Below are 50,270 nucleotides of genomic sequence, written 5' to 3'. Positions count from 1 at the left end.
CGTTGCCCGGCAGCGCGCCCCGTCTGGTGTGGCTCAGAGCGTTCTCCCGGCCCGAGCGTGACAAGCGGATCGCGGTGGCCATCGTGGTGCTGTCAGCGCTTGCCGCGGGCACCTCGATCGCCTGGACCGGCCGGATCGCGCCGGCCGGAACCTTCACCGCGATCCGCTTGTCACGCTCGGGCCGGGAGAACGCTCTGAGCCACACCAGACGGGGCGCGCTGCCGGGCAACGGAATCCGGCCCAGCAGATGCGCGATACCCAGTGCCAACGGCAGCCGTAACACCGGGTCGAGCTTGGCCAGATTGCGCAGTGGCGTCCCGGTTCCGTCCAGGAAATCCTGGACCGCGGTCGCCACCGGCGAGCCGAGGCCACCGGAATAGCCGAGGGCCAGCAGCACCACCCCGGTGAGCAGCATGGTGATCAGCCGACCGCGGGCGGGCATCGAGCGCATCGCGAGCCCGGCCAGACCCGCCGCGGCCACCAGGGTGGTGGCCAGCACGGCGACGGTGCTCGTCACCAACGATGCGGCGGCGGTGGCGGTGGGTGCCACGAACGGGGTCCAACTGTGGGTGCCGCGCAGCATCTCGGTCAGCGACATCCACTGGGTGGTGACGCCCGAGGATTCGATGAAGTCCAGAAATGGTGGGCTGATCCGGCCCAACAGCACCAGGGCCACCACCCACCAGGCGACGGCCAGCGCCCCGCACAACGCCCACCACGCGGTGAACCGCCACCACAACCGGTTCGGCCGGTGACAGGCCCACCAGATGATCGCGGCCAGGCATCCCGTCAAGGTGGCCACGGCGTTGACCGCACCCATCAGCGCCACCGCGCCCGCGGACCTTGCGGCCAGCAGCCGCAGGTTCCTATCCCCCCGCAACGCCAGGATGACCGGCAACAGCACCCACGGCGCCAACATCATCGGCAGCGTTTCCGAGGAGATCGCGCCCAGGGTGGTCAGCACCCGCGGTGACAGCGTGAAGGCCAGCGCGCCGAGGACACGCGAACTCCTACTGCCGATGCCCAGCACTTCGGCAACCCGGATGACGCCCCAGAAGCCGACCGTGAGCAGCAGCGCCCACCACAACCGCTGGGTCACCCAACCGGGAATGCCGAGCAGATCACCGGCGAGGAAGAAGGCGCCGTGCGGGAAGAGGTAGCCGTAGGCCTGGTTCTGCGCCTGCCCGAACGGCAGATCGCTGTTCCACAGGTTGAAAGCCCGAGCCAGGAACCGCAGCGGATTCGCGGTGAGGTCGAGCTTCGTATCGGGTGAGATCTCTCCGGGCGACTGGGCGAAAGTCAGGAGCAGTGTCGCAGTGGCGACCACCCATAACCAGCGCCGCGACAGCGGCGGGTCAACTGCCGGCCGCGTCAGGGGCGCATCCGAGCCCCGCCGCGTCAGCGGCACATCCAAGCTAAGACCGGTCGCCGTACTCGACCCGGTTGAGCACCGATGACGCCGGGTCGCCCGCTTGCAGCGGAGGCTTCGTATCCTGCTGCACCATCAACGTCACACCGAAAACGGCGGCCGCTCCCAACAGCAGGCCGACGACAATGCTGGCCGCGGAGGGTACGACGAACCGATTCACCCGGCCAACCTAGCACGACGACGCCGTGGTTTCGGGTGAGGAACAGCGGCACCGACACGCGGAGAATCGATAACGACTTGTTCACCGGCTAAGGTCGGGGCCCATGGCTTCACCGCGTCTCGCCGCAACCCTCGTCGCGTTGTCCGGACTGCTGCTGGCCTGCTCGCCGAGCACTCCGTCGTCGGCACCGTCCTCCAACGAGCACAAGCCGATGTCCACCAACGCGCCGCTGCCGGCGGCCCCGGTCTGTGATCTCGCGGACCTTTCGCCCCGCGACAAGCTCGCCCAACTGCTGACCGTCGGGGTCAAGGACGCGGCCGACGCCCGCGCGGTGGTCACCGATCAGCACGTCGGCGGCATCATGATCGGCAGTTGGACCGACCTGTCGATGCTGTCCGACGGCACGCTGCCCGACATCGTCGGGGCCGGTCCGCTGCCGCTCGCGGTCAGCGTGGACGAGGAGGGCGGCCGGGTGTCGCGGCTGTCCTCGTTGATCGGTGAGCAGCCGTCCGCGCGGGTGCTGGCTCAGACCCACACTGCCGACAAGGTGTACGGCATCGCGCTGGAACGCGGCAAGAAGATGCGCGGCATGGGCATCACGGTCGACTTCGCCCCCGTCGTCGACGTCTCCGACGCCCCGGATGACACCGTCATCGGCGACCGCTCCTTCAGCAATGACCCGGCGAAGGTCACCGAATATGCCGGTGCCTACGCCCGCGGTCTGCGCGACGCCGGCGTGCTGCCGGTGCTCAAGCACTTCCCCGGTCACGGCCACGGCTCGGGTGATTCCCACACCGGCTCGGTCACCACCCCGCCGTTGGAGGAGCTGAAGAACAACGATCTGGTGCCGTACCGGACGCTGACCACCGAGGCGCCGGTCGCGGTGATGCTCGGCCACCTGGAGGTGCCTGGTCTGACCGGCTCCGACCCGGCCAGCCTCAGCCCCGCCGCCTATCAGCTGCTGCGCTCGGGTGGTTACGGCGGTCCGGGCTTCAACGGCCTGGTCTACACCGACGACCTGTCGAGCATGGCCGCGATCAACCAGCGTTACGGCGTGGCCGACGCGGTGCTGCGGGGCCTGCAGGCCGGCGCGGACAACGCACTCTGGATCACCACCGACGAGGTGCCCGCGGTGCTGGACGGCCTGGAGAAAGCACTGGCCGACGGTCAACTGACCCAGGCCACCGTGGACGGTGCGTTGCAGCGCAATGTCGACGCCAAGGGCGGCGTGCACTGCGGCTGAGGCCGTCCCTGACGATCTCGCCCAGACGCTTATCCTGTTCGGATGGCAGGTGGAACGAAGCGGCTGCCGCGAGCCGTACGCGAACAGCAGATGCTCGACGCGGCGGTACAGATTTTCTCGGTGAACGGCTACCACGAGACCTCGATGGACGCGATCGCGGCCGAGGCCGAGATCTCCAAGCCGATGCTGTACCTCTACTACGGCTCCAAAGAAGAACTGTTCGGTGCCTGCCTGAACCGTGAGCTGGCCCGGTTCGTGGACACCGTGCGCGGCCAGATCGACTTCAGTCAGAGTCCGAAAGATCTGCTTCGGACGGCGGTGCTGGCGTTCCTCACCTACATCGACACGAACCGGGCCTCCTGGATGGTGCTCTACACCCAGGCCACCAGTTCGCAGGCGTTCGCGCACACGGTCCGGGAAGGCCGCGAGCGGATCATCGACCTGGTCGCCCGGCTGTTGAGCACCGGAACGCGCAACCCTCAGCCCGACAGTGATTTCGAGATGATGGCCGTGGCGCTGGTGGGCGCCGGTGAGGCGATCGCCAGCCGGGTGAGCACCGGGGATGCCGACGTCAACGAGGCCGCCGAGTTGATGATCAACCTGTTCTGGCGTGGTCTGAAAGGAACGCCCTCGGACGCGGGCACGCAGTCGGTGACGGCCGGCTGAGCTCTGCACCCGGGACAGTCCCGACGAAAATTGCTGTCAGGATGGCCCTTCTGTGGGCAATACGCTTGACGCATGGGTTCTGAGCTCAAGGTTGTTCCCGGACAGCTGCGGGCCGCTGCCGGCACCGAGACCGCCGTGGGCGCGGCGGTCTCCGGCTTGGACGTCGGCCGGACGCTGACCACAGCCGCTGCGGCGATGCCGGACCTGCAGAGTGGCGCCGCCTGCGGTGACGCCGCCTCCGTCGTCGACAGTGCGGCTCGGACGGTTGGCAGTGAGGTCAGCGCGCACGCCAACAAGCTGGCCTTCGCCGCCGACTCCTACGAACGCACCGACGACGAGTCCGCGCGTCGGCTGAACTCGATCAAACCGACCGGCTGACATGTCGGTCTCCATCTCGCAGGTACAGGCGTCCAACCCTGAGGCGCTCGCGCAGAGCGGGGCCGACATCGGCAACCGTGCCTCGGTGCTGGCTGCCCAGATGGATCAGCAGCGAGCGGCGATCGACAACATGCGGTCGGCCTGGACGGGCACCTCGGCGGACGCCGCCATCGCCAGCGCGACCGCGACGTTGGAACGCATGCAACGCCTCCATGACAGCCTGACCGCGTTGCAGACCGCCCTGCAGACCGGTGGCGCCGAGTTGGTGCAGCAACGCAACGCCATTCTCAGCAATGTCGAACAGCTCCGAGGGCAGGGCTGGCAGGTCGCCGATGACGGGACGGTGTCGATCCGTCCCGGCAGCGCACTCGACTTCTACTCCCGGTTGAGTCCGGTGAACTGGATGTTGTTGAAGGCGAAGGCGGCGAGGGCGTCGGCACGACTCAAATCGATGTTGGCGCAGTTCGAGGTCACCGACGACAAAGTCGGTCAACAAGTTCGCGACGCCGTGGCGTCGCTCGGCACGCCGGATTCCAAGCAGGCTCCCGATCCGAACAGCCCCAAGGCATTGGTGGACCGGTTGGCCGGGATGACCCCCGACGAGCGGGCCGCGTTCCTGGCCGGGCTGAGCCCGGAAACCCTGCACGAGATGGTGCTGGCCGATCCGCAGACGATGGGAAATACCGACGGTGTGCCGTTCGACACCAGGATCGAGGCCAACGACATCAACATTCGCAACGCATTACAGGCGGAGTTGAGCAGGCAACCACCTGATGAGGCGCGGGTCAAGCAGTTGCAGTCCATGCTCACCCCCATCGAATTCCCCGACGGCAGTGGACATTTCGTGCCACGCAAGTTCGTCGGGTTCTCCACCGAGGGCAACGGGCGGATGATCGAGATGATCGGCGACATCAAGCCCGGCATCAAGGGTGTCGGCGTGGTGGTGCCGGGCACCAACACCAATCTGAACGGCAGCAGTTCGAACCACGCTTCGGCCGTGAAGTTGGCCGAACAGAGCGGATCGCCGGTCTTCCTGTACATGGGTGACGACTTCCCGCAGGGGTTGGACAAGGCGGCGGATCCGTCGTACGCCGCGTCGATGGCGCCCAAGCTGGTGTCCTTCGGGCACGAGATCGACCGTGCGGTGGGGCAGGGCGCCCCCGGTACGCCGGTGACCTACATCGGACATTCCTACGGCGGCGCCATCGTGGGAACCGCCGAACAGATGGGGCTGCGCGCCGACCGGGTCCTGCATGCCTCGTCGGCGGGCACCGGAATCCTCTCCGGGGAGTACACCAATCCGAACCCGAACGTGCAGCGCTATTCGATGACCGCGCCGGGTGACCCGATCTCCTTGGTCCAGTCCCTGTCGCGCGATGTCGCGATACCGGACGGGATACCGTTCATTCCGCACACCGTCGACGGGCAGATCGGCAATCCGCTGGGTGGTCTGCCCTCGGCCACGGATCCCGACGAGATTCCCGGCGTCACTCGCCTGGACACCGGGTACTACGGGAGAGACGGGGCCCACCCCGGCGAGGTGATCGTGGGTACCGATGCGCACGGAAAGTACTGGGACGATTACGAATCCGATGCATTCCAGAACATGGTCGCGGTCATCAGCGGCGGTGAGGCCACCGGTTACGTGGAGCGCGGCATCGAGACCAACTACGTCGACATCGACGTGGGGGACGACGGCAACTTCCAGGCCGAAGCCAGTGACCAGGCCCGGGCCGGCGCCGCACCCAAAATTCCCGACCTGCCCTGGGATGACGACGGATCGTACGAAAGACGCCAGCATCCGTGGGATAATCCGCGGGTGACGGATCATCCCGAAGCGGGCCCGCGAGTGCAGGTCAAATGAAGATAGTCACAACGCTTTTCATGACGACGCTGTTGGTGTTGACGAGCTCGTGCGGGTTCTTCCGGTCGGATCGGCCCGCTGTCGAAGGTGAGGCGACGATGCAACCGACCAGCTTGACCGTCACCGAGGCCGCGCGGACCGTGTCCGGCTTCGTGTCGATGATCGTGGACAAGCCGATCGATCCCGACCCCGCGCACGCCGACAAGCTCGGATGCCGGACGGACGACGCGTTCATGCCCGCCGGGCCGCCCTGGCGGGTGCGGCGCAACGCCTGGATCGTCGACCCCCCGCAGGAACTGGTCGCGGCGGCCCTCAGTCGCATCGAGACCTTGCGCGAGCAGGGGTTCGAGCCCGTCCCGTGGACCCGGCCGGAACCCGAACCGCCCAATGACAAGGCATACCGCGACAGCCGCGGTTACATCGTCTCGGTCAAAGCCGGAACCAATGCGGCCGGCATCTATGCACTCGACGTTTCGGCGACCTCGCCGTGCGCCGAAGAGGACTAGACCGCCGTACCTTCCACCACACTGAACGGCGAGGCGGTCTGGACCACGCGGTTCAGCCGGAACCCGGCCTGCTCGTACAACTTTCGGTAGCCATCGGCGCTGCGTTCCTGCGCGGCGATGCCGATCAGCATCTCCATGTCGGTCCACTTGCCGAGGTACTCGCGATCGTGATCGGGTATCACGCCTTCGATCAGCAGCAGCGTGGTCCCCGGGGCGGCAGCCGTGCGGACGTTGCGCAAGATCGTCAGCGCCTCGGTATCGGGCCAGTCGTGGATGATGTTCTTCATCAGGTAGGCGTCGGCGCCCGGCGGGACGCTCTCGAAGAACGAGCCCGCGACGATGCGAACCCGATCGGCCACCCCGTACCTGTTCAGCAGTTCCGGCGCCCCCTCGACCACCTGAGGCAGGTCGTAGAGCACTCCGCGGGCGGCCGGGGTGGCTTCGAGGATGGCCGCCAGCAGTCGGCCGTGGCCGCCGCCGACGTCGGCGATCGTGGAAAACCGGGAGAAGTCGTAGGCCGCGACCACCGGTGCGATCGCCAGTTCGGAGATGCTGGTCATGGCGTCGTTGAAGATCGCGCCGAGTTCGGGGTCGGACACGATGTAGTCGAACGTCTTCATGCCGCGCAGCGTGGGGATGACGGCCTCGCCGGTACGGATCGCGTCGGCCAGATGGCTCCAGTGCTCACGATGCTGCGGTGAGCCGACGAACTTCGCCATCCCGGCGATCGAGACCGGTGCGTCTTTTCGCAAGGTGTCACCCAGCGCGTTGAGCGCATAACGACCGTCGGACGTGCGACGGAAGATGCCCTCGCCGACCAGGGCGCGCATCAGCCGGTCCAGGGCGTCCGGATTGGCCTCGACGCGGGCGGCCAGCTCCTCGGCACGCAGCGGGCCATCGGCCAGCGCGTCGGCCACCCCGAGCTGTGCGGCGGCGGCGATGCCCTGGGCCACCCAGGCACCCAGGATCATCTCGAGCACCGCGGCAGGCGGCGGAACCGCACGTTGATGCAGGCGACGCAGATGGTGGCGGACGCGTTCGACGGCGCGAACGAGCCGGGCGGGCGGGACCTTCGCAGCGGGCACCGGATGACTGTAGGGCACCGGTGCTGAGGCGTTGGTCACTATCGGCCACAACCGTGGCGGTCAGCAAACCGAACGGGCGACGGGCCCCTCATGTCAGCCGCATAAAGTGGGGCCGATGTCCATTGCGAAACGAAGGGCCGGCCATGCCTGAGGCCACCGGCAATCGGCCTGCCGCCGGCGGTGGCGGAGCGCTGGAACAGCTCTACCAGCTCAACTCTGAGCTGGCCGATTCCCGATCGGCACGGTTGTTGGTGACGAACAACCTGGCCACCTACCTCACGCTGATGGAACGCCATTTGGACCGTGGGGCCAAGCTCACCGAGACCGAATTGGTGGTGCGGTTGGAACGCGACCTGTCCGATCTCGGCTCCGACACCGAGCAGTCGGGACTGGCCTTGATCAAGTACTGGGCCAGCCAGGGCTGGTTGCACCGCGTCACCGAGCAGTCGGGGGGCAGCGAGCGCAACGTCTGCTACCTGACGTACGAGGCGCGGGCCGTGCTGGATTTCGCCCGCCGTATGCGCCGCGAGGACACGATCGCCACCGGCGGCTCGATCACCGGCATCGCGGCCGGGCTGCGCCGGGTCGCCGGACAGGTCAGCAACGACCCGGAACGCATCCGCGCCGACATCGAAGCCGAAATCGCCAAGTTGCGCGACGAATTGGATGCGCTGGAGCAGGGGCAGCGTCCCGAACCCGACTTGGTCGACGTCGAGGACGAGGCGCGGGCCATCGCGTTGCAGATGGAGCAGATCGTCTCCGACATCGGCCAGTACGGCAGCATGCTCAACCGCATCACCACCAGATTGTTGGACGCCTCCGCCGACACCGATCTGGGTTACCGGGAACGCCAGCGCCAACTGTTCGACGACTACGAGTCGTTGTTCGCCTCTCGTGAGAGCGCGTCCTACACCGCGTTCACCCGGATGATCCAGGACCCCGACCAGCGGGCAGCGTTGGTCGCCGACATCGAGGCGGTCACCCGCGAACTCCCGCATCTGGATCCGAGCCTGCGTGAGGTGATGACCGGATTCTTCAGCCTGGTGTCGGCCCAGACCGCCGAGGTGGGCCGGACCCGGCAGCGCTGTGCCCGCCGGATCAAGCGGTTCGTGGCGTCGGGCACCTTGGAGCACAGCCGGGGCGTCACCCGCCAGCTCAACGATGCGCTGGCCAGCGCACATGACCTGCTCAGCGTCTCCCTCGCCGACAGCCGCCTCGGTATCGAGGTTCCCCTGGTTCGGACGGACTTCAACTCCATCGGCGCCGTGGCCTTCAAGATTCGTGACGCCATCCCGCCCTCGCAGGCCGAGCCGTCCGAGGGCGAGGTGAACCTCTCGGCGTTCTCCGCGCTGGCATCCCAGGTGGATGCGGCCGAGTTGGCCGAGTTGGTCAACGGTGCCGTCGCTTCCGGACCGTTGTCTTTGCCCGCGGCGATCGAACTGCTGGACTCGGCTTACCTGGGGCACGTGATCGTGCTGTGGTCCTGGGCGCTCAAGCAACCCACTCCCGAAGACGCCGAGTCGGTGCGCGTGCGGTTCCGGTCGCTGGAAGGCGTCGACCGCGAAATCGAGATCCCCCGGCTGGTTTTCACCGAGCCGATCCCTACTGCCAGCGAGAGCATGCTATGACCGACACCCCGGACACCTCGCCCGTTTCCGATGCGGCGATCGATTTCGATGCCCTGCCCAGCATCGACGCTGTCGAGCAGTCCGTCGAAGCGCACCGCGCGCCCCGATTCGACGGCGATGTCAGCGAGCTTCCCGACCGGGCCTGCTGGGCGCTGCAGCACCTGCTGTCGCGCCGCTACGTCAGCAAGGACAATCACTCCGAACTGTGGTCATGGGTCACGCGCTACCGCAGCGAACTCACGGTGCGGCTCTCGGAACTCGACATGCGACTGTGCATCTCGGACGACCACGACATCGCCTACGTCGAACAGGCCGACTACGAATCACAGTGGCGGCGCCGGCTGCTGCGCCGCGAGACGCTCAACACCTACGACTCGGTCCTGGCCCTGCACCTGGCCAAGCTGATGCGTGCGGCCGCGCGCGACGAGAACGTCCTGATCAGCCGCGACGAGATCCACGAGTTGTTCGCCGGGGTCAACAACGACACCGACCGGGACACCGCCTCGTTCGACAAACGGATCGACAACGCGATCGAGCGGCTCACCGACATCGAGATGCTGGCCCGAAACCGGGAAGACGAAGACAGCTTCACCATCAGCCCGGTGGTGAACGCGATCATGACGGCATCGATGATCACCGAACTGCAGCAGCAGTTCGAGCAGCTCAAGCGGGCGGCGAACGGCACGGGCACATCTGAACGGCTCTCCGACGAAGTGGACGCACATGGCTGAACCGACCAACCAGTTCTATCTGTCGCGCCTGCAGGTCATCAACTGGGGTGTGTTCGACGGGTACCACTCGATCCCGTTCAGCCCGCAGGGCACCCTGATCACCGGCTCGTCCGGAAGCGGTAAATCCTCACTGCTGGATGCGATTTCGCTGGCGTTCCTGCCGTCGCACCGGCGTAACTTCAACGCCTCCGGGGATACCACCGCCGCCGGCTCGGGCACCGGCAAGCGCACTGTGGACAAGTACGTGCGCGGTGCCTGGGGCGAGCGCCGCGAGGGCACCAGCCGCCAGATCATGTACCTGCGTGGGACGGGTCCGGCCTGGTCGGCGGTCGCGGTCACCTACAGCGACCGCAGCGGACGCGCGGTCACCGGACTCGTGCTCAAATGGCTTGCGGCGGAGAAGACCTCGGACCCAGGAAGTCGCTACTACCTGATCGATGCCGACCGGGACATCTTCGGCCTGTGCAACCGGTGGGCGTCCAACGGTTATGACGCCGCGGTGTTCCGCGACGACGGCTGGACCGGCGGCCGCAGCGAGAGCCAGTACCTCGCGCAGCTGTACTCCAGCATCGGCATTCGGGCTTCGGAGGCCGCCCAGCAGCTGCTGGGCAAGGCGAAGTCGTTGAAAAGCGTTGGCGGTCTGGAGCAATTCGTCCGGGAATTCATGCTCGACGAGCCGGTCAGCCTCAGTGGGGTGGAAGAGGCCCTCGAGCAGATCAATCCGTTGGTCGAGGCTCGCGGTCTGCTCGACGTGGCCCGGCGTAAACGCAACACCCTGGGCAACATCGCTGCGGTGCAGGCCCGTTACGCCGACGAGGCGGCGAAGTTCGGGGTGATCGACACCATCGACAACGCGATGATCCGCGACTATGTCGACCACCTGCGGTTGGCGCAGGCCGGCCCGGAGATCGACAACCTCGACGATCAGATCACCCAGCTCGGCGCCCAGCGTGACGAGTTCGGTTCCCAGCAGCGGCAACTGAAGAACGAGCACAACTCGCTGATGGCGCAGATCAACACCATGACGGTGGATCTGGTGCCGTTGCAGCAGCGACTGACCGAGGCCGAACGGGTCAGCGAAGAGGTGTCGCGGCGGCGCAGCGCCTACGAGGACAAGGTCACCTCGCTGGGGCTGACACCGCCGGACAACGGTGAGGAATTCTGGTCGTTGCGCGAGACCTTGATGGACGAGGCCGACCGGCTGCACCGGGAACTGTTCACCGGCAACCAGCCCTACGTCGAGGCCTCGGCCAAGGAGGTGCGGGCCCGCGAAACCCGGGAGAGCGTGGAAGCCGAGCTTGAGCGGGTGCAGCGGTTGGGCTCACCACTACCCAGGACCGAGTACGAGATGCGGGCGCGGATCGCCCGGGCGCTCGACATCTCGGAGCGGGACCTGGTCTACGTCGCCGAACTGATGGAGCTCAAGCCCGAGGAGACCCGCTGGCGGCTGGCCGTCGAGAAAGTGTTGCGCGGAGCGGGTTTACGGCTGCTCGTACCCGAGGCGTACCTGGACCGCGCCCTGCGATTCGTCAACGAGAACGACATGCGCGGGCGCATCCAGTTGCAGCACGTCCAGCACGGTGCGCAACTGCGCACGCCGCAACCCGGAACGCTGGCCACCAAACTGCAGTTGGCCGATCCCACTCACGACAGCGCCGTAGAAGCCCTCAACGTGATCGCAAGCGTCGGGGACCATGTGTGTGTCGACGGCCCCGAGGAATTCACCCAGCAGTCCCGGGCCGTCACCGACCAGGGGCTGCGCAAGGACAGTGGCCGGCTGTCGATCAAGGACGATCGCTCACGGCTGCGGCCGTCGGACTACATCTTCCTCGGCGGTACCGCAGCGAAAATCGAAGCGCTGCAGGATGATCTAGCCGCAGCGCAGGACGTGTACCAGACCGCACGCACCGCCCGCGAGCGGCTCGACGAGCACCGTGGTCAATTGCAGTCGCGGGAGCGAGCCTGCCGCGCGCTGTGCGACCAGTACATGCAGTGGAGCGACATCGACACCGACTCGGTCGACGCGGTGCTCGAGCGGCTGCAGGACGAACACGATCTGCTGGTCTCGGACAACCCTGATGCCGAGCGGCTGCAACAGCGGGCCGATGAGTGCTGGGAACGGGTCGAGAAGGTCATCCAGCAGATCGGCTCGCTCAACGAGCGCGAGACCACCCTGGACCGCAGGCGAACCGCGCTTCTGGAACTGAGTGAGGCGCTGACCGATCGGCTCGGCTCCACCGAGCTTCCGCAGCACACCCGCGACACCATCGACGGTTATGCCGCCGACATGGCCTTGCCGCTGGAACTGCTCGAATCCGAGCCGTACCGAAGCGAATTGGCCCGGGTCATCGGTCGCGAGCGTGACCGGCTGCGGGCGGACCGCAACCGCTCACACGATGAGCTGGCCGGCATCATGTCCGCGTACGACAGCTCGTTCCCGGACGCGATTCCCAACGACAGCGACGTGTTCGACGAGCGGGTGCACGACTACGTGGCGCTGTGCCGGCGCATCGACGAGCGGGAACTGCCCGACGCCTACGAGCGCATGCAGCGGTTGATCACCGAACAGGCACCCGGTGCGATCCTGAACCTGCACATGATCGCCGACAACGAGGCCCGGCGCATCACCGAGCAGATCGCCCGGGTCAACACCGGCCTCGGCGCAGTGGAGTTCAACCGCGGCACCCGGTTGACGTTGCACGCCGGTACCCGCCACCTGGCCGCCGTCGACGAGCTCAACGAGAAGGCGCAACGGATCTCGTCACGGGTGTCGCTGGTCAGCTTCGGTGACGAGACCGCGATGTTCGAGCAGTACACCGACATCCTGCAGCTGCGAAAGCTGTTGGCCGGCACCACACCCGAGGACCGGCAGTGGACCCGTGACGCCCTGGACGTACGCAACCGGTTCGTCCTGTACTGCGAGGAGCGTGACGCCGAGACCGGTGAGGTGATCCGCACCTACAGCAACTCCGGTGACAACTCCGGCGGGGAGCAGGAGAAGCTGATGGCGTTCTGTTTGGCCGGGGCACTGAGCTTCAACCTGGCCAACCCGGACAGCAACGACACCCGGCCGCTGTTCGCCCAACTCATGTTGGACGAGGCGTTCTCCAAGTCCGATCCGCAGTTCGCCCAGCAGGCGCTCTCGGCGTTCCGGAAGTTCGGGTTCCAGCTGGTGATCGTGTCGACGGTGCAGAACAGCACCACCATCCAGCCCTACATCGACAACGTGGTGATGGTGTCGAAGTCCGATGCCTCGGCGCCCAATGCCCGGCCGGTCGCGTCGGTCACCTCGGCGTCGATCTCCGAATTCGCCGATCTGCGACGCACTTCGGGCGAGGCGGTACCGAGCGCCTGAGGTCCCGTCGTTATCGCGAGCAGACATAAAACTGCCCACTTTCGCGCGGAAATGGGCAGTTTTATGTCTGCTCGCGGGGAAAATCCAGGCTCAGAGCCCGCTGACCGTCGCCGACAGGTGCGGGTAGCCCTTCTTGAGGTGGCGCAGGGTCAGCTCCCAGCCGTCGGCGTCACGCTCGACATAGAGCCCGGCCTTGGCCGGCAGCACCACCGGCTTGGCGAACCGCACCGAGTACTTCACCGCATCGGGCAGTTGGCCCTCGATATTGGCCAGCACCGCAGCCGCACTGAACATTCCGTGCGCGATCACGGTGGGGAAGCCGAACAGCTTCGCGGCCAACCCGTTGGTGTGGATGGGGTTGTGGTCCCCGCCGATCGATGCGTACTGACGGATCTCGCCCGGTGTGATGCTCAGAATCGCATTGGGCGGCGGAAGCTTCGGCTGCTTCTGCGGTTCCGGCTTCGGTTCCCCGGACAGGCTGGTCTTCTGCTGATGCAGGAACGTCGTCACCTGGTGCCAGGCCACATCGTTGCCGACCTTGAGCTCGGTGACGATGTCCACCAACAGGCCCTTGCGGTGCTCCCGCAGGTTCTCAGCATGGACCGCGGCGCTCACGTCATCAGTCACCTTGATCGGCCGGTACTGGGTGATGTGGTTCTCGATGTGCACCGAACCCATTGCGGCGAACGGGAAATCGAATCCGGTGACCAGCGACATCACCGTCGGGAAGGTCAGTGCGAACGGGTAGGTCAGCGGCAGCGTGTCGCCGAAGCGCAGGCCGGTCACCTGTGCATAGGCGGCGACGTTGGCCGGGTCGATCGGCAGATGCTCGACCGTGACGGTGTGCGCCGGCAAGCTCTCGGTGCGGGGGATGAACGGCAATGCCCCGACTACGGCGCGCAGCATGTTGTTCACCGGTTCAGGCTCCCAACATGGCCTGGCCACACACCCGGATCGTGTTGGCCGTCACCGCGTTCGACGCCGGGCTGGCGAAGTAGGCGATCAACTCGGCCACGTCGACCGGCTGGCCGCCCTGGAACAACGAGTTCAGCCGGCGGCCCACCTCGCGGGTGGCCAGCGGGATGGCCTCGGTCATCTTGGTCTCGATGAATCCGGGGGCCACGGCGTTGATGGTGATGTCTTTCTCGGCCAGTACGGGCGCCAGCGCCTCGGTGAGTCCGATCATGCCGGCCTTGGTGGCGGCGTAGTTTGTCTGCCCGCGGTTACCGGCGATCCCCGCCATCGAGGACAGCCCGACCACCCGGCCGCCCTCGCCCAGCACCCCGGCTGCCACCAGACCCTCGGTGAGCCGTTGCGGGGCAAGCAGGTTCACCGCGATCACGGCGTCCCACCGGCCTTCGTCCATGTTGGCCAACAGCTTGTCGCGGGTGATGCCGGCGTTGTTGACCAGGACGTCGACCTTGCCGCCGTGATGCTCGGTGACGTGCGCGGCGATGGTGTCGACCGCGTCATCGGCGGTGACATCCAGCGTCAACGCCGTCCCACCCACCTTGTGGGCGACCTTGTGCAGATCATCGGAGGCCTGGGGAACGTCGACCGCGACCACGATCGCGCCGTCGCGGGCGAACACCTCGGCGATCGTCGCACCGATTCCGCGGGCCGCGCCGGTGACCACGGCGACCTTGCCGGCCAGCGGCTTGTCCCAGTCGGCCGGCGGGGTCGAATCGGCGGCACCGACCCGGTACACCTGTCCGTCGACGTAGGCCGACTTGGCCGAGAGGATGAACCGCATCGTGGACTCCAGGCCGGTGGCGCCGGGCTTGACATCGGCGGCCAGGTAGACCAGTGAGACGGTGGCGCCGCGGCGCAGCTCCTTGCCCAGCGAGCGGGTGAAGCCCTCCAGGGCGCGTTGCGCGATCTGGGCGTGCACGCTGCCGGCCTGTTCCGGCGTGGTGCCGATGAGGACCACCCGCGCGCACGAACCGAGGTTGCGCAACACCGGCGTGAAGAACTTGTAGAGCTCTTTGAGGCCGTCGGCGTCGGTGATGCCGGTGGCATCCAGCACCACACCGCCGAAGGAGTCGGCCCAGCGGCCGCCGATGTTGTTGGAGACGACGTCGTAGTCCTCGGCCAGGGCCGCGCGCAGGGGCTCGGCGACGCGGCCCTCTCCGCCGATCAGCAGGGAGCCGGCCAGGGGCGGATCGCCGGCGCGGTAGCGGCGCAGGGTCTCGGGCTGCGGTACGCCCAGCTGCTTGGCCAGGAACGAGCCCGGCCCGGAGTTGACCACTTGGGAAAACAGGTCGGAAGCCACTTCAGCTGCCTTTCGCTTCGCAGTACTGCGTTGTCCATACCGAACTTACTCCAGAGTAAGAACAGTGGGTAATATGGCCCCGGACAACCCGACAGTGGAGGGCAAACAAATGGCCAACAACACGACCCGGCGACGCGTTGCCGTTTTGGGTGGCAACCGAATTCCGTTCGCGCGGTCCGACGCCGCCTATGCCAACGCCTCCAACCAGGACATGTTCACCGCCGCCCTGGACGGGCTGATCGAGCGTTTCGATCTGGCCGGTGAACGCCTCGGTGCGGTGATCGGCGGCGCGGTGCTCAAGCACAGCCGCGATTTCAATCTGATGCGCGAATGCGTGCTGGGCAGCGCGTTGTCGCCGTACACGCCTGCTTATGACATCCAGCAGGCCTGCGGCACCGGCCTGCAGGCGGCCACCGCGGCCGCCAACGCCATCGCACTGGGCCAGTACGAGTCGGCCGCGGCCGGTGGCGTGGACACCGCCTCGGACGCCCCGATCGCGTTCGGCAACGACCTGCGCCAGGTGCTGCTGGGCCTGCGCCGGGCCAAGTCCAACCTCGACCGGCTCAAGCTCGTCGGCAAGCTACCGGCCTCTCTCGGGGTGGAGATCCCGGTCAACAGCGAGCCCCGCACCGGGATGTCGATGGGTGAGCACGCCGCGATCACCGCCAAGAAGATGGGTATCAAGCGCGTCGACCAGGACGAGCTGGCCGCGGCCAGCCACCGCAACATGGCCGCCGCCTATGACAGCGGCTTCTTCGACGATCTGGTGACCCCGTTCCTCGGGCTCTACCGCGACAACAACCTGCGGGCCGACTCCAGCCCGGAGAAACTCGCCAAGCTCAAGCCCGTCTTCGGCGTCAAAGCCGGCGACGCGACCATGACGGCGGGCAACTCGACTCCGCTGACCGACGGTGCCTCGGTGGCCCTGCTGGCCAGCGAGGAGTGGGCTTCGACGCACGGCCACGAGCCGCTGGCCTACTTCGTCGACTCGGAGACCGCCGCCGTCGACTACGTCAACGGGCCCGACGGTCTCCTGATGGCGCCGACGTATGCCGTGCCCCGGCTGCTGGCCCGCAACGGCCTGACGCTGCAGGACTTCGATTTCTACGAGATTCACGAGGCGTTCGCCTCGGTGGTGCTGGCCACCCTGACGGCTTGGGAGTCGGACGAGTACTGCAAGGAGCGCCTCGGTCTCGACAAGGCCCTGGGCTCCATCGACCGGTCCAAGCTCAACGTCAACGGCTCCTCCCTGGCCGCCGGCCACCCGTTCGCGGCCACCGGTGGCCGGATCGTGGCGCAGCTGGCCAAGCAGTTGGCCGAGAAGAAGAAGCAAACCGGTCAGCCGGTGCGTGGCTTGATCTCGATTTGTGCGGCGGGTGGGCAGGGCGTCGCCGCCATTTTGGAGGCGTAGCTTGCGGAGCCGACATCAGGCTGGAGGCGTAGCTTGCGGAGCCCGACCATCAGGCTGGAGGCGTGACCAGGCCTGACCGCCGCGGTGAAAACATCCGAAAAGTTTGTTTTGAAGATGTGTAACGGCGGCGGCATAGGGGTCGATACATGGGTAGCTCCGTGTTGCCGTCTGACCCCCCGACCCGACGGCAACACGGGGCACCTAGTTCCAAAATTCGCTGAATTTGGCCGTACTTCCCTCTGGTTCGAGGGGTGCCCGAGGCGTACGATCGACCCTACGACGGGTTCGGGAGTGACTGATCCAAAGAGTCGGTACAGGGGTGAAAAACCGGCTGCGTGAGTCGAATGAGACGCCCCCAAGTGTCCTCCCGAACCCGCCCTTTTTTGCCCGCTGACAGCCGGTGCCGCCTAGCGTGGTGGCATGCAGATCAGCATCATCGCCTCCCTGAGTGAAACCGGCGGCCGCTCTCCCGTCGACGCCACGGTGGACAACCTGGCGCGATTGCGCGACGAAGGTTTCCGCCGGGTCTGGATGACCCAGATGCCGTACGAACCCGACCTGCTGACCGTGCTGGCCGTGGCATTCCGTGAGGTCGACGGGATCGAGGTGGGCACCGGGGTGATCCCGATCCAGAACCAGCACCCGATGCTGCTGGCCCAGCGCGCCCTGACGCTCAACTTGATCAGCGACGGCCGGTTTCTCCTCGGCCTCGGGATGACGCATGCCGCGGTCACCGAGGGCATGTGGGGTATTCCGTGGGACAAGCCGGTGCGTCGGCTCCGCGAATACCTGGACGGGCTGCAACCCCTGCTGAACGGTGAGCCGGCCGACGCGCCCGGCGAGACTGTGACCACGCGCGGTGCGTTGCAGATCCCGGGGGCGTCCGCGCCGGACGTGTACATCGCCGCGCTGGGCCCGCAGCTGCTCAAACTCGCGGGCAAGCGCACCGCAGGCACCGTCACCTGGATGACCGGCCCGACCACACTGGCCGAACACGTCGCGCCGACGCTGCGCGAGGCGGCCGGGGACCGGCCGGTGCGCGTCGTCGCGGCACTCCCGGTGAGTGTCACCGACGACGTCGACGGCGCCCGCGCCCAGGCGGCCGAGCAGTTCGCCATGTACGGGCACCTGCCGTCCTACCGGGCCATGCTGGACCGGGAAGGTTACGCCGGGCCGGAGGACGCCGCGATCATCGGCGACGAAAGCACTGTGGCCGAACGCATTCGGTCGCTCGGAGAGATCGGTGTCGACGAATACGTCGGGGTGGTGTTCGACGCATCGTCCGAAACCCGCGACCGCACCCGCGCCCTGCTGCGGTCGCTCGATTCCTGACCGCGAGCAGACGTGAACCCGCGCTAAAACCGGCGTTTTGGTGCGGGTTTACGTCTGCTCGCCGGGTGATGGCTCTGGCTCGAGCAGCTCCCGGACCGAGTTGCGAGACCCGTAAGGGCGCAACATACGGCTGGCGGGTCGGGGTCGCACGATCTGCGGCCACCAGAACCACCTGCCCAGCAGCGCCGCGATGGACGGTGTCATGAACGATCGCACGATCAGGGTGTCGAACAGCAGGCCGAGGCCGATGGTGGTGCCGATCTGACCGAGGACGATCAGATCGCTGAAGATGAACGACGACATGGTGGCGGCGAACACCAGGCCGGCCGCGGTCACCACCCGGCCGGTGCCGGCCATAGCGCGGATGATGCCGGTCTTGAGTCCGGCCCCGATCTCTTCCTGGAACCGGGATATCAACAGCAGGTTGTAATCGGCTCCCACCGCCAGCAGCAGGATGATGGCCAGGGCCAGCACGATCCAATACAGCTGGATGCCGAAGATGTACTGCCACACCAGGACCGACAGGCCGAATGACGCTCCCAACGACAGCACGACCGTGCCGACGATGACCATCGCGGCGACCAGGCTGCGGGTGATGAACATCATGATGAGCAGGATCAGGCTGATCGCGGCGAGGGCGGCGATGAGCAGGTCGTATTTGGCGCCGTCCTGGATGTCCTTGTACGCCGAGGCGGTTCCGGCCACGTAGATCTTGGCGTCCGAAAGGGGAGTGGCCTTGATCGCGTCGAACGCGGAGTCCTTGAGCGCGTCGATGTGTGAGATGCCTTCTGGCGTGGCGGGAGTGCCCTCATGGGTGATGATCATGCGGGCGGCCTTGCCGTCGGGTGACATGAACAGTTTCAGGCCGCGTTTGAAATCGGGATTGTCGAAGGCTTCCGGTGGCAGATAGAACGAGTCGTCGTTCTTGGCGGCGTCGAAGGCCTGTCCCATCGCGGTCGAATTCTCGAGGGCCTCCTGGGACTGCGAGTTGGTCCCGGCCGTGGTCGCGTAGTTCGACAGGGTCAGGTCACGGTTGCGCTCCTGGATGGCGATCTGCGGCGGTAGCAGCGCCACGAGTTTCGGCTGCAGCGCGTCGAGCTTGTCCAGGCTCGCGGTGATCTGTCCGAACTGGTCGCTGAGTTTGTCGATCCCATCGAGAGCATCGAAGACCGATCGCAGCGCCGCACACATGGGGATGTCGAAACAGTGTGGCTCCCAATAGAAGTAGTTCCGTAGGGGGCGGAACTGATCGTCGAAATTGGCGATCTTGTCGCGCAGATCGTTCACGATCGCGACGGTGTCGTGGAACGCCTGGGTCTGCTCGTGGGTGGCGGCCGCGCTGGCCTGCTGCAACGTGACCTGCTGCTTGAGGATGTTGATGGTGTTGGACAGCTCGTTGGCCTGCTTGAGCAGATCTGCCGCGCGGTCCTGCTGATAACCCAGGTTCATGATCTGGCTGGCGCTTTGCGCGCTGATCTGAAACGGGATGGAGCTGTGCTTGATCGGGGTGCCCAAGGGCCGGGTGATCGACTGGACCAGGGCGATGCCGCGGGTGTGCAGCACGGCCTTGGCGACGCGTTCGAGAACCAGCATGTCCGCGGGGTTGCGCATGTCGTGATCGGTTTCGATCATCAGCAGCTCAGGGTTGAGCCGGGCTTCCGAGAAGTGGCGGGTGGCGGCGGTGTAGCCGATGTTGGCCGGTGCCGATTCGGGTAGGTAGGGCCGGCCGTCGTAGCTGGTCTTGTAGCCCGGCAGGGCGAGTAGGCCGATGAGCGCGATCAGGCAGGACACCACCAGGATGGGTCCTGGCCAACGCACGATCGCGGTGCCGATGCGGCGCCAGCGCGGTGCTCGCGGATTCCGTTTGGGCTCAAGGAGTCCGAATCGGCTGCCGATGGTCAGCATCGCGGGCCCCAGCGTCAGCGCGGCCACCAGTGTCACGAGCACGCCGATCGCCGCAGGCACACCCAAGGTCTGGAAGTAGGGCAGTCGGGTGAAGTGCAGACAGGCAACAGCTCCGGCGATGGTCAACCCGGAGCCGACGATGACGTGCACGGTGCCACGAAACATGTCGTGATACGCGGCTTCTCGGTCCAGGCCACGGCTACGGGCTTCGTGGTAGCGGCCGACGATGAAGATCCCGTAGTCCGTGCCGGCAGCGATGGCCAACAGCGTCAGCAGGTTCGTCGAATAGGTGGACAGACCGATGACCCCGGAGTGCGCAAGCGCGGCCACGACGCCGCGTGCGGCGGCCAGCTCGATCATGACGGTGACGAGCATGAGCAGCATCGTGACCAGCGATCGGTAGACCACGAGCAGCATCACCGCGATGACCAAGAAGGTTATGCCGGTGACTTTTTCGGTGCCCTCGCTCCCGACTTCGAAATTGTCGGTGATCAGCGGTGCGGCCCCGGTGACGTAGGCCTTGACCCCGGGCGGTGGCGGGACACTGGCCACGATCTCACGGATGGCGTCGACGGATTGGTTCGACAGTGCCTCGCCCTGGTTGCCGGCGAGATAGACCTGCACCAGAGCGGCCTTGCCGTCCTTGCTCTGTGAGCCGCCGGCGGTGAGCGGATCACCCCAGAAGTCCTGGATGTGTTCGACGTGCTTGGTGTCCTCGGCCAACCGTTTCACCAGGGTGTCGTAGAACCGGTGGGCATCGTCGCCGAGAGGCTGATCGCCTTCCAGCACGATCATGGCCGCACTGTCGGAGTCGAACTCGTCGAAGACCTGACCGATGTGGCGCATCGCCATGGTCGACGGTGCGTCGGGGGCATTGAGTCCTACCGACCGTGCGGCGCCGACGACTTCCAACTGTGGCACAAGGATATTCGTCAGCGCGGCGATGAGTACCCACAGCAGCAGGATGGGTACGGCGAGCGCGCGGATGGTGCGTGCCGTGCGCGATCCCGCCGGCTTCTCGGCGCCGTGGCTGCTCATGCGGATTTGTCCAAGCAGGCGATGTAACCGTTCACGTTGTCGGTGGACCTTTCGTCCTTGACCACACCGTTGACGGTGATGCGGCACCCGATGTAGTCGCCGTCGCCTTGTGCGCGCAGATCGGCGAACATGGTTGGGTCATCCGTGACCAACATCTGCGACCACGGCAGGGTGACGTCCTCGGCCCGCTGGGGTTGCGCGTCGATGTCCAGGTAGTTGACGGTGGCCACCGAACCCGGTGATCCGAACACCTCGAAAAGCACCCGCTTGGGGTTGTAGCCCGTGTTCTCCAAAGCGTCGGCACTGGGCCGGGACACCTCGTTGTCGGAACCGAATATGCCGTGCAGCCGACTGACGGTGAACGCGACGACGGCCACCACGAGCACGGCCACAATTACCGTCCAGCGCCGCCTGACCAGCTTGCCTACCGAGATCCCCTGCATCTCAGAGCCTTTCGAGAACCAGCACGCCCCAAGCCCTGAGGCGGAGTCTTCGGCCGTTCCAAGCACCTGAACGGTACCGTACGGTACAGTCCATTCGGGGGCAAGGGTTATGGCCAGTTGACTTGGCTTCCTCCTACGGAAAGGTCTGCGCGTGTCTCCCGCATCGACGCATGTTTCGGTCCAGGACTCGCCGTGGACCGAGCGCGAGGCCGAGCTGTTGTCGGTAACCCTGAGGCTTCTGCAGCAGCACGGCTACGACCGGTTGACGGTGGAAGCCGTGGCGAGCGAGGCGAAGTCGAGCAAGGCCACCATCTATCGACGGTGGCCGTCGAAGACCGAACTGGTGTTGGCGGCGTTCATCGAAGGCACCCGGGTCCAGCTGGTGGCGCCCCGAACCGGCTCGTTGCGCACGGACCTGTTGAGTATCGGGGCGTCGGTGTGTGCCCAGGCGCGCGAGCACGGCAGCACGATGAGCGCGATCATGAGCGAGATCGCGCACAGCCCGGAACTGAGTGCGGCACTACAGCAGCAGTTCGTCCTCGAGCGCAAACACCTGATGTCCGAAGTTCTCACGGAGGCTGTCGAGCGCGGCGAAATCGACGCCGCCGCGATCCACAACGAGCTCTGGGATGTGATGCCGGGCTATCTGGTGTTCCGATCCCTGATCCCGGGCCGTCCGCCTACAGAGGAGACGGTGCGCGCGCTGGTCGACGACGTCTTGATGCCCAGCCTGACCCGATTCTGAACTGGCGGCACGCCTCAGCGGCGGCGCCACCACCACAGCAGGCCGATCGCGGCCAGCGCAGCGATCACCGCGGCCGTCGGCACTGCGGGTTTGGCCTTCGCGGCGTCGGTGGCGGCATGGGCGCGATCGACGACGGCATGCGTGGTTTCGGCTGCCTTGTCCTGGGCGCGGCCCTTGACGTCGAGTTTGTCGGACAGGGCGGCCACGGTGTCGCCCAGCTCGCTACGCGTCTTGTCGATGTCGGACTGCAGTTCATCGATTCCCGCGTCGGGACCGGGCTCGGGTGGAAGGCGGTCACTGCCGGCCATGTCGTGCCTCCTTGAGCTCATCGAGATCCTGTTTGACGCTGTCCACCGCTTCGGCGGCCCGCGGTGGGACCTGTTGGACCTGGTTGCGGCTGACCATCGCGGCCACGCCGGCGCCGAGGAACAACACCGCCGCGACGATCACCGCGGCGGCCCAGACCGGCAGGACCAACGAGAGCGCCGCCACTGCCGCGGCGATGACGGTCGCCAGGCCCAGCACTGCCAGCAGGCCGGCGGCACTGATCAGGCCGGCACCGATCCCGGCATGGCGCGCGGAGTCCTGAAACTCCCGCTGGGCCAATCGCAGCTCGTCGCGAATCAGTCGCGTCGTCTGCTCCTGTAGATGACCGAGGAGCTCAGCGGTGGATGCCTCGCTGATGGGTTTTGGTGCGGTAGTCATCGGTGGGACCTTTCCCCAGGCGTACTACTTCCTCCACAGCAGTGCCCGAGGCGCGACCCGGCGAAACCTTCTGCCGATGACTGCGCCGTTACAACGGCCGACTTCGGGGTATCTGATCTTCACGCCCTGAAAGCTGTGGTTATCCGGGCCGTTGCCCCCGATACGAGGAGGATCTGTGAGCAGAGGCTCGAAGGTGTTGTACATGCCGCTTTCGATGATGACGAGTGTGGCCGGAGGATTACTGGCCAGCGCGCTGTTCACCCAGATCTGGAAGCGCATCGACGAACCGAATCGGAAGCCGCCCGACCCCAAGGATCTCAACCGGTCGACCGCCAAGGCCTTGTCTGCGGCGGCCCTGCAGGGGCTGGTGTTCGGCTTGACGCGCGCGGCCGTCGACCGGGCTGGGGCCAAGGGTTATCGGGCACTGGCCGGCGAATCGCCGGTCTGAGTCGTTGGCGGCCGTCAGTCGACCCAGGCGCGCCGACTGGTCGCGCGGACGCGGCTGCTGGTGATGTTGTGCGGCCCCGCGCAAAGGGCGGCCGGCGTCTCGTCACGCCGGCGTCGGTCGTCACGGTTGATGCGTCGCACGAGCTGGCGTTCGTCGCGTTTGGTCAAGGTCTGGTTGCGTCGCACCAACAGGTCCAGTTGCTGCCAGCTCAGTCCGTCCAGTTCGCCGTCGGTGTCATGGGTGGCGACGACGACGCAGCCGCGCAGAAGCGGCACCGTCTTGGCGGTGAAAGTCGTTGTGGCCAGCAAGAGTTCGGTGGCACGCCGGTTGGTCAGACGCTGACATCCCTGGCTCGACGGGCTGAACCAGAAGTCGAACTGCCGGTCGGCGGAGGTCAGCGATTGCAGTCCGTGGTCGTGGACGAGTTGGTCGATGTCGGCGGTGGTGTAGGCACGGGTTTCATAGATGGCGCCATTGACGCTGCAATATAGAACTGTATTCATGGGGATGGTCCATTCGACTCTTTCTTCTTGTGCGGTCGCGGGTCCGCTCCGCTGTTACTGAAGTTACCCGTGTGGCAAATGGGATAAACCTCGATAACGATTCCGAAACGTCGAGCCACCGTGCCCGAGCCGAGATCGGATCGACTCGCTAAGCGGTGCCCTTCCGTTGCCGCTTGCGCTGGTACAGGCTTCTGTCCGCGCACTCCAGCAGTCGCGTGAACACCCGGATGTCTCCCGGCGGGCCCACGGCAAGGCCGGTACTGACATACACCGGCCCCAGGTTTCCGAGATCGTCGGCCATCGCGGCGGCCTGCGTCGCGTCCAAACCGGCCACCACCGCCACGAATTCGTCCCCGCCGAGCCGACCCAGCACAGCAGAATCGGGCAACCGGGAACTCCATGACCGAGCCAGCTGGATCAACACGTGATCTCCCGCGGCGTGGCCGTCGCGGTCATTGACCGTTTTGAAGTCATCGATGTCGAGCAGGATCACTGCCAGCGTTTCTCCGCGCCACCGGGCCCGCGATGCCAGGTTCTCGACCTCCCGTTCCACCCCGGTCCGGTTCCACACCGAGGTCAACGGATCGCGCAGGGCCGCGTCGAGCAGGGCTGTGTGCAGCAATCCGAGGACCTCGGCTGCCCCCACGATGCACACCGGGAAGAGCAGCAGCCACAGCGCCGGTACCACGGCGGGCGCAATCAGCAGAGCGGCCACGGCCGCTGCCGCCAGGAGTACCGCGATGACCCGCGCGGTGGAACGTCGGTGCCAGCTGCGCACCAACACCGCAAGGAACATAAGGGGAATCAACGACCACACCTGCGCGACTGCCAGGCGATGCGTCAGCAACGCAGCAACCGGTGCGGCCGCCGCGCAGCCCAGCACCACGAGGTAGCGCGGTCCGGCGACCGGCCCACGTGCCGCGACGGCCAGGCCGAGCGCGCACAACACCGCTCCGGCCCATTCACCACGAGCGTCATCCCGGCCCAGCGATGCCATGCTGGCCAGCAGATAGAGCACCAGCAGGATCGCCAGGTAGCTCAACAGCATCCGATGCCGAAGCACCTCACCGAAACGTGGCACACGGTAATTCTGGCCCCTGGCGGCGGCCCGTTCGGTCAGCTCTGTGATCTGACCCCGTTGAGTGCCCACACCGTCAGATAGGCCAGCCCGAAGAACGCCGCAACGGCGATCGCGACGCCCGTCGATTGGACGTAGGACAGCGGGGAGCGGACCCATTCGAATGTCGCCGCCACCACCGCGTCGGGGCGTGTCACCAGATCCCAGGAGTTCCACCGTTGGAATCGGCCGATGACCACGCCGACCGCGCACAGCGCAACCGACGCCACGGCGACCAGCCAGCCCCAGAACGCACCGAACTCGTCGTCCAACCGTCGGTGGACGAGCAGCAGCGACACCACGCCGAGCAGGATCCCGGTCCATGCGGCGAACCCGTATTGCAGTACGTGGCGCCACAATTCGTAGCCTTCGCCGAGATGGACCAGATCGGTGATCAGATACGGGGCATTCGGCAGGAACGCCAGCCACACCGCGCCAAGGGGCAGCAACCACAACCGGCGCTCCACCAGATCGAAAGCCACCGCGCAGACCATGGGGATCCAGGCCAGAACCAGATTCCACACCAGGAACTTCGTCGGGTAGGACATCGGCGCGGCCGGATCGGTGATTCCCAGAGCGAGAGTCAGCGCCGTCGTCGCCATCAGCGAGACGACCAGCAAGATGCCACGGGCTTCGGTCATGCAGTCAGTGTGTCACCCGCCGAATGTTGGCTTGTGTTCCACTTTTTGGCCTTGAAACCGGAGGCGGCAAATGACAGATACGCCAACGCTGGGGCGCAAACGCAATGAGGCCCCGGGCGAACCCGGGGCCTCATCGATATGCGGCTTCTTAGAACGCAGCCTCGTCGAGCTCCATCACCTCGTTGTCGAGGGTCTCGATGACCTGACGGGTGCTGGTGAGCAACGGCAGCATGTTCTTGGCGAAGAACGATGCGGCGCCGATCTTGCCCTCGAGGTAGGTGCGGTCCTCGCCGGTGGCCCCGGCGTCGAGCTTCTCGATCGCTACCGCGGCCTGGCGGGCCAGCAGCCAGCCGAGCAGCAGGTCGCCGACCGACAGCAGGAAGCGCACCGAACCCAGACCCACCTTGTAGATGGCGGCCTGGTCCTCCTGGGCGGCCATCAGGTAGCCGGTCAGCGAGGCAGCCATGCCCTGCACGTCCTCGAGCGCGGTGGCCAGCAGGGCACGCTCGGTCTTCAGCCGGCCGTTGCCGGACTCGTTCTTGATGAACTGCTCGATCTCCCCGGAGACGAACGCCAGCGCCTGGCCCTTGTCGCGGACGATCTTGCGGAAGAAGAAGTCCTGCGCCTGGATGGCGGTGGTGCCTTCGTACAGCGAATCGATCTTGGCGTCGCGGATGTACTGCTCGACCGGGTAGTCCTGCAGGAAGCCGGAGCCACCGAAGGTCTGCAGGCTCTCGGTCAGCTTGGCGTAGGCCTGCTCGGAGCCGAAGCCCTTGACCACCGGCAGCAGCAGGTCGTTGACCTTGTGCGCCAGTTCGCCCTCGATACCGTGGACGGCCTTGGCGACCTCGACGTCCTGGAAGGTGGCGGTGTACAGGTACAGCGCGCGCATGCCCTCGGCGTAGGACTTCTGGGTCATCAGGCTGCGACGCACATCAGGGTGATGGGTGATGGTGACGCGCGGGGCGGTCTTGTCCATCATCTGGGTCAGGTCGGCACCCTGCACGCGCTCCTTGGCGTACTCCAGCGCGTTGAGGTAGCCGGTCGACAGCGTGGCGATGGCCTTGGTGCCCACCATCATTCGGGCCTGCTCGATCACGTCGAACATCTGCGCGATGCCGTTGTGCACCTCGCCGACCAGCCAGCCCTTGGCCGGGACACCGTGCTGGCCGAAGGTCAGCTCACAGGTGGTGGAGACCTTCAGGCCCATCTTGTGCTCGACGTTGGTGACGAAGACGCCGTTGCGCTCGCCCAGCTCACCGGTCTCGCGATCGAAGTGGAACTTGGGCACGAAGAACAGCGACAGACCCTTGGTGCCGGGGCCGGCGCCCTCGGGGCGGGCCAGCACCAGGTGCATGATGTTCTCGAACAGATCGTCGGAGTCGGCCGACGTGATGAAGCGCTTCACACCGTCGATGTGCCAGGAGCCGTCCTCCTGCTGCACGGCCTTGGTGCGGCCGGCGCCGACGTCGGAGCCCGCATCGGGCTCGGTCAGCACCATGGTGGCGCCCCAGCCGCGCTCAGCGGCCAGCACGGCCCACTTCTTCTGCTCGTCGGTGCCGTTGTTGTAGAAGATCTCGCACATGCCCGCGCCCATCGCGTACATGTATGCCGCGGGGTTGGCGCCGAGGACGTGCTCGATCACTGCCCACTGCAGCGCGCGAGGCACCGGCATGCCGCCGAGTTCCTCCGACAGGCCGACCTTGTCCCAGCCGCCTTCGAGGAGCGCGCGCATCGACTTCTTGAACGACTCGGGCAGCTTGACGCTGTGGGTCTTGGGATCGAACACCGGCGGGTTGCGGTCGCCGTCGGCGAACGATTCGGCGATGGGTCCCTCGGCCAGACGGGCGATCTCGGCGAGCATCTCACGAGCCGAATCCTCATCGAGGTCGGCATACGCGCCGGTGCCGAACACCCTGTCGATGCCGAAGACGTCGAACAGGTTAAATACCTGGTCGCGGACATTGCTCTTGTAGTGGCTCACTTTTCCTCCTCGCGAGAATGCCACCTGAGGTTGGGTACTTCGATTAAGTTACCCACCAGTAACTGCGGCTAACTATACCGTTCAGTAACTTCAACGCAAAGGGACTCTGAGCAATTTCCGGCAGCTAACCAACCCAGCGGTTGATCGAGGTTTGTACCCAGCCATCTAAATCCATTTGACCTGCGGTTTCGTGTCGTTGTGACGATCCTCACGAATCTGGCCACTAGGGTGTGCGGATGCGTCGAATCGCGGTGTGGGGCACGGGAAACATGGGGGCGACGGCGATCAGATCGGCCACGGCGTTCCCCGGGCTGGAACTGGCCGCGGTCATCACCTCGTCCGAGGACAAGGCCGGCCGCGACGCCGCGGCGTTCGCCGGGCTCGACGCCGCGACCGGCGTCATCGCCACCACCGATGTCGACGCGGCACTTGCCCGGTGCGACGCCGTCGCCTACATGGCCTCGGGCGACATCCGCCCCGAGGAGGCCATCGCCGATATCGAACGATGCCTGCGGTCGGGGGCACACGTCGTGACGCCGTCGCTCTACTCGCTCTACGACCCGGCTTCGGCGCCGGCCGAATGGGTCGAACGACTGACCGCCGCCGCGGTCGAAGGGGCCGCCACGTTGCTGGTCAGCGGTGTCGACCCCGGGTGGGGCAATGACGCGCTGGCCGTCACCGCCGCCAGTTTGTGCACGCGCATCGACACGATCCGCTGTCAGGAGATCTTCGACTACTCCACCTACAACCAGCCCGAAGCGGTGCGTGTGCGCTGCGGGTTCGGCGGCTCGATGGACGAGATGCCGCTGATGCTGCTGCCCTCGATCCCGACGATGGTGTGGGGCGGCAACGTCCGGATGATCGGCCGCGGGCTCGGCCTCGAAATCGACGAGATCACCGAGGACGTGCAGCGCAGGCCTCTCGACGAGACGATCGACACCGTCATGGGCCGTTTCGAGAAGGGGACCCAAGGCGCCTTCTGGCTCAAGGTGATCGGCTGGTCGAACGGCCGACAGCGCATCATCATCGACCACATCACCCGCATCCACCCGTCGTGCGCACCTGAGTGGCCACAACCAGATCAAGGTGTCGGCGACCACCGGGTGATCGTCGACGGCGACCCGCAGCTGACCATCGTGACCCGTGCCGACGTACCCGGCGGCACCCGCGCCGACGGCGGCAACACCACCGCCGCGAACCGGCTGCTCGGAGCCGTCAACTGGCTGGCCGAACAGAAGCCGGGCATCTACGACGGGCTCGACGTGCCGCTCCATCAACCGCTGCCGGCCGAGGTCGCCGCCGCCCGCTGGACCTGATTCCTTCCGCGAGCAGACACAAACCCGTACCAAATCACGGGATTCGGTACGGGTTTGCGTCTGTTCGCGGGTTAAGCCTCGGCGGCCGGGGCTTCCGGCGACGGCTCCGCCGCCGGGGTGTCGGCATCGGGCAGCTGGCCGACCAGATATTCGGCGAGCCCGCCGATGGTCGGGTAGTCGAACACCGCCGTCGCGTTGAGCGTGAACTTGCCGCCGAACTGGCTGTGCAGCCGGTTGCGGAGTTCGATCGCCATCAGCGAGTCCGTGCCGAGATCCAGGAAGCGGCTGGTCGCGGCGGGCGGCTGGGCCAGTCGCAGGAAGTTCTGCACTTCCTTCTGCAGGAACTCGGTCACGAACCCGGCCCGCTGCGGCACCGGGATCTCGAGCAGCTGCTTGAGAACCTCGCTGTCGCCGACGACCTCTCCCGCTGCGCTCGGCAACACCAGGTCCAGGATCGGCGGACGCGAACTGCCCAGCACCTTCGCCGCGCGCTGCCAGTTGGCCTTGAGCACGGTGGCCTGACCGGTTCCGTTGGCGACGACCTCGGAGAGTGCGGCCAGCGCCGCCGACGGGTCGAGCGGAATCAGGCCCTGCGCAGTGATGTTCGCGGTTGCAGCTTCCGACGAGGCCATGCCGCCCTGGGCCCACGGTCCGAAGTTGACCCCGGTGGCCGGCCGACCCTGCGCCCTGCGTTGTGCCACGAGGCCGTCGAGCCAGGCATTGGCTGCCGCGTAGTTCGACTGCCCCGGTGAGCCGAACAGGCTGGACACCGAGGACGACAGGATGAAGAAGTCCAGATCGTCGTCCCGCGTCAACCGGTCCAGGTGGCCGGCGCCGAAAGCCTTGGGCGTCAAGGTCGTCCGGAACCGGTCGAGGCTCTGCTGACCGAGCAGCGCGTCGTCGAGCACGCCCGCCAGATGTGCCACCCCGGCCAGCGGCGGCAGCTCCGTCCGGATCCGCTCGAGCAGTTTCGCCACCTCGGACTCTTCACCGACGTCGGCGGTGAAGACATGGACGCGGGTCTTGTAGCGCTCGGTGATCTCCTCGATCGTCTTCTGGACTTCCGCATCGGGCTCGCGACGGCTGGTCAACACGATGTCGCCCGCGCCGAGTTGGGCCAGATACGACGCCGTGTGCAGGCCGATCGCGCCGAGACCGCCGGTGATCAGGTAGCTCCGATCGGCCTTCGGCTGCAACGGGTTCGGGATCTGCACCACGATCTTGCCGATGTGCCGGGCCTGCTGCATACGGCGGAACGCCGCCCTGGCCTCGGTCAGCGGGTAGATCTCGGCGGGCAGTGGCGTCCAGGCACCGTTCGCGAGTCCGTCCGAGATTTCAACGAGCAGATCGCGAATGCGATCGGGCTCGGTGAACATCACGGTGTCCAACGCGACGATCTCGTAGGCGATGTCGGGTCGCGCCTCGGCCATCTGTTCCGCTGACCAGATGTCGCGCTTGGCGATCTCGGCGAAGCGGCCGTTCTGGGCGGTGGCCCGCAGCGTCGCCTCGATGAACCCTTCGCTGGTGAGGCTGTTGAGCACCACGTCCACACCCGTGCCGTCGGTGTCGGCCAGGATCTGGTCGGCGAAGTCCGTCGTGCGCGAGTCGTAGACGTGGTCGACCCCGAGCTTGCGCAGCGTCGACCGCTTGAAGGTGCTGGCGGTGGCGAACACCGTGGCGCCCTTGGCCTGTGCCATCTGGACGGCGGCCAGACCCACACCACCGCTGGCGGCGTGGATGAGGACCTTGTCGCCGGGCTTGAGTTGTGCCCAGTCGAACGCCAGTCGGACCGTGAGCGCCGCGGCGGGAATCGTCGCGGCCTCCACTGCGCTGACGCCATCCGGGATCGGTGCCAGGAACTGGGCCGGCACGTTGAACCGGCTGGAGAACGCGCCCTGCATGGAGCCGTAGACGCGTTGGCCCACTTCGACTCCGGTCACACCGTCACCCAATTGGGTGACGATGCCGGCGAAGTCGCCGCCGATCGGTCCGGGATCGCCCGGGTAGAGGCCGAGGACGTTGAGCACGTCGCGGAAGTTGAGACCGGCGGCCTCCACGCGGACCTGCACGTAGCCCGCTTCCGGCGACGGCACGTCCTTCTCGGTGATCCGCAGGTTGTCGATCGCGCCGCGTTCGGTGGGCGCCAGGACGTAGTCACCGCCCCGCGGCACCGTGAGATGTCCACTGCGTGCCCACGGCAACAGCCGTGATGCCAGCAGCTTCCCTTGGCGCATGGCGATTTCCGGCTCGTCGATCGGCGTGGCCAACAGCGTCGCCAGGGCCTGCACGGCTTCTGGTGATCCGTCGACGTCGATGAGCTTGGCGCGCAACGCCGGTTCCTCGTTGATCGTCGTGCGTCCGAAGCCCCACAGGGCGCCCTGCACCGGATCGACCGGCTCACCGGACTCGGTGGCCACGCCCCGCTCGGTGACGATCCACAATCCACCGGGCAGCTTCTGGCCACCCTGCACGGTGTGCACCGCGGACAGCAGGTTCTCGATCTCGGTCTCCAGCCGCGCGGCCGCGTCGGCAGCGGATTCGGCGGCGCCTGGCGCACTGGCCCGCCACACCACGCCGGAGAACGGCAGCCCGCGCTCCTGCGCCTGAGTCAGCAGCTGTCCCAGCAATTCTGGATCGGCTGCCCGGTTGACCGGGATGCAACCCGGAACCTGTGTCGCGAGCTCGTCGAACCCGGCGATCAGCCAGGTACCGGCGGCAGTGGCCTCGGAACCGTCCACGCTCGGGGCCGGCGGTGGCAACTCGTTCCAGCCAAGTGTGTAGAGCAGTCGGGTGGCGTCGCCGCCGAGCCCACGCAGCAACGCTTCGCGCGGTGCGCGTTTGACGGTGAACTCACGAATACCGCCCAGGTGACGGCCGTCCCGATCCAGATACTCCAGATCGAACACCTGAGTTTCACTGTCCAGGGCGCTCTCGTGCCAGCGGGCGCGGCAGTAGAAGCGCCGTGGCATCTTCTCCTTCAGGGTGACCTGCCCGTACCGCAACGGCAGGAACAGGTCGTTCACCCCCTGCTCGGCCGCGAGCAGTGCCGGGAATGCCGGGAACGCCACGCCGGTGCACAGATCCATCAGCACCGGGTGCATGGGCTCGGTGCCCAGTTGTTCGGCCAGTTCTGCGCCGACCAGGATGTCGCCGATCGCCTCACCCTCACCGAGCCACAACGACTTCAGTGAACCCGACCACGTCGGACCCCACGCCAGTTCCAAGTCGGCAAAGGTTTCGAACAGTTCCTGCGGACGCATCCGCTCCAGCCGTTCGATCGCTTCGTCGACGGGATCACCGTCGGCAGCGGAGTCGTCGTCCTCGGCACCGGACACGACGGTGCCTTCGGCGTTCAACGACCATTCGGCATCCCGCTCGCCGTAGGGGCGGCTGTGCACCTGGAACGTCCATTCACCGCCGGTCTCCAGCGGATGCAACGTCAGCTGCACTTCACGGGAAGTCCTCTCCGGCAAGATGATCGGCTCATAGAAGAACACGTCCTTGGCGCGCGCCGGGGTGCCGACCGCGGCCAGTGCCATCGCCGCGTAGGTGGCGCCGGGGACGACGACGGTGCCGTAGATGACGTGGTCGGACAGCCACGGTTGCGATTTCACGGACAACCGGCTGGTGTAGACCGAATCGCCGGAGGCGAGATCCTTACCGCTGCCCAAGATTCCGGAACCGCCGGAGCCCACTCCGCCCTCGACGGCGATCGCCCCACCCTTGGGCCAGAAGCGGCGACGCTGGAACGGGTACGTGGGCAGTTCGACCCGCCGGCCCGACCGGCCATGCACGGCGGCGAAGTCGGGTCGATGTCCGCCGACGTAGGCCGCGGCCAGCGCGTCGGCGATCTGGCGCCGGTCGTCCACCCCCTTGCGCAGCGAGACGATGGCTCGCGGCGCGGGAAGATGCTCGGGCCACACCTGCACCGCCGCACCGGTCAGCACCGGCTGCGGACCGATCTCCATCAGCACCGAGCATCCCAACGCCGCCACGGTGCGCACACTTTCGGCGAACTGCACGGGCTGGCGGGAATGCCGCCGCCAGTACTGGGCGTCGATCACGGTCTGGGCGGTGAGCACCGCGCCGGTGCGGTTGCAGACCAGCGGCAGCGTCGGGGTTGCGTACTGCACCTGGGCCGCAAACGATTCGAACTCGTCGAGCACCGGATCGAGCAGTTCGGAGTGGAAGGCGTGGCTGGTCTGCAACCAGGTGCAGCGAATGCCCTCCTCTTCGAACCGCGCGACGGCCTTCTCCAGATCCTCACCCGGACCTGACAGCACGGTGTTGGGCCCGTTGTAGGCACCGACCGAGACCCGCGGGAACTCACCGGAGATCTGCTCGACCTGCTTGGGGTCGGTGAACACCGCCACCATGCGTCCGCCTTCGGGCAGGCTGCCGAACAGCCGGCCGCGGTGGGCCATGAGCCGGGCGCCGTCTTCGAGGCTGAACACGCCGGCCACGCAGGCCGCCGCGTACTGCCCGACGCTGTGGCCCAGCACCACGTCGGGTTGGATGCCCCACGACTGCCACAGTCGGGCCAGGCCCATCTCGACGGCGAACAGGGCCGGTTGCGCATATGAGGTGTGCCGCAGCGTTTCCGCCGCGTCACCGCCGGTGGCGAACATGACCTCGAGCAGCGGCTTGGCCAGGATGTCCTTGACCGCCTCTGCGCAGCGGGTCACGGTCTCGGCGAAAACCGGTTCCGCGTCGAACAATTGACGCGCCATCCCTGGATGCTGACTGCCCTGCCCGGTGAACAACCAGGCTGTCGTCGGGTGATTCGTGTGCTCACCACGGACCACGCCGGGCCGCGTGCGGTTCTCGGCCAGGTCGGCCAGGCCGACGCGGGCGTCCTCGGTCGACTCCACCACCAGCGCGGCGCGGTGCTCGAAGTGCGAACGGCCCGTTCCGGCGGTCAGGCACACGTCGGCGATGTCCGCGTCCGGGTGGCCGTCCAGCCAGTTCTCGTAACGCCGGGCCAAGGACACCAGCGCTTCCGGTGACCGCGCCGACAACGCAAGCACGTTGGCGGTGGACTGCTCGGCGGTTTCGACGGGTACCGGGTCGTCGCTCACGGCAGGGCCTTCCACCGGGGCAGCCGGTGCCTCTTCGATGAGCACGTGGGCGTTGGTGCCGGTGAATCCGAAAGAGCTCACCCCGGCCCGTCGCGGCCTGCCGTTGGTCTGCCACGGCAGCGCCTCGTTCACCACCCGCACCGACAGGGAGTCCCACGGAATGTGCGGCGACGGGTTGTCGAAGTGCAGGCTCTGCGGCAACACCTCGTTCTGCAACGACAACACGACCTTGATCAAACCGGCTGCACCCGAGGCGGATTCGGTGTGGCCGATGTTGGTCTTCACCGAGCCCATCAGCAAGGGCCGGTCGGCGGCGCGGGAGCCGCCGTAGGCGGCCGCGGCGGCCTGGACCTCGATCGGGTCGCCCAGTGGGGTGCCGGTGCCGTGTGCCTCGAGGTAGTCGACGTCGCCGCCGGACAGCCCGGCACGGGCCAGCACCGAGGTGATGAGCCGTTGCTGCGCACCGCCGTTGGGCACGGTCAGACCGCTGGATGCGCCGTCCTGGTTCACCCCGCTCGCGGGGATGACGGCGCAGATCCGGTCGCCGTCGCGTTGGGCGTCACTGAGCCGCTTGAGCACCAGAATCCCGCAGCCTTCGCTGCGCACATAGCCGTCGGCAGAGGCGTCGAATGTCTTGCAGCGCCCGACAGGGGACAACATCCTCGCCCGCGAGGCGGCGATGACGGTCACCGGGCTCAGCAGCACGTTGACGCCACCGGCCAGGGCCATGTCGCAGTCCCCGGAGTGCAGCGCCTGCACGGCCTGATGCACGGCCACCAACGCCGAGCTGCATGCGGTGTCCACGGCCACGGCCGGGCCTTCGAAGCCGAGCGCGAAGGCCACTCGGCCGGAGATGGCGTTGAGGGCGTTACCGGTGATGAAGTGCGGTTCGATCTTGTCGATCGGCTCGGCCGACAGCAGGTGCGCGTACTCGTTGGCGGCCACACCGGTGAAGATGCCGGTCCGGCTGCCCCGCAAGGTGGCCGGCGCGTATCCAGCCCGCTCCAGGCCCTCCCAGACGGTTTCGAGCATGAGCCGTTGCTGTGGCTCGATCCAGACTGCTTCGCGGGGCGAGATACCGAAGAACTCGGGATCGAATCCGTCGATCCCGTCCAGGAACCCGCCGAAGCGGGTGTAGGTCTTGCCCGGGGCGTCCGGGTCGGGATCGTAGAACTCGTCGATGTCGAACCGGTCCTCCGGGACCTCCCGGATCGCGTCGACACCGCCGGACAGCACGTCCCAGAACGCTTCGGGGTCCGGTGCGCCGGGGAACCGGCACGACACCGCGATGATCGCGATGGGGTCGTCGGTGCGCGACGCCACCGTGACCGGGGCGGCCGCGGCGGACGCCTGCTCGCTCAGGCCCAGCACGTCACCGAGCAGCCAGTCGGCCGCATCGGACAGCCGCGGGTGGTCCATCACCAGCGTGACCGGAATCTCGTGGCCCAGGCCGGTTTCCAGGCGACGCCGCAGTTCCACGGCCATTAGCGAGTCCATGCCGAGGTCGAAGAACCCGGCGTCCTCACGGATCTCGGCAGGGTCCACCCGGGTCACCTCGGCCACGGCATCGCGCAGGTAGTCGGTCAGCAGTTTCTTGCGCTGCTGAACGGGCGCGCTCGCCAGCCGCTCGACCAGCTGGGTCTTGCCCGAGGCGGTCGCCGCGCCGGCTGCGGCCGAATGGGCGGGCACCTCGCGCTCCAATTCGGCGAGGAACGCCCGCCGCCCGGCCTGTTGGTAGAGCGGAAGGAAACGTGCCCAGTCAATCCGTGCGACGACGCCCTGGGCCAGGCCCGGTCCCGACGCGGTCGCCACATCGGCCAGGCCCGCCAGCGCATCGGCCGGGGACAAGGTGCGAATTCCGCGCTGTTCCAGCCGTGCTCGGGATTCCGCGTCGGCCATCCCGGCTGACCAGGGGCCGAAGTTGACGCTGGTGGCAGCGACGCCCTGTTCCCGCAGCCGCCAGGCCAGCCCGTCGAGGAAGGCGTTGGCGGCGCTGTAGGCGGTCTGTCCGAATCCGCCCCACACCGAGGCGATCGACGAGGTGGTGACGAAGAAGTCAAGCTTCAGGTCTGCCGCGGCCTCACTCAGATGCCAAGCACCCCACACCTTTCCGGCGAAGACGCGGTCGACTTCGGCGTCGGTCAGGTCGCTGATCGGGGTGGTGTTGTTCTCCCCGGCGGCGTGGACGATACCGGCCAGCGGCGGCAGCTCGGCCCGCACGCTTGCCAGCAGCCGTGCGATATCGTGTGCGTCGGCGACGTCGGCGGTGATGACCCTGACGTCACAGCCGTACTGCTCGCTCAGCGTGTCGATCCGTTGCCGGGCGGTTTCACTGGCCGGACGCCGACTGGTCAGCACCAGTTGCTTGGCGCCGTGGGCGGCCAGGTAGCCGGCCACCTCCAGCCCGATGGAGCCGAGGCCTCCGGTCACGAGATAGCTTGCGCCGTCGTGTAGCGGCAGTGGCGTACCGCTCGGCAGCTGCTCGCGCCGGACCAGGCGCGGAACATAGACCGCGTGATCGCGCAAGGCGATCTGGTCCTCACGGGCGGCCGCATCGCGCGGGGTGCTCACCCGGTCGATGAGTTGGGACCATTCATCGGCGCTGCCGTCATGCAGGTCGGCCAACCCACCCCACAGCTGCGGAAGTTCCAGGGCCGCGGCGCGGCCAAATCCCCACAGGCAGCTCTGATCCGGTGTGACGGTGTCGGTGTCGGTGACGCGTTGTGCGCCACGGGTCGCCACCCAGATGGGGTTGCGCAGTTCGGCGGCCACCGCGGCGCGGAACAACCGCAGCGTCCCGCTCAGCGTCCGGTGCTGCATCCGCAGTAACGACTGCATCGACGGTGCGCCCTCGGCGTCGACGGCGGCCGCCACGTGCAGGATCTGCAGTGTCGCCTCGTCGGCTGCCGCCGCACGCAACACGTCGGCCAGTTGGGCCTCGTCGGCCTCCGACTCCGGCAATGCGACGAACCGATACCGGTGACCGCGCGCGTTGAGCGCCTCGACCAGCGGCGAGATCGCGGCGGACTCCTCGCCGACCAGGATCCAGGTGCCCTCGCCGGCGGGGCCGGACAGTGCGGCGGGGGATTTATCCCAGCGGAACTCGTAGCGGTCGTCGGCGATGGATTGTGTGGTCCGTTGCCGGTTGTGTTGTGCGGCAAGCTTGGTCAGCACGTCGGCGATGTAGCGGTCGTCGCTCTCGGCCCCGATCAGCGTGGCCAGTTCGTCGATCCGGCCGTCCTCGAGCAGGCGGACGGCCTCGGTCCGCGGACCGCCGAGGTGTTGTTGTTGGTTGGGGCGCTCCCGGTCGTCGCGGTACCAGTACTGGCGGTGTTCGAACGGATAGGTGGGCAGGTCCAGCTTGCGGGTATGGGTGGGCCGGAGCGCGCCGAAATCGGGCAGGTGGCCCAGGACGTACGCGTCGGCGAGGGCTTCGGTGATCTGCCGGTGGTCGGTGGTGTTGCGGCGCAGCGAGGTGATCACGCGTGGCGCGGTGGCCGGGTCGGGCCAGGCGCTCAGGGCGGCCGCGGTGAGCACCGGGCGCGGGCCGATCTCCAGCAGCAGTTTGCAGTTCAGGTCGGCCAGCGTCTGCACGCTCTTGGCGAACTCCACCGGCTGTCGGGCGTGCCGGCGCCAGTAGGCACCGTCGAGTTTGACGCTGCGGCCCAGGGCGGCGCCGGTGCGGTTGTCGATCAGGATGCGTTGCGGCGCGGCGAAATCGATGCCGTTTGCGGCGGCCTCGAACTCGTCGAGGATCGGGTCGAGCAGCGCCGAGTGGAATGCGTGGCTGGTCTCCAGCCAGTCGCACCGCACATTGTCGGCCGCCAGGCGGGCCACGGCCTGCTCCAGATCCGCTGCCGGGCCGGACAACACGGTGTTGGCGCCGTTGTACGCGGCCACCGACAGGCTCGGGAACTCGTCGGTCAGGCTCTCGACCCGCTCGGCTGCGGCGAACACCGCGACCATTCGGCCGCCGGCGGGCAGGCTGCCGAAGAGACGGCCGCGTTCGGCCATCAGCCGGGCACCGTCTTCGATGCTGAACACGCCCGCGACGCAGGCTGCCGAGTACTGGCCGACACTGTGTCCCAGCACCACATCGGGCTCGAAGCCCCATGACTGCCACAGTCGCGCCAGACCCATTTCCACGGCGAACAACGCCGGTTGTGCGTAGGACGTCAGGCGCATCGTCTCGTCGGCGTCGGGCGCGTCCACGTCGAAAATCACGTCCAGCAAAGGCTTTTCGAGTACACCCTCGACGGCGGCGGCGCATTGCCGCACGGTCTCGGCAAACACCGGCTCGGTGTCGAACAACTCCCGGGCCATACCCGGGTACTGGCTGCCCTGACCGGTGAACAGCCAGGCGGTCTTGGGTTTGTCATACGATTCGCCGCGCACCAGGCCGGGGGCCGGGCGGTCGTCGGCGAGCGCCCTGAGCAGTTCGAGGGCAGACTCTCGCGAGTTCACCACCAGGGCGGCCCGGTGCTCCAGGTGTGCCCGGCCGGTGCCGGCGGTGTGGCACACGTCGGCCAAACCGGCCTCCGGATGCGCGGTCAACCAGCTGCGGTACTGGTCGGCGATCTGAACCAGCGCGCCCGGCGTATGTGCCGACAACGGCAGGATGCTGAACTTCGCGCCGGGCTGCTCGTCCGCCTGCGGTGCGACGCTGTGCTCGGGGGCCTCTTCGAGGATGACGTGCGCGTTGGTCCCGGCGAACCCGAACGAGCTGACCCCGGCGATCCGGGCCCGGCCGTTGCGCTCCCAGGGAATGGTCTCCTTCACCACCTCGACCGCGAGCCGGTCCCACGGGATGTGCGGCGAGGGATTTTCGAAGTTGAGGTGTTTGGGCAGCGCCTCGTTTTCCAGCGCCAGGATGACCTTGATCACACCGGCGATGCCCGCGGCGGCCTCCAGGTGCCCGATGTTGGTCTTCGCCGACCCGATCAGCAGCGGCCGGTCGGCTTCGCGCCCGGCGCCGAGCACCGCGCCCGCGGCCTGGGCCTCGATCGGATCACCCAACGACGTCCCGGTGCCGTGCGCTTCGAGGTAACCGACCTCGCTCGGCAATACGTCGGCGCGCTTGAGGGCATCGGCGATGACATGTTGCTGGGCCACCCCGTTCGGCACGGTCAGACCGCCTGACGCACCGTCCTGATTGATTGCGCTGCCGCGAATCACGGCCCGGATCCGGTCCCCGTCACGGACGGCATCCTCGAGACGTTTGATGACGATGACACCGCAGCCCTCACCGCGCACGTAGCCGTCCGCGGCGGCGTCGAACGTCTTGCACCGGCCGTCGGGGGCCAGCATGTGGGCGTTGGAGAACGTGATCATGGTGGCCGGAGTGAGCAGGACATTGGCGCCGCCGGCCAGGGCGAGATCGCATTCACCCAGCCGCAGCGCCTGGCAAGCCTGATGGATGGCCACCAGCGACGAACTGCAGGCGGTGTCGACGGCGACGGCGGGGCCCTGCAGGCCCAACCGATAGCTGATCCGACCGGCGGCCGCAGCGTTGGATGTGCCGATGGCCATATAGGCCTCGATCTCGGGATAGGTCAGCTCGTCGGACGCCATGCCCAGGTAGTCGTGAGTGGCCAGACCGACGAACACCCCGGTATTGGAGTTCGCAAGAGAAGTCGGCGCGGTACCCGAGTGTTCCACGGCGCGCCAAGCGGTCTCGAGCAAAAGCCGGTGCTGCGGGTCCATCAGCCGGACCTCGCGGGTCGACATGCCGAAGAACGGCGCGTCAAAACCCGTCACATCGTCGACGAATCCGGCGCGGCGGGTCACCACCTTGCCCGGCGCTCCCGGCTCGGGATCGAAGAATTCGTCGACGTCCCAGCGATCTTCCGGCACCTCGGAAATCGCCTCGCGGCCCTCACGCAGAAGATCCCAGAATTCGTCGGCATCGTCGGCTCCGGGGAACCGTGCCGCGTAGCCGACGATCGCGAAGCGTGGAGCGAGTTCTGTTGGAAGATCGGCGGATTCCATGCCAGTGTACTCCTTGTATCGTCGGTCATATCGCGGCCCACGGCCGCATGTTGTGACCCCTGCGGCCACACGCCGCACGCCAACCCCCGTCGGACACTATTGCATGTGCATCGGTGACATGCGAGGGTGTTCCGGTCGAAGATTTGACCGGACTTCGGGGGATGGCGGTCGCCTAACTGGGAGGACGGCGCTTTGCGCATTGGGCAGATAACCGTTGGCGCACTTGATGAATGGACGTTGAGTGCCGGTTCGGTGACTTCTTGGCATCCGACTGTGAAAGCCAAGGAAAAGGCGAGCCGAGCGCCCGTCAGTTCAGTGCCGGTGAGTTACATGCAAAGTCAACATCTTCGGAACTATTGCGATCGCAAAGTGTTGGGGCTGAACTTTTCTCGGCAGATCATTGCCAGCTGTGAAGTGGCTGGCAAGTGTGACATAGCAGCGATGGATCAGGCCGTCAATGCCTACCTCCGTCGGCACGACACCTTCCGCAGCTGGTTCAAGCAGGTGGGTGACGGCGAATTCATCCGACATGCTCTCGAAGATCCGGCCGACATCGAATTCGTCCCGGTCGATCAGGGTGTCATGTCGGTCGACGAAATTCGTGCGCACGTCGTCGATATTCCGAACCCTCTGGAGTGGGGTTGCTTCACCTTCGGGGTAATCCAGAACGAAGAACACTTCACTTTCTTCGCGGCGATGGATCACGTGCATGGCGATGCCACATTGATCGGCACCACAATGCTCGAAGCAAACGGCATGTATTCATCGCTGAGCGGAACCGGTCAAGCCCTCACGTTGCCCGATGCGGGCAGTTTCGACGATTTCTGTATTCGCGAGCGCGAATACACCGCCGAGCTGACGGTGGACTCGCCGGGAGTCCGCGCCTGGATCGAGTTCGCGGAGAACAACCGCGACGGATTCCCGGAATTCCCTCTGCCGCTCGGTAATCCGCTGGAGGCCACCCGCAGCGACATGACCTCCGAGGTCCTGATGAATCCGGCGCAGACCGAGCGCTTCGAGGAGGCCTGCACGGCGGCGGGCGCACGGTTCGTCGGCGGCCTGTTCGCCTGCCTGGGTTTGGTGGAACATGAATTTACCGGCGCTCTCACGTATTACGGTCTGACGCCGCGGGATTCCCGCACCGCCAGTGACAATTTCATGACGCAAGGCTGGTTCACCGGCCTGATCCCGATCACCGTCCCGGTCGCGGCGACGTCATTCAGCGATGCCGCCTGGGCCGCGCAGGCCTCATTCGATTCGGGACTGGACATGGCCCGAGTGCCGTATTACCGCGTGCTGGAGTTGGCGCCCTGGTTGAACTGGCCACGACCGAACTTTCCGGTGTCGAACTTTTTGCACGGCGGCGCTGCGCCGCTCAACGCCATCCTGGCCGCTGCCGACATGGGCCTGGCCAACAATATCGGCATCTATCCCGACGGCCGCTTTTCGTACCAATTGACCATCTACATTTTCCGGTACGGGGAGGGCACGGTCATGGCGATCATGCATCCCGACAATCCCGTCGCCAAGAAATCGGTCGGCCGCTACATGGCGGCGATGAAGTCGGTGGCCTCCAGGGTCGCCGACACCGGACAGTGGGGCCGCGTCGCTTAGCGGAGCGTAGATCGATGGTGATGGATTTTCTGCTCGGCCTCGCCTTCGGGGCGAAGGTGAGGGTGACATGCGACGGCTAGCCGACCTGGTGGTGCGATGGCCGTGGCTGGTCATCGGCGTCTGGGCCACCTTGCTGGTTGCCCTGCCGCTGTCGTTCCCCTCGCTGGGTGCGATGGCCGAGAAGCATCCGCTCACCATCCTGCCCGCGGACGCACCGTCGAGTGTCACCGCGGCGAAGATGACCGAGGCGTTCCACGAGCCGGGCAACGACGACCTGCTGCTGGTCGCGCTGATCAACGAAGACGGGCTCAAGCCGGCCGACGAGGCGGTGTACCGCAAGTTGGTCGACGCGTTGCGCGACGACCAGGCGGACGTGGTGAGCGTGCAGGATTTCGTCGCCACCCCGCAGTTGCGGCCGTTCCTGACGAGCAAGGACAAGACCACCTGGGTGCTACCGGTGGGGCTGAAGGGGGAGTTGGGCACCCCCCGGGCGATCGAATCGTTCAACCGGGTTTCCGAGGTCGTCGAACGCAGTACCGCCGGCAGTCCGCTGGCCGTGCACCTGACCGGTCCCGCGGCCACCGCCGCCGACCTCACCGTCGCCGGTGAGCGCGATCGGCTGCCGATCGAGCTCGCGATCGCCGTCCTGGTCCTTGCCGTGCTGCTGCTGGTCTACCGCAGCGCGGTGACGATGCTGCTGCCGCTGGTGACCATCGGCTCGTCACTGCTCATCGCACAATCCCTGGTGGCGGGCTTTTCCCACCTCACCGGGGCCGGGGTGTCGAATCAATCGGTCGTGTTCCTCAGCGCGATCATGGCCGGTGCCGGAACGGATTATGCGGTCTTCCTGATCAGCCGATACCACGACTATCTAAGGCTGGGAAAGGATTTCGACGAGGCCGTCCGGGCGGCGATGGCCTCGATCGGGAAGGTGATCACCGCTTCCGCGGCGACGGTCGGATTGACGTTTCTGCTGTTGAGCTTCACCAAGATGGGCGTGTTCCGCACCGTCGGCACGTCGGCGGCGATCGGGATCGGCGTCGCCTATATGGCCGGGCTGACGCTGCTGCCGGCCATCCTGGTGCTCGTCGGTCCGCGCGGCTGGGTCAAGCCGCGCCGGGAACTGACCTCCCGGTTCTGGCGCCGCTCGGGTATCCGCATCGTGCGCCGGCCGGTACCGCATCTGGTCGCCAGTCTGCTGGTACTGGCGCTGCTGGCCGGGGCGGCGATCTTCGCGCAGTACAACTACGACGACCGCAAGGTCGTGTCGGCAGATGCGCCGAGTTCGATCGGCTATGCCGCGGTGGAACGCCACTTCCCGATCGCCCAGTCCATCCCCGAATACATCCTGATCCAATCGCCCCATGACCTCCGGACGCCGCGTGGTCTCGCCGACCTGGAACAGCTGGCCTCGCGGGTCGCCCAACTACCCGACGTCGGCCTGGTCAGTGGCATCACCCGGCCCCTGGGCGAGGTGCCCCGGGAATTCCGGGCCACGTTCCAGGCCGGCATCGTGGGGACCCGGCTGGCCGACGGCTCCGATCAGATCGACCAGCGCACCGGCGACCTGAACCGGCTGTCGGCCGGCGCCAACACCCTGGCCGGCAGCCTGGCCGACGTGCGCACCCAGATCAACCAGATCGCGCCCAGTCTGCAGAGCCTGGTCGACACGTTCTCCTCGGTACGAACCGAATATGGCGGCGACAAGCTGGTCCACGATGTCGAGGTCGCGGCCAAGCTCGTCGACAGCATCAATGCCCTGTCCAATTCCATGGGCTACAACTTCTCGGCCGTCAAGAACATGTTCGCCTGGATCGGCCCGGTACTGGCGGCGCTGCAGAACAATGCGGTGTGTGACAGCAATCCGTCGTGCAGCGAGACCCGCATCCAGTTCCAGCGGCTGATGGATGCGAACAACGACGGCAGCCTCGACCAGATCAACGACCTGGCGCATCAACTGAACGGCGTCGGTGACAAGCAGTCCCTCAACGCCACGGTCACCAAGCTGAACAAGGCTTTGGCCAGCGTCAACAAGGCCGTCGGCACGATGGGTATGAACAAGCCCGGTGGCCCGCAGGCGGGTCTGCGGGATCTGCAACAGGGGGCCAACCGTCTGGCCGGGGGCAGCCGGGAGGTGGCCGGCGGCGTCGACGAACTCGTCAAGCAGATCAAGGTGATCTCGGCCGGGTTGGACCAGGCCTCCTCATTTCTGTTGAACATGCGCAACGAGGCCGCCGACCCCGCGCAGGCGGGGTTCAACATTCCCCCCGAGGTCCTGGGGCTCGACGAGTTCAAGCAGGCGTCGGCGGCCTACGTCTCGCCGGACGGTCGCTCGGTGCGCTATCTCGTGCAGACCAAGCTCAACCCGTTCAGTTCCGAGGCGATGGACCAGGTCAACGAGATCCAGGACATCGCCCGCGGCGCCCAACCCAACACGACGCTGGCCGACGCCTCGATCTCGATGGGCGGGTTCCCGGCCGCCCTGCGCGACACCCGCGACTACTACCAGCAGGACATCCGCTTCATCATCATCGCGACGCTGATCGTGGTGCTGCTGATCCTGATGGTGCTGCTGCGCTCGCTCGTCGCACCGCTCTACCTGGTCGGTTCGGTGGTGATCTCCTATTTCGCCGCACTTGGTATCGGGGTCCTGGTGTTCCAATCCCTCTTCGGTCAGCAATTGCACTGGAGCGTGCCGCCATTGGCGTTCGTGGTGCTGGTTGCCGTGGGCGCCGACTACAACATGCTGCTCGTGTCACGAATGCGGGACGAGTCGGCGCACAGCATGCGGTTCGGCGTGATCCGCACCCTCAGTTCGACCGGTGGGGTGATCACCGCGGCCGGCCTGATCTTCGCGGCCTCGATGGCCGGTCTGCTGTTCTCCACCATCGGGATGGTGATCCAGGGTGGGTTCATCATCGGCGTCGGAATCCTGCTGGACACTTTCGTGGTCCGCACCATCACGGTGCCCGCCGTCGCCGCACTGATCGGTCGGGCGAACTGGTGGCCGTCACGGGCGGGGACGCCGAAGTCACTGCGCAGACCGGCGGCCGACGCGTGACCACGGCGGGAAGCGCACCCAGTCGAAATATGGAAAACTACCGAACGACGCAATGCGGGCAGGGGCAGAGATGAAGAAGCTACTCGCTGGAATCACGGTTCTGGTAACTGCCGGTGTCACAGGTTGTTTCGGTGTCGGATCGGCCAGCGCCGACGACTCGCAAGGCCCGGGCGGCCCACCGGCTCCGGCGCCGTCGGACCCTGGTACCGCCTACGCCCTGGGCGGCGCCCACGTGTTGGGCATCCCCTATGACGAATACATCCGGATGACGGGCGAGCACTGGTTCCCCGGCATGAAACGGGTGAAGGTCGATTACCCGGCGGGCCAGGTTCAGGGCCACACCCTGGAACGCTTCTTCCCCGGCATCGGTGCGATCGGCGAGCAAATCTATCCCGGCATCGGTCTCGACGGACCCAGCATCGGTGAATCGGTCGACGAAGGCGAAGGCAATCTCGACGCGGCCATCCGCAACGGTGGCCACGGAACCGCGATGGGGCTGTCCGAGGGCGCGCTCGTGCTCAACGCCGTGAAGGTCCGACTGGCCAATGACCCCACCGCTCCGCCGCCGGATCAACTGAGCTTCGCCACGTTCGGTGACCCGATCGCCAAACATGCCTTCGGTGAAAGCTTCCTGACCCAGAACTTCCCCGTCGGCAGCGTCGTGCCGTTCATGGACTACCGGATACCGGCCCCGGTGGAAAGCCAGTACCACACCGATCAGTTCATCTCGGCCTACGACAGCATCGCCGATTGGCCGGACCGGCCGGACAACTGGATGAGCGTCATCAACGCGATCGCCGGACTGGCCACCGGTCACACCGCGATCGCGTTCACCAACCCCAGCAACGTCCCGCCGCAGAACATCCGGACGACGGTGAACTCCAAGGGTGCGACGACGACGACGTACCTGGTTCCCGAAGAGCACCTGCCGCTGGTGCTGCCTTTCAAGTACCTCGGATATGACCAGGACACGCTCAACAAGCTGGACGCGATCCTCAAGCCCCGGGTCGACGCGGGCTATTCCCGCAACGACGATCCGGCCACCGCTCCCGTCACGGTGGACCCGGTGAACGGATTCGACCCCGCCGAAGTCACCGCTCCGGCCAACGAGGCCACGTTCGGTGGCCAGACCGACCCCATTTCCGAGATCGCCAACGGTGCCCTGTCCTTGCTCGGCGGGCACTGATACAGACCCTGACGATTCCACGAGTAGTACGGACGTGACATGACGCCGACGACGCCCCTGCCCCAATCCACCATCCTCTCGATGCTGCACGGACGTGCCAGCTTGCGTCCCAACGACATTGCCTTCACCTTCACCGAGTACGCCGCCGACCCGGACGGTGTCGTCGAGACGGTGACGTGGTCGCAGCTGTCCCGCCGGACGATGAGCGTGGCGCACGCGATCCGGCGCAGTGCGACAGTCGGGGACCGGGCGGTGATCCTGGCCCCACAGGGCCTGGAATACATCCTGGCCTTCCTCGGCTCGATGCAGGCCGGCCTCATCGCTGTCCCGCTTCCCCTGCCGCACCGCGGCTCCAACCACGACCGGGTCAGCGCGGTGTTCACCGACACCAAGCCCGCGGTGGTCCTGACCACGTCCGCCGTCTCCGAGGATGTCGGCGATTACGTCGATCAGTCCCGGTTGGACACGGCGCCCAAGATCCTCGAGGTCGACTTGCTGGACCTGGACGCCGCACCGGGGCCGGAAGACGGCACCGATGCCGGGACGGGTGAATTCCCCACGACGGCGTATCTGCAGTACAGCTCCGGCTCGACCCGGGTGCCGACGGGGGTGATGATCTCCCATCGCAATCTGCAGGCGAACTTCGAGCAGTTGATGCGGGGTTTCTTCACCGACGCGCTCAGCCGGTCTGTCACCGAAGCCACGATCGTGTCGTGGCTACCCTTCTACCACGACATGGGCCTGGTGCTGGGAGTCTGCGCACCGATCCTCAGCGGCTATCCCGCAGTCCTGATGAGCCCGGTGGCCTTCCTGGAGCAGCCGGCCCGCTGGGTGCGCGCGTTGGCGACCAATGCCAATGCGTTCTCGGCGGCGCCCAACTTCGCTTTCGATCTCGCCGCCCGCAAGACCAAGGACGCGGACCTGGCCGGTCTTGACCTCGGCGGGGTGCTGGGCATCATCAACGGTGCTGAGCGGGTCGAACCGGGGACCTTGGAACGGTTCGCAGATCGCTTCGCGCACTTCAACTTCCGGGACCACATGCTGCGTCCGTCGTACGGGATGGCCGAGGCCACCGTGTTCGTGGCGACCGGGACCTGGGACGAATCTGCGGGAGCGGCGGCGTTCGACACCGACGAACTGTCGGCGGGACGCATCCGCCGGTCGACGAGGTCGGCCGGTTCGTCGCTCGTCAAATACGAACTGCCACAGTCACCGATCGTGCGGATCGTCGACGTCGACACCCACCGGGAATGCGCACCGGATGTGGTCGGCGAGATCTGGGTGCACGGCGACAATGTCGCGTCCGGCTACTGGAGCCGGCCGGCCGCGGAGCAGCAGTGCTTCGGCGCCACCCTCGTCGACCCGACGCCGGGCACGGTCGCGGGCCCCTGGCTGAAAACCGGCGATCTGGGTTTCGTCTCCGGTGGGCACCTGTTCATCGTCGGGCGCATCAAGGACCTGCTGATCATCCGGGGACGGAACCATTATCCTGAGGACATCGAGGCGACCGTCCAACAGATCACCGGCGGCCGGGTGGCGGCGATTTCCGTCCCGGTGAACAGCACCGAGAAACTCGTCACGGTCATCGAGCTCAAGAAGCGCGGGGAAGTGACCGGGGAGGCGGTGCATTGGCTCACCGGGCTCAAGAGTGAGGTCACCTCGGCGATATCGAATGCGCATGGCTTGAACGTCGGTGACCTGGTGCTGGTGCCACCTGGCTCCATACCGACGACGACGAGCGGCAAGATCCGGCGTGCGGCGTGTGCGGAGCAGTACCGGCAGGACGAATTCGCCAGGTTGGACGCCTGAGTTAGTCACAGCGGTTCGTCACAGGCCGACGAGACCGGCGACCAGCAGCACACCGCCGACGGTGGCAACCACCGCGGCCACCTTCCGGTGGCGTTGGGTCTGCAGCCACTGGTGCAGTGCCGCCAGGGCCGCACGGGTGCGCTCCGGGGCCACCAGGTAGGAGATCAGCGGGATCTCGACGAGCCCGAACGCCACCACGTTGAACAGCAGTAGGGCGCCGACCTGGGTCGCGGCCGCAGCCCCCGAGGCGACGATGAGTGCGAGCGCGGCGAGATAGTCGACCGATGGCAGGGCGATGCCAAGGCCTGCCACGCTCGCCGTCCACAGCGAATGGCCGCCAAACAATTGTCTGGTGCGTGTCACAAGCTGTCCGGGTTCGCGGTCGGGTTTCGGCGTGAACAGGCTCGACGGCCTGCCGCCGGCGAGGATCGCCGCGGCCACCAGTGCCACCGCGCCCACCACGAGCTGAACTCTGGGCAGCGTGAAATGGGAAGCGCCCAGGGCCGGCCGCAGGAGAAACAGCACCACCACTCCCACTGCGGTGCCCATCGCGAATCCGCCGACCAGGAAGGCCAGCAACTGCAGCAGCGGACGGGGCCGGTTGAGCATCACGATCGTCATACCGATCCGTAACGGCTCCAGGCTGACTGCCGCGGCCATCACCAGGAGCGTGATCCACATGATGGGCGCCAACTTACTCTGCCGACTTGTCCCGCTCACCGCACCCGGACCTGGGCGCGGTCGGGTGTCCCATGTGAAGATGGAGGTGTTATGAGTGCAACAGAATTGAACCCGACGTCGCTGCGTGAAGCGTTCGGCCACTTTCCGTCCGGTGTCATCGCGATCGCTGCCGAGGTAGAGGGCAGCTTGGTCGGCTTGGCCGCCAGCACGTTCGTCCCGGTGTCGCTGGACCCGCCGCTGGTGTCGTTCTGCGTGCAGAACTCCTCGACCACCTGGCCCAAGCTCAAGGATCTTCCGTCGCTGGGGATCAGCGTGCTCGGGGAGTCCCACGACGCCGCGGCCCGGTCGCTGGCCGCCAAGACCGGGGACCGCTTCGCCGGTCTTCAGACGGAATCACGCGAATCGGGTGCGGTGTTCATCCACGGCACCAGCGTGTGGCTGGAGAGTGCCATCGAGCAGTTGGTGCCCGCCGGCGATCACACCATCGTGGTGCTGCGGGTCAGCGATATCACGGTCAACGCCGAGGTGGCGCCGATCGTCTTCCACCGCAGCACGTTCCGCAAGCTCGGCGCCTGAGCTTCCCGGCTGCGGTTCGGCGGGTCAGGGCCGCGCGGCGAGCTCGTCGCGGTACTTGACGATGCGTTGCTCGATCTCGCCGGCGTCGGCGGGGCGGCCCTCTTTGCGGGCCAACTCGGCCCGGGCCGACAATTCCCGGATCGCGGTACGGATCTCGTTGACGCTGTGGATCTGTCCCATGCTCATGGAGCTGCCTTTCGTTGCTGATTGGCTGCTTTTCCCCGAGCCTACGCGCCGAACCTGACCGAGTGCCTCAAACTTCCTGGAGGCCGATGACGACCTTGCGGAACAACTGCGCGCCGGCGTCTTTCTGTTCAGGCGGGCAAGTGACGTTGACGATCATGCCCCGGACGAGACCGTAGTAATTGCACTTCTCCTGGCCGTCTTTCGTCATCGCGAAGGAGTCATCGGCAGCCGATTCCGGCGCGGCGACCGTCCCGAAGTCGATCGTGATGACCTCGTTCTCGATGACCTGACCGTGCTTGCTGACGACGGTGGTGACCTTGGCGCCTTTGCAGCGCTCGTACCACTGTCGGGCGAAATCGAGGCTGGTCGGGTCTTTCGACACGAACACCGCCAGGGAAAACGACTTGCTGTCTTCCTTGTTGCCGCCCGGATCGTCGACCGGGTACATCAGGCGCGAGATCTTCGAGTCCTTGTACCGCTCGGGATCATCGTCGGTGTCGAGGCCCAATTCCGCGGCGTACAGCGGGTCATCGCTTGCCGTGCAATCCGGCGGTTCGGACGTCGACTTGTACTCGCGGTCGGGATCGTACGTATAGCCCGAATCCTTGTTCATCTTCGTGTAGTCGAATTCGGTATAGCCCGGCGGATACAGCGAGTCGAAGTCGATCGCGTTGAGGATCATGGTCGGCGGCTTGTCGCTGAGCAGTGGTCTGCCCTTGGCGGGAGCATCGGCCTGGTCGATGGGCGCCGAGCGCGGCCAGGCCAGCCAGGCCACCAGCGCCACGACCAGAAGCACCGCGACGGCAATGCCGACGCTGCCCAGAACGATCGTGCGGCGCGACAGCTTCCGCGGACGGGCCGCGCCTGACGATGCCGAGAATGACCACGGGTTTGGCGTTCCGTCGGGCCCGGTCATGGCTGCGGTCCTGCCGTGCTGCACATGGCTGCGGTCAGGTGACCGAGCGGGGTTCCGTCCGGATCGCAGAAGCCCGGACCGTCAGCTGGACGAAGCTCCACGTGGTCGGGGTATTGCAGGGGCCCGTCGGTACCGGGTGCCTGACCCGGTCCTGGCCCTGGTGCCGGCGCCGGTGCCGGGGGTGGGGCCGCCACGTGGGGGGGGGGGCACGATTCTGCGACATGTGCGGAACCGCGGTCGGCGGGCAGCCGGCGACCAGTGAATACAAAC

The 50,270-nt window shown here is 66.6% G+C and carries 35 protein-coding genes; 18 read left to right on the top strand and 17 right to left on the bottom strand.

What is annotated here, in order from left to right; all coding sequences use genetic code 11:
- The coding region (locus A5740_RS06045; protein WP_217696684.1) for an alpha-(1->3)-arabinofuranosyltransferase family protein at nt 1–1,375 on the bottom strand (1,375 nt) is incomplete at its 3' end.
- A gap of 40 nt (nt 1,376–1,415) precedes the next feature.
- Nucleotides 1,416–1,589 carry a DUF2613 domain-containing protein gene (locus A5740_RS06040; protein ID WP_003891682.1) on the bottom strand — a complete coding sequence of 58 codons (174 nt, stop codon included), beginning with the start codon at nt 1,587–1,589 and terminating at the stop codon, nt 1,416–1,418.
- 103 nt (nt 1,590–1,692) lie between these two features.
- Between A5740_RS06040 and A5740_RS06035 the strand changes: the two genes are divergently transcribed.
- The 5 genes from A5740_RS06035 to A5740_RS06015 all read left to right on the top strand — a co-directional run bounded on the left by A5740_RS06035 (nt 1,693) and on the right by A5740_RS06015 (nt 6,246).
- Nucleotides 1,693–2,832 carry a glycoside hydrolase family 3 N-terminal domain-containing protein gene (locus A5740_RS06035; RefSeq protein WP_076192333.1) on the top strand — a complete coding sequence of 380 codons (1,140 nt, stop codon included), beginning with the start codon at nt 1,693–1,695 and terminating at the stop codon, nt 2,830–2,832.
- A gap of 42 nt (nt 2,833–2,874) precedes the next feature.
- Nucleotides 2,875–3,498: a TetR/AcrR family transcriptional regulator gene (locus A5740_RS06030; protein WP_076192332.1), complete on the top strand. Its 624-nt coding sequence runs from the start codon at nt 2,875–2,877 to the stop codon at nt 3,496–3,498.
- 72 nt (nt 3,499–3,570) lie between these two features.
- On the top strand, nt 3,571–3,876 hold the full coding sequence (locus tag A5740_RS06025; RefSeq protein ID WP_076192331.1) for a type VII secretion target: 306 nt from the start codon (nt 3,571–3,573) through the stop codon (nt 3,874–3,876).
- Nucleotide 3,877: 1 nt separating this feature from the next.
- On the top strand, nt 3,878–5,740 hold the full coding sequence (locus A5740_RS06020; RefSeq protein ID WP_076192330.1) for an alpha/beta hydrolase: 1,863 nt from the start codon (nt 3,878–3,880) through the stop codon (nt 5,738–5,740).
- A 20-nt stretch (nt 5,741–5,760) separates the two neighbouring features.
- A complete protein-coding gene (locus A5740_RS06015; RefSeq protein ID WP_254849090.1) occupies nt 5,761–6,246 on the top strand; it encodes a hypothetical protein in 486 nt (161 codons plus the stop codon).
- Here A5740_RS06015 and A5740_RS06010 read toward each other — a convergent pair.
- Nucleotides 6,243–7,331 (bottom strand): methyltransferase, encoded by a 1,089-nt coding sequence (locus A5740_RS06010; protein ID WP_076192340.1) that lies wholly within the window; start codon nt 7,329–7,331, stop codon nt 6,243–6,245. The two genes, A5740_RS06015 and A5740_RS06010, sit on opposite strands and share 4 nt — an antisense overlap.
- A gap of 143 nt (nt 7,332–7,474) precedes the next feature.
- Between A5740_RS06010 and A5740_RS06005 the strand changes: the two genes are divergently transcribed.
- The 3 genes from A5740_RS06005 to A5740_RS05995 are packed head-to-tail and all read left to right on the top strand — an operon-like array spanning nt 7,475 to nt 13,045.
- Nucleotides 7,475–8,959, top strand: a complete 1,485-nt coding sequence (locus tag A5740_RS06005) for a DUF3375 domain-containing protein (RefSeq protein ID WP_076192327.1) — start codon at nt 7,475–7,477, stop codon at nt 8,957–8,959.
- On the top strand, nt 8,956–9,690 hold the full coding sequence (locus A5740_RS06000) for a DUF4194 domain-containing protein (protein WP_076192326.1): 735 nt from the start codon (nt 8,956–8,958) through the stop codon (nt 9,688–9,690). The genes A5740_RS06005 and A5740_RS06000 overlap by 4 nt, the downstream gene beginning before the upstream one ends.
- Nucleotides 9,683–13,045, top strand: coding sequence for an ATP-binding protein (locus tag A5740_RS05995; protein WP_076192324.1), 3,363 nt, complete (start codon nt 9,683–9,685; stop codon nt 13,043–13,045). The genes A5740_RS06000 and A5740_RS05995 overlap by 8 nt, the downstream gene beginning before the upstream one ends.
- 90 nt (nt 13,046–13,135) lie before the next feature.
- Here the strand turns inward: A5740_RS05995 and A5740_RS05990 are convergent, their stop codons facing one another.
- Nucleotides 13,136–13,951: a MaoC/PaaZ C-terminal domain-containing protein gene (locus A5740_RS05990; protein WP_076192339.1), complete on the bottom strand. Its 816-nt coding sequence runs from the start codon at nt 13,949–13,951 to the stop codon at nt 13,136–13,138.
- Nucleotides 13,952–13,964: 13 nt separating this feature from the next.
- Nucleotides 13,965–15,317, bottom strand: a complete 1,353-nt coding sequence (locus A5740_RS05985) for a 3-oxoacyl-ACP reductase (RefSeq protein ID WP_076192322.1) — start codon at nt 15,315–15,317, stop codon at nt 13,965–13,967.
- 109 nt (nt 15,318–15,426) lie between these two features.
- Between A5740_RS05985 and A5740_RS05980 the strand changes: the two genes are divergently transcribed.
- Both A5740_RS05980 and A5740_RS05975 read left to right on the top strand, forming a co-directional pair.
- The gene (locus A5740_RS05980) at nt 15,427–16,728 is read left to right on the top strand and encodes an acetyl-CoA C-acetyltransferase (protein WP_076192337.1); all 1,302 of its coding nucleotides are present in this window, start codon (nt 15,427–15,429) and stop codon (nt 16,726–16,728) included.
- Nucleotides 16,729–17,148: 420 nt separating this feature from the next.
- The gene (locus A5740_RS05975; RefSeq protein WP_076192321.1) at nt 17,149–18,060 is read left to right on the top strand and encodes a TIGR03564 family F420-dependent LLM class oxidoreductase; all 912 of its coding nucleotides are present in this window, start codon (nt 17,149–17,151) and stop codon (nt 18,058–18,060) included.
- 48 nt (nt 18,061–18,108) lie between these two features.
- Here A5740_RS05975 and A5740_RS05970 read toward each other — a convergent pair whose 3' ends face one another.
- Complete coding sequence (locus tag A5740_RS05970) at nt 18,109–21,003, bottom strand: RND family transporter (protein ID WP_076192319.1); 2,895 nt, start codon at nt 21,001–21,003, stop codon at nt 18,109–18,111.
- Nucleotides 21,000–21,446, bottom strand: a complete 447-nt coding sequence (locus A5740_RS05965) for an MmpS family transport accessory protein (protein WP_076192317.1) — start codon at nt 21,444–21,446, stop codon at nt 21,000–21,002. Before A5740_RS05965 ends, A5740_RS05970 begins: the two co-directional genes overlap by 4 nt.
- A gap of 145 nt (nt 21,447–21,591) precedes the next feature.
- On the opposite strand from A5740_RS05965, the gene A5740_RS05960 reads away from it, so the two are divergent.
- Nucleotides 21,592–22,191: a TetR/AcrR family transcriptional regulator gene (locus tag A5740_RS05960; RefSeq protein WP_076192315.1), complete on the top strand. Its 600-nt coding sequence runs from the start codon at nt 21,592–21,594 to the stop codon at nt 22,189–22,191.
- A 14-nt stretch (nt 22,192–22,205) separates the two neighbouring features.
- Here the strand turns inward: A5740_RS05960 and A5740_RS05955 are convergent, their stop codons facing one another.
- Entirely contained in the window at nt 22,206–22,499 is a 294-nt protein-coding gene (locus A5740_RS05955; RefSeq protein ID WP_076192313.1) for a DUF3618 domain-containing protein, read from the bottom strand.
- Entirely contained in the window at nt 22,486–22,896 is a 411-nt protein-coding gene (locus tag A5740_RS05950; RefSeq protein ID WP_076192311.1) for a phage holin family protein, read from the bottom strand. Before A5740_RS05950 ends, A5740_RS05955 begins: the two co-directional genes overlap by 14 nt.
- Before the next feature lie 175 nt (nt 22,897–23,071).
- On the opposite strand from A5740_RS05950, the gene A5740_RS05945 reads away from it, so the two are divergent.
- On the top strand, nt 23,072–23,344 hold the full coding sequence (locus tag A5740_RS05945) for a DUF4235 domain-containing protein (protein ID WP_175616177.1): 273 nt from the start codon (nt 23,072–23,074) through the stop codon (nt 23,342–23,344).
- A gap of 14 nt (nt 23,345–23,358) precedes the next feature.
- On the opposite strand, the gene A5740_RS05940 is transcribed toward A5740_RS05945, so the two are convergent.
- From A5740_RS05940 to A5740_RS05925, 4 genes are all read right to left on the bottom strand, one after another.
- On the bottom strand, nt 23,359–23,847 hold the full coding sequence (locus tag A5740_RS05940) for a hypothetical protein (RefSeq protein ID WP_076192309.1): 489 nt from the start codon (nt 23,845–23,847) through the stop codon (nt 23,359–23,361).
- Nucleotides 23,848–23,995: 148 nt separating this feature from the next.
- Nucleotides 23,996–24,928 (bottom strand): diguanylate cyclase, encoded by a 933-nt coding sequence (locus tag A5740_RS05935; RefSeq protein WP_254849089.1) that lies wholly within the window; start codon nt 24,926–24,928, stop codon nt 23,996–23,998.
- Nucleotides 24,929–24,963: 35 nt separating this feature from the next.
- Nucleotides 24,964–25,605 carry a DUF1361 domain-containing protein gene (locus tag A5740_RS05930; protein WP_076192307.1) on the bottom strand — a complete coding sequence of 214 codons (642 nt, stop codon included), beginning with the start codon at nt 25,603–25,605 and terminating at the stop codon, nt 24,964–24,966.
- A gap of 148 nt (nt 25,606–25,753) precedes the next feature.
- Nucleotides 25,754–27,589 carry an acyl-CoA dehydrogenase gene (locus A5740_RS05925; protein ID WP_076192334.1) on the bottom strand — a complete coding sequence of 612 codons (1,836 nt, stop codon included), beginning with the start codon at nt 27,587–27,589 and terminating at the stop codon, nt 25,754–25,756.
- A gap of 236 nt (nt 27,590–27,825) precedes the next feature.
- Between A5740_RS05925 and A5740_RS05920 the strand changes: the two genes are divergently transcribed.
- Entirely contained in the window at nt 27,826–28,905 is a 1,080-nt protein-coding gene (locus tag A5740_RS05920; RefSeq protein WP_076192305.1) for a dihydrodipicolinate reductase, read from the top strand.
- 71 nt (nt 28,906–28,976) lie between these two features.
- Here A5740_RS05920 and A5740_RS05915 read toward each other — a convergent pair whose 3' ends face one another.
- Entirely contained in the window at nt 28,977–39,971 is a 10,995-nt protein-coding gene (locus tag A5740_RS05915; RefSeq protein ID WP_076192304.1) for a type I polyketide synthase, read from the bottom strand.
- 192 nt (nt 39,972–40,163) lie between these two features.
- Between A5740_RS05915 and A5740_RS05910 the strand changes: the two genes are divergently transcribed.
- From A5740_RS05910 to A5740_RS05895, 4 genes are all read left to right on the top strand, one after another.
- Nucleotides 40,164–41,585: a condensation domain-containing protein gene (locus A5740_RS05910; RefSeq protein ID WP_076192302.1), complete on the top strand. Its 1,422-nt coding sequence runs from the start codon at nt 40,164–40,166 to the stop codon at nt 41,583–41,585.
- 67 nt (nt 41,586–41,652) lie between these two features.
- Nucleotides 41,653–44,646 (top strand): RND family transporter, encoded by a 2,994-nt coding sequence (locus A5740_RS05905; RefSeq protein ID WP_076192300.1) that lies wholly within the window; start codon nt 41,653–41,655, stop codon nt 44,644–44,646.
- Nucleotides 44,647–44,716: 70 nt separating this feature from the next.
- Complete coding sequence (gene pe / locus A5740_RS05900) at nt 44,717–45,832, top strand: acyltransferase PE (protein WP_076192299.1); 1,116 nt, start codon at nt 44,717–44,719, stop codon at nt 45,830–45,832.
- A 57-nt stretch (nt 45,833–45,889) separates the two neighbouring features.
- Nucleotides 45,890–47,641, top strand: a complete 1,752-nt coding sequence (locus tag A5740_RS05895) for an AMP-binding protein (RefSeq protein WP_217696683.1) — start codon at nt 45,890–45,892, stop codon at nt 47,639–47,641.
- A gap of 18 nt (nt 47,642–47,659) precedes the next feature.
- Here the strand turns inward: A5740_RS05895 and A5740_RS05890 are convergent, their stop codons facing one another.
- A complete protein-coding gene (locus A5740_RS05890; RefSeq protein WP_076192296.1) occupies nt 47,660–48,322 on the bottom strand; it encodes a GAP family protein in 663 nt (220 codons plus the stop codon).
- A gap of 90 nt (nt 48,323–48,412) precedes the next feature.
- Here A5740_RS05890 and A5740_RS05885 point away from each other — a divergent pair, with 90 nt between their 5' ends.
- Nucleotides 48,413–48,898, top strand: coding sequence for a flavin reductase family protein (locus A5740_RS05885; protein WP_076192294.1), 486 nt, complete (start codon nt 48,413–48,415; stop codon nt 48,896–48,898).
- Nucleotides 48,899–48,922: 24 nt separating this feature from the next.
- On the opposite strand, the gene A5740_RS28205 is transcribed toward A5740_RS05885, so the two are convergent.
- Together A5740_RS28205 and A5740_RS05880 are read right to left on the bottom strand one after the other, a co-directional pair.
- On the bottom strand, nt 48,923–49,084 hold the full coding sequence (locus tag A5740_RS28205; protein WP_139334962.1) for a hypothetical protein: 162 nt from the start codon (nt 49,082–49,084) through the stop codon (nt 48,923–48,925).
- Nucleotides 49,085–49,151: 67 nt separating this feature from the next.
- Complete coding sequence (locus tag A5740_RS05880; protein ID WP_076192293.1) at nt 49,152–50,000, bottom strand: hypothetical protein; 849 nt, start codon at nt 49,998–50,000, stop codon at nt 49,152–49,154.
- Nucleotides 50,001–50,270: the final 270 nt, after the last annotated feature.

Source organism: Mycobacterium sp. GA-1841, from assembly GCF_001954135.1.
Lineage (GTDB): Bacteria > Actinomycetota > Actinomycetes > Mycobacteriales > Mycobacteriaceae > Mycobacterium.
The sequence above is the reverse complement of the archived record's forward strand: the minus strand, read 5'-3'. Positions and strand labels throughout refer to the sequence as shown.

Coding starts and splice junctions, on each gene's coding strand:
- A5740_RS06035 (WP_076192333.1), top strand. CDS start 1,693: ATGGCTTCACCGCGTCTCGCCGCAACCCTCGTCGCGTTGTCCGGACTG.
- A5740_RS06030 (WP_076192332.1), top strand. CDS start 2,875: ATGGCAGGTGGAACGAAGCGGCTGCCGCGAGCCGTACGCGAACAGCAG.
- A5740_RS06025 (WP_076192331.1), top strand. CDS start 3,571: ATGGGTTCTGAGCTCAAGGTTGTTCCCGGACAGCTGCGGGCCGCTGCC.
- A5740_RS06020 (WP_076192330.1), top strand. CDS start 3,878: ATGTCGGTCTCCATCTCGCAGGTACAGGCGTCCAACCCTGAGGCGCTC.
- A5740_RS06015 (WP_254849090.1), top strand. CDS start 5,761: ATGACGACGCTGTTGGTGTTGACGAGCTCGTGCGGGTTCTTCCGGTCG.
- A5740_RS06005 (WP_076192327.1), top strand. CDS start 7,475: ATGCCTGAGGCCACCGGCAATCGGCCTGCCGCCGGCGGTGGCGGAGCG.
- A5740_RS06000 (WP_076192326.1), top strand. CDS start 8,956: ATGACCGACACCCCGGACACCTCGCCCGTTTCCGATGCGGCGATCGAT.
- A5740_RS05995 (WP_076192324.1), top strand. CDS start 9,683: ATGGCTGAACCGACCAACCAGTTCTATCTGTCGCGCCTGCAGGTCATC.
- A5740_RS05990 (WP_076192339.1), bottom strand. CDS start 13,951: ATGCTGCGCGCCGTAGTCGGGGCATTGCCGTTCATCCCCCGCACCGAG.
- A5740_RS05980 (WP_076192337.1), top strand. CDS start 15,427: ATGGCCAACAACACGACCCGGCGACGCGTTGCCGTTTTGGGTGGCAAC.
- A5740_RS05975 (WP_076192321.1), top strand. CDS start 17,149: ATGCAGATCAGCATCATCGCCTCCCTGAGTGAAACCGGCGGCCGCTCT.
- A5740_RS05970 (WP_076192319.1), bottom strand. CDS start 21,003: ATGAGCAGCCACGGCGCCGAGAAGCCGGCGGGATCGCGCACGGCACGC.
- A5740_RS05965 (WP_076192317.1), bottom strand. CDS start 21,446: ATGCAGGGGATCTCGGTAGGCAAGCTGGTCAGGCGGCGCTGGACGGTA.
- A5740_RS05955 (WP_076192313.1), bottom strand. CDS start 22,499: ATGGCCGGCAGTGACCGCCTTCCACCCGAGCCCGGTCCCGACGCGGGA.
- A5740_RS05950 (WP_076192311.1), bottom strand. CDS start 22,896: ATGACTACCGCACCAAAACCCATCAGCGAGGCATCCACCGCTGAGCTC.
- A5740_RS05940 (WP_076192309.1), bottom strand. CDS start 23,847: ATGAATACAGTTCTATATTGCAGCGTCAATGGCGCCATCTATGAAACC.
- A5740_RS05930 (WP_076192307.1), bottom strand. CDS start 25,605: ATGACCGAAGCCCGTGGCATCTTGCTGGTCGTCTCGCTGATGGCGACG.
- A5740_RS05920 (WP_076192305.1), top strand. CDS start 27,826: ATGCGTCGAATCGCGGTGTGGGGCACGGGAAACATGGGGGCGACGGCG.
- A5740_RS05915 (WP_076192304.1), bottom strand. CDS start 39,971: ATGGAATCCGCCGATCTTCCAACAGAACTCGCTCCACGCTTCGCGATC.
- A5740_RS05905 (WP_076192300.1), top strand. CDS start 41,653: ATGCGACGGCTAGCCGACCTGGTGGTGCGATGGCCGTGGCTGGTCATC.
- pe (WP_076192299.1), top strand. CDS start 44,717: ATGAAGAAGCTACTCGCTGGAATCACGGTTCTGGTAACTGCCGGTGTC.
- A5740_RS05890 (WP_076192296.1), bottom strand. CDS start 48,322: ATGTGGATCACGCTCCTGGTGATGGCCGCGGCAGTCAGCCTGGAGCCG.
- A5740_RS05885 (WP_076192294.1), top strand. CDS start 48,413: ATGAGTGCAACAGAATTGAACCCGACGTCGCTGCGTGAAGCGTTCGGC.
- A5740_RS28205 (WP_139334962.1), bottom strand. CDS start 49,084: ATGAGCATGGGACAGATCCACAGCGTCAACGAGATCCGTACCGCGATC.
- A5740_RS05880 (WP_076192293.1), bottom strand. CDS start 50,000: ATGACCGGGCCCGACGGAACGCCAAACCCGTGGTCATTCTCGGCATCG.